The 55,984-nt window shown below is 67.1% G+C and carries 53 protein-coding genes, 1 other RNA gene and 1 pseudogene (2 of these 55 only partly in view); 27 read left to right on the top strand and 28 right to left on the bottom strand.

Translation table 11 applies throughout. The features are described from left to right. Window positions 1-89, bottom strand: an RNA gene (ffs, locus tag JYG37_RS11285) — signal recognition particle sRNA small type; it reaches 10 nt to the left of the window's first position. Window positions 90-478: 389 nt separating this feature from the next. Here ffs and trxA point away from each other — a divergent pair. The 8 genes from trxA to JYG37_RS11325 all read left to right on the top strand — a co-directional run bounded on the left by trxA (window position 479) and on the right by JYG37_RS11325 (window position 9,078). Beyond that, a complete protein-coding gene (gene trxA / locus JYG37_RS11290; protein ID WP_006402348.1) occupies window positions 479-805 on the top strand; it encodes a thioredoxin TrxA in 327 nt (108 codons plus the stop codon). Between the two features lie 195 nt (window positions 806-1,000). Continuing rightward, window positions 1,001-2,263, top strand: coding sequence for a transcription termination factor Rho (gene rho, locus JYG37_RS11295; protein ID WP_006478662.1), 1,263 nt, complete (start codon window positions 1,001-1,003; stop codon window positions 2,261-2,263). 130 nt (window positions 2,264-2,393) lie between these two features. Beyond that, complete coding sequence (locus JYG37_RS11300) at window positions 2,394-2,894, top strand: MerR family transcriptional regulator (protein ID WP_050013205.1); 501 nt, start codon at window positions 2,394-2,396, stop codon at window positions 2,892-2,894. After that, window positions 2,891-4,444 carry an MFS transporter gene (locus JYG37_RS11305; protein WP_124630763.1) on the top strand — a complete coding sequence of 518 codons (1,554 nt, stop codon included), beginning with the start codon at window positions 2,891-2,893 and terminating at the stop codon, window positions 4,442-4,444. The genes JYG37_RS11300 and JYG37_RS11305 overlap by 4 nt, the downstream gene beginning before the upstream one ends. A gap of 38 nt (window positions 4,445-4,482) precedes the next feature. Continuing rightward, on the top strand, window positions 4,483-5,316 hold the full coding sequence (locus tag JYG37_RS11310; protein ID WP_124594394.1) for a M90 family metallopeptidase: 834 nt from the start codon (window positions 4,483-4,485) through the stop codon (window positions 5,314-5,316). Window positions 5,317-5,474: 158 nt separating this feature from the next. After that, on the top strand, window positions 5,475-5,741 hold the full coding sequence (locus tag JYG37_RS11315; protein ID WP_050013208.1) for a type B 50S ribosomal protein L31: 267 nt from the start codon (window positions 5,475-5,477) through the stop codon (window positions 5,739-5,741). 143 nt (window positions 5,742-5,884) lie between these two features. Then, window positions 5,885-7,717 (top strand): ArnT family glycosyltransferase, encoded by a 1,833-nt coding sequence (locus JYG37_RS11320; RefSeq protein WP_089488498.1) that lies wholly within the window; start codon window positions 5,885-5,887, stop codon window positions 7,715-7,717. A 2-nt stretch (window positions 7,718-7,719) separates the two neighbouring features. Beyond that, entirely contained in the window at window positions 7,720-9,078 is a 1,359-nt protein-coding gene (locus JYG37_RS11325) for an MATE family efflux transporter (protein WP_050013210.1), read from the top strand. Between the two features lie 12 nt (window positions 9,079-9,090). On the opposite strand, the gene lipA is transcribed toward JYG37_RS11325, so the two are convergent. The 6 genes from lipA to JYG37_RS11355 all read right to left on the bottom strand — a co-directional run bounded on the left by lipA (window position 9,091) and on the right by JYG37_RS11355 (window position 15,191). Then, the gene (lipA, locus tag JYG37_RS11330; RefSeq protein WP_050013211.1) at window positions 9,091-10,056 is read right to left on the bottom strand and encodes a lipoyl synthase; all 966 of its coding nucleotides are present in this window, start codon (window positions 10,054-10,056) and stop codon (window positions 9,091-9,093) included. 2 nt (window positions 10,057-10,058) lie between these two features. Then, on the bottom strand, window positions 10,059-11,174 hold the full coding sequence (locus tag JYG37_RS11335; RefSeq protein ID WP_213345413.1) for an acetoin dehydrogenase dihydrolipoyllysine-residue acetyltransferase subunit: 1,116 nt from the start codon (window positions 11,172-11,174) through the stop codon (window positions 10,059-10,061). A gap of 4 nt (window positions 11,175-11,178) precedes the next feature. After that, complete coding sequence (locus JYG37_RS11340; protein ID WP_050013213.1) at window positions 11,179-12,183, bottom strand: alpha-ketoacid dehydrogenase subunit beta; 1,005 nt, start codon at window positions 12,181-12,183, stop codon at window positions 11,179-11,181. Window positions 12,184-12,236: 53 nt separating this feature from the next. Then, entirely contained in the window at window positions 12,237-13,220 is a 984-nt protein-coding gene (locus tag JYG37_RS11345; RefSeq protein WP_050013214.1) for a thiamine pyrophosphate-dependent dehydrogenase E1 component subunit alpha, read from the bottom strand. 78 nt (window positions 13,221-13,298) lie between these two features. Further along, window positions 13,299-14,075, bottom strand: coding sequence for an SDR family NAD(P)-dependent oxidoreductase (locus JYG37_RS11350; protein ID WP_050013215.1), 777 nt, complete (start codon window positions 14,073-14,075; stop codon window positions 13,299-13,301). 57 nt (window positions 14,076-14,132) lie between these two features. Continuing rightward, the gene (locus tag JYG37_RS11355; RefSeq protein WP_089488500.1) at window positions 14,133-15,191 is read right to left on the bottom strand and encodes an ATP-NAD kinase family protein; all 1,059 of its coding nucleotides are present in this window, start codon (window positions 15,189-15,191) and stop codon (window positions 14,133-14,135) included. 533 nt (window positions 15,192-15,724) lie between these two features. On the opposite strand from JYG37_RS11355, the gene JYG37_RS11360 reads away from it, so the two are divergent. Continuing rightward, window positions 15,725-17,644 carry a sigma-54-dependent Fis family transcriptional regulator gene (locus JYG37_RS11360; RefSeq protein ID WP_089488501.1) on the top strand — a complete coding sequence of 640 codons (1,920 nt, stop codon included), beginning with the start codon at window positions 15,725-15,727 and terminating at the stop codon, window positions 17,642-17,644. Window positions 17,645-17,663: 19 nt separating this feature from the next. On the opposite strand, the gene JYG37_RS11365 is transcribed toward JYG37_RS11360, so the two are convergent. Both JYG37_RS11365 and JYG37_RS11370 read right to left on the bottom strand, forming a co-directional pair. Then, window positions 17,664-18,098: a carboxymuconolactone decarboxylase family protein gene (locus JYG37_RS11365; RefSeq protein ID WP_050013218.1), complete on the bottom strand. Its 435-nt coding sequence runs from the start codon at window positions 18,096-18,098 to the stop codon at window positions 17,664-17,666. Continuing rightward, window positions 18,082-18,543 carry a MerR family transcriptional regulator gene (locus JYG37_RS11370; protein ID WP_124554574.1) on the bottom strand — a complete coding sequence of 154 codons (462 nt, stop codon included), beginning with the start codon at window positions 18,541-18,543 and terminating at the stop codon, window positions 18,082-18,084. The genes JYG37_RS11365 and JYG37_RS11370 overlap by 17 nt, the downstream gene beginning before the upstream one ends. A gap of 296 nt (window positions 18,544-18,839) precedes the next feature. On the opposite strand from JYG37_RS11370, the gene JYG37_RS11375 reads away from it, so the two are divergent. Further along, window positions 18,840-19,451 (top strand): ComEA family DNA-binding protein, encoded by a 612-nt coding sequence (locus JYG37_RS11375; RefSeq protein WP_124554575.1) that lies wholly within the window; start codon window positions 18,840-18,842, stop codon window positions 19,449-19,451. Between the two features lie 88 nt (window positions 19,452-19,539). Further along, a complete protein-coding gene (locus JYG37_RS11380; RefSeq protein ID WP_050013221.1) occupies window positions 19,540-19,968 on the top strand; it encodes a YidB family protein in 429 nt (142 codons plus the stop codon). A gap of 134 nt (window positions 19,969-20,102) precedes the next feature. Here JYG37_RS11380 and clpB read toward each other — a convergent pair whose 3' ends face one another. Both clpB and JYG37_RS11390 read right to left on the bottom strand, forming a co-directional pair. Further along, window positions 20,103-22,700, bottom strand: coding sequence for an ATP-dependent chaperone ClpB (clpB, locus tag JYG37_RS11385; RefSeq protein ID WP_124637702.1), 2,598 nt, complete (start codon window positions 22,698-22,700; stop codon window positions 20,103-20,105). 158 nt (window positions 22,701-22,858) lie between these two features. Continuing rightward, window positions 22,859-23,377: an Rrf2 family transcriptional regulator gene (locus JYG37_RS11390; RefSeq protein WP_050013223.1), complete on the bottom strand. Its 519-nt coding sequence runs from the start codon at window positions 23,375-23,377 to the stop codon at window positions 22,859-22,861. A gap of 252 nt (window positions 23,378-23,629) precedes the next feature. On the opposite strand from JYG37_RS11390, the gene JYG37_RS11395 reads away from it, so the two are divergent. Then, a complete protein-coding gene (locus tag JYG37_RS11395; RefSeq protein WP_089488503.1) occupies window positions 23,630-24,190 on the top strand; it encodes a group III truncated hemoglobin in 561 nt (186 codons plus the stop codon). Between the two features lie 62 nt (window positions 24,191-24,252). Here JYG37_RS11395 and JYG37_RS11400 read toward each other — a convergent pair whose 3' ends face one another. The 6 genes from JYG37_RS11400 to JYG37_RS11425 form a co-directional block, all read right to left on the bottom strand. Beyond that, window positions 24,253-24,729 (bottom strand): molybdenum cofactor biosynthesis protein MoaE, encoded by a 477-nt coding sequence (locus JYG37_RS11400; RefSeq protein WP_050013333.1) that lies wholly within the window; start codon window positions 24,727-24,729, stop codon window positions 24,253-24,255. A 19-nt stretch (window positions 24,730-24,748) separates the two neighbouring features. Further along, window positions 24,749-25,006: a molybdopterin converting factor subunit 1 gene (gene moaD / locus JYG37_RS11405; protein WP_050013225.1), complete on the bottom strand. Its 258-nt coding sequence runs from the start codon at window positions 25,004-25,006 to the stop codon at window positions 24,749-24,751. A gap of 18 nt (window positions 25,007-25,024) precedes the next feature. Then, window positions 25,025-26,272, bottom strand: coding sequence for a molybdopterin molybdotransferase MoeA (locus JYG37_RS11410; protein ID WP_124630765.1), 1,248 nt, complete (start codon window positions 26,270-26,272; stop codon window positions 25,025-25,027). A 257-nt stretch (window positions 26,273-26,529) separates the two neighbouring features. Further along, complete coding sequence (gene thrC / locus JYG37_RS11415; RefSeq protein ID WP_124554576.1) at window positions 26,530-27,981, bottom strand: threonine synthase; 1,452 nt, start codon at window positions 27,979-27,981, stop codon at window positions 26,530-26,532. A 10-nt stretch (window positions 27,982-27,991) separates the two neighbouring features. Further along, on the bottom strand, window positions 27,992-29,320 hold the full coding sequence (locus JYG37_RS11420; RefSeq protein WP_089488504.1) for a homoserine dehydrogenase: 1,329 nt from the start codon (window positions 29,318-29,320) through the stop codon (window positions 27,992-27,994). A gap of 53 nt (window positions 29,321-29,373) precedes the next feature. Next, the gene (locus JYG37_RS11425) at window positions 29,374-30,612 is read right to left on the bottom strand and encodes a pyridoxal phosphate-dependent aminotransferase (RefSeq protein ID WP_050013229.1); all 1,239 of its coding nucleotides are present in this window, start codon (window positions 30,610-30,612) and stop codon (window positions 29,374-29,376) included. 315 nt (window positions 30,613-30,927) lie between these two features. Here JYG37_RS11425 and JYG37_RS11430 point away from each other — a divergent pair, with 315 nt between their 5' ends. From JYG37_RS11430 to JYG37_RS11470, 9 genes are all read left to right on the top strand, one after another. Continuing rightward, window positions 30,928-31,302, top strand: coding sequence for an Mth938-like domain-containing protein (locus JYG37_RS11430; protein WP_012328660.1), 375 nt, complete (start codon window positions 30,928-30,930; stop codon window positions 31,300-31,302). A 124-nt stretch (window positions 31,303-31,426) separates the two neighbouring features. Then, entirely contained in the window at window positions 31,427-33,103 is a 1,677-nt protein-coding gene (locus tag JYG37_RS11435) for a glycosyltransferase family 39 protein (RefSeq protein WP_124637704.1), read from the top strand. A 13-nt stretch (window positions 33,104-33,116) separates the two neighbouring features. After that, complete coding sequence (locus JYG37_RS11440; RefSeq protein ID WP_050013231.1) at window positions 33,117-33,488, top strand: EamA family transporter; 372 nt, start codon at window positions 33,117-33,119, stop codon at window positions 33,486-33,488. Between the two features lie 140 nt (window positions 33,489-33,628). After that, on the top strand, window positions 33,629-34,780 hold the full coding sequence (locus tag JYG37_RS11445; RefSeq protein ID WP_050013232.1) for a DegT/DnrJ/EryC1/StrS family aminotransferase: 1,152 nt from the start codon (window positions 33,629-33,631) through the stop codon (window positions 34,778-34,780). 6 nt (window positions 34,781-34,786) lie between these two features. Further along, window positions 34,787-35,839: a glycosyltransferase gene (locus JYG37_RS11450; protein ID WP_050013233.1), complete on the top strand. Its 1,053-nt coding sequence runs from the start codon at window positions 34,787-34,789 to the stop codon at window positions 35,837-35,839. Then, the gene (locus JYG37_RS11455) at window positions 35,836-36,783 is read left to right on the top strand and encodes a formyltransferase (protein WP_213345414.1); all 948 of its coding nucleotides are present in this window, start codon (window positions 35,836-35,838) and stop codon (window positions 36,781-36,783) included. Before JYG37_RS11450 ends, JYG37_RS11455 begins: the two co-directional genes overlap by 4 nt. Next, entirely contained in the window at window positions 36,780-37,835 is a 1,056-nt protein-coding gene (locus JYG37_RS11460) for a bifunctional UDP-4-keto-pentose/UDP-xylose synthase (RefSeq protein ID WP_060733329.1), read from the top strand. The genes JYG37_RS11455 and JYG37_RS11460 overlap by 4 nt, the downstream gene beginning before the upstream one ends. 13 nt (window positions 37,836-37,848) lie before the next feature. Further along, window positions 37,849-38,745: a polysaccharide deacetylase family protein gene (locus tag JYG37_RS11465; RefSeq protein ID WP_050013236.1), complete on the top strand. Its 897-nt coding sequence runs from the start codon at window positions 37,849-37,851 to the stop codon at window positions 38,743-38,745. A gap of 107 nt (window positions 38,746-38,852) precedes the next feature. Then, window positions 38,853-39,314 carry a peroxiredoxin gene (locus tag JYG37_RS11470; protein WP_050013237.1) on the top strand — a complete coding sequence of 154 codons (462 nt, stop codon included), beginning with the start codon at window positions 38,853-38,855 and terminating at the stop codon, window positions 39,312-39,314. Window positions 39,315-39,512: 198 nt separating this feature from the next. On the opposite strand, the pseudogene JYG37_RS34770 reads toward JYG37_RS11470, so the two are convergent. Next, a pseudogene (locus JYG37_RS34770) lies at window positions 39,513-39,754 on the bottom strand (hypothetical protein); the annotation flags it as partial. Between JYG37_RS34770 and JYG37_RS11475 the strand changes: the two are divergent. Together JYG37_RS11475 and JYG37_RS11480 are read left to right on the top strand one after the other, a co-directional pair. After that, on the top strand, window positions 39,650-41,452 hold the full coding sequence (locus tag JYG37_RS11475; protein WP_069617861.1) for a PhoH family protein: 1,803 nt from the start codon (window positions 39,650-39,652) through the stop codon (window positions 41,450-41,452). The pseudogene JYG37_RS34770 and the gene JYG37_RS11475 sit on opposite strands and share 105 nt — an antisense overlap. Window positions 41,453-41,691: 239 nt before the next feature. Beyond that, complete coding sequence (locus JYG37_RS11480; protein WP_213345415.1) at window positions 41,692-42,789, top strand: C40 family peptidase; 1,098 nt, start codon at window positions 41,692-41,694, stop codon at window positions 42,787-42,789. A 149-nt stretch (window positions 42,790-42,938) separates the two neighbouring features. Here the strand turns inward: JYG37_RS11480 and JYG37_RS11485 are convergent, their stop codons facing one another. The 10 genes from JYG37_RS11485 to JYG37_RS11530 all read right to left on the bottom strand — a co-directional run bounded on the left by JYG37_RS11485 (window position 42,939) and on the right by JYG37_RS11530 (window position 51,578). Then, window positions 42,939-43,949, bottom strand: coding sequence for an inorganic phosphate transporter (locus JYG37_RS11485; RefSeq protein ID WP_050013240.1), 1,011 nt, complete (start codon window positions 43,947-43,949; stop codon window positions 42,939-42,941). Between the two features lie 10 nt (window positions 43,950-43,959). Then, window positions 43,960-44,586 carry a DUF47 domain-containing protein gene (locus tag JYG37_RS11490; RefSeq protein ID WP_006478627.1) on the bottom strand — a complete coding sequence of 209 codons (627 nt, stop codon included), beginning with the start codon at window positions 44,584-44,586 and terminating at the stop codon, window positions 43,960-43,962. A 138-nt stretch (window positions 44,587-44,724) separates the two neighbouring features. Further along, on the bottom strand, window positions 44,725-47,148 hold the full coding sequence (gene dnaB, locus JYG37_RS11495) for a replicative DNA helicase (RefSeq protein ID WP_124630768.1): 2,424 nt from the start codon (window positions 47,146-47,148) through the stop codon (window positions 44,725-44,727). Window positions 47,149-47,290: 142 nt separating this feature from the next. After that, on the bottom strand, window positions 47,291-47,743 hold the full coding sequence (rplI, locus tag JYG37_RS11500) for a 50S ribosomal protein L9 (RefSeq protein ID WP_006486256.1): 453 nt from the start codon (window positions 47,741-47,743) through the stop codon (window positions 47,291-47,293). Window positions 47,744-47,770: 27 nt separating this feature from the next. Continuing rightward, the gene (gene rpsR, locus JYG37_RS11505; RefSeq protein ID WP_004193360.1) at window positions 47,771-48,046 is read right to left on the bottom strand and encodes a 30S ribosomal protein S18; all 276 of its coding nucleotides are present in this window, start codon (window positions 48,044-48,046) and stop codon (window positions 47,771-47,773) included. 4 nt (window positions 48,047-48,050) lie between these two features. Then, window positions 48,051-48,350 (bottom strand): primosomal replication protein N, encoded by a 300-nt coding sequence (priB, locus tag JYG37_RS11510; RefSeq protein WP_011549649.1) that lies wholly within the window; start codon window positions 48,348-48,350, stop codon window positions 48,051-48,053. 40 nt (window positions 48,351-48,390) lie between these two features. Next, window positions 48,391-48,765: a 30S ribosomal protein S6 gene (gene rpsF / locus JYG37_RS11515; protein ID WP_006486255.1), complete on the bottom strand. Its 375-nt coding sequence runs from the start codon at window positions 48,763-48,765 to the stop codon at window positions 48,391-48,393. Window positions 48,766-48,991: 226 nt separating this feature from the next. Then, window positions 48,992-49,867 (bottom strand): anti-sigma factor family protein, encoded by an 876-nt coding sequence (locus JYG37_RS11520; RefSeq protein WP_213345416.1) that lies wholly within the window; start codon window positions 49,865-49,867, stop codon window positions 48,992-48,994. Further along, entirely contained in the window at window positions 49,857-50,498 is a 642-nt protein-coding gene (locus JYG37_RS11525; protein ID WP_050013242.1) for an RNA polymerase sigma factor, read from the bottom strand. The genes JYG37_RS11520 and JYG37_RS11525 overlap by 11 nt, the downstream gene beginning before the upstream one ends. A 168-nt stretch (window positions 50,499-50,666) precedes the next feature. Then, window positions 50,667-51,578: a LysR family transcriptional regulator gene (locus JYG37_RS11530; RefSeq protein WP_050013243.1), complete on the bottom strand. Its 912-nt coding sequence runs from the start codon at window positions 51,576-51,578 to the stop codon at window positions 50,667-50,669. Between the two features lie 171 nt (window positions 51,579-51,749). Between JYG37_RS11530 and gcl the strand changes: the two genes are divergently transcribed. The 4 genes from gcl to lysM form a co-directional block, all read left to right on the top strand. Continuing rightward, window positions 51,750-53,525: a glyoxylate carboligase gene (gene gcl, locus JYG37_RS11535; RefSeq protein WP_050013244.1), complete on the top strand. Its 1,776-nt coding sequence runs from the start codon at window positions 51,750-51,752 to the stop codon at window positions 53,523-53,525. Between the two features lie 39 nt (window positions 53,526-53,564). Continuing rightward, window positions 53,565-54,374 (top strand): hydroxypyruvate isomerase, encoded by an 810-nt coding sequence (hyi, locus tag JYG37_RS11540; protein ID WP_050013245.1) that lies wholly within the window; start codon window positions 53,565-53,567, stop codon window positions 54,372-54,374. Window positions 54,375-54,415: 41 nt separating this feature from the next. After that, window positions 54,416-55,309 (top strand): 2-hydroxy-3-oxopropionate reductase, encoded by an 894-nt coding sequence (locus JYG37_RS11545; RefSeq protein ID WP_050013246.1) that lies wholly within the window; start codon window positions 54,416-54,418, stop codon window positions 55,307-55,309. A 460-nt stretch (window positions 55,310-55,769) separates the two neighbouring features. After that, on the top strand, window positions 55,770-55,984 hold the 5' portion of the coding sequence (gene lysM / locus JYG37_RS11550; RefSeq protein ID WP_050013247.1) for a peptidoglycan-binding protein LysM. 256 nt of this gene lie beyond the right edge of the window; 215 of the gene's 471 nt are visible here — the first part of the coding sequence; its start codon is at window positions 55,770-55,772; the stop codon falls past the right edge of the window.

Here is a 55,984-nt window from a genome sequence, read left to right on the forward strand (position 1 = left end):
CCAACCCTCGGCACTGGCGGAAAACGATTGTGGCTGCTTCGTTCCCGACCTGACCAGGTTCACCGCCCCACCATGCGAGGAGGCCCGTCACGGCATATTCTATCACCGCTTCCGGACGAATGCGACCGTTTGTTCGCATCAATGCGAATCTCGCCGGGCAAACCGGCGCGTCGTCCATTCGGACACGCCGCATGCGGCCCGCCCCTTGTAATTGGCGGACCGGCCTCCACCTGCATGGCACAACGGTCGAACGTCGCGTCGTACCCCTACTCGCGTAGCGGCTACTATCGCCGCCCGCAGCAGATAGCAATTTAGGCTAATATGACGCCCGAACGACCCGCGAGCCGCGGATGCAGCGCTTACGCCCCTCCTTTCCGGAAAGGCGGAGTGACCTGCCGCAGCGGCCGGCAGCCTACGGCGGCCGGTACGCCGCAACGCGCAAGCAGGCAGTCCCCGAACCGTAAGAGGTATTGACCCAATGAGCGAACAGATCAAACACATCAGCGACGCATCGTTCGAACAGGACGTCGTCAAGTCCGACAAGCCCGTGCTCGTCGATTTCTGGGCCGAATGGTGCGGCCCGTGCAAGATGATCGCCCCGATCCTCGACGAAGTCGCGAAGGACTACGGCGACAAGCTGCAGATCGCGAAGATCAACGTCGACGACAACCAGGCCACGCCCGCGAAATTCGGCGTGCGCGGCATCCCGACGCTGATCCTGTTCAAGAACGGCGCGGCCGCCGCACAGAAGGTCGGCGCGCTGTCGAAGTCGCAGCTCACCGCGTTCCTGGACAGCCACCTGTAATACCGGCAGTTCCGCGGACGTGTTGTCAGTCGGCAACACGTCCGTTGTCAAGCCGCCGATCGCTCGCTCAAGCGCGAATCGGGCTATGCTAGAATTAAAAAACGTCGACAAGACGCATTTAAGTCTCTGAGCGCTTCCGCTCGCCCTCCTCCCTTATTTTCTTTCGTCGCATCTCCTCCCTGGCGGGTTCTCCGTATGCATTTATCCGAGCTCAAGTCTCTGCACGTCTCCGAACTGATCGAAATGGCCAATGGCCTGGAGATCGAAAACGCGAACCGCCTGCGCAAGCAGGAGCTGATGTTCGCCATTCTCAAAAAGCGCGCCAAGACGGGAGAGACGATCTTCGGCGACGGTACGCTCGAAGTGCTGCCGGACGGCTTCGGCTTCCTGCGCTCGCCGGAAATGTCGTACCTCGCGAGCACCGACGACATCTATATCAGCCCGTCGCAGATCCGCCGCTTCAACCTGCACACCGGCGACACCATCGAAGGTGAAGTCCGCACGCCGAAGGACGGCGAGCGCTACTTCGCGCTGGTGAAGGTCGACAAAGTCAACGGGCAGCCGCCCGAGGCCTCGAAACACAAGATCATGTTCGAGAACCTCACGCCGCTGCACCCGAACAAGCCGCTGTCGCTCGAACGCGAAATGCGCGGCGAGGAAAACGTCACGGGCCGCATCATCGACATGATCGCGCCGATCGGCAAGGGCCAGCGCGGCCTGCTCGTCGCGTCGCCGAAGTCGGGCAAGACCGTGATGCTCCAGCACATCGCGCACGCGATCAAGCAGAACCACCCGGACGTGATCCTGTTCGTGCTGCTGATCGACGAGCGTCCGGAAGAAGTGACCGAAATGCAGCGCTCGGTCGCCGGCGAAGTGATCGCGTCGACGTTCGACGAACCGGCCACGCGCCACGTCCAGGTCGCCGAAATGGTGATCGAGAAGGCGAAGCGCCTCGTCGAAATGAAGCACGACGTCGTGATTCTGCTCGACTCGATCACGCGTCTCGCGCGTGCGTACAACACCGTGATCCCGGCGTCGGGCAAGGTGCTGACGGGCGGTGTCGACGCGAACGCGCTGCAGCGTCCGAAGCGCTTCTTCGGCGCGGCGCGCAACATCGAGGAAGGCGGCTCGCTGACGATCATCGGCACCGCGCTGATCGAAACCGGCAGCCGCATGGACGACGTGATCTACGAAGAGTTCAAGGGCACCGGCAACATGGAAGTGCACCTCGAACGCCGTCTCGCGGAAAAGCGCGTGTACCCGTCGATCAACCTGAACAAATCGGGCACGCGTCGCGAGGAAATGCTGATCAAGCCCGAGATCCTTCAGAAGATCTGGGTGCTGCGCAAGTTCATCCACGACATGGACGAAGTCGAGGCGATGGAATTCCTGCTCGACAAGATCCGCCAGACGAAGAGCAATTCCGAGTTCTTCGACCTGATGCGCCGCGGCGGCTGATCGCCGTCCCGCTCCGCAACACGGCCGCCCGCGCATCCTGCCCAGCGGCCGTTTTTCGATCCCAACCTGAACGTGAACGTACAGGTTGATCTATAATCGCGTCATTGTCCCGCCGAATTCCCCACCTCCGATGCCGAACGACGCCGCCACCCCGCTATTGACCGTCGGCGACGCCGCGTCGCGGCTCGGCGTGACGCCACGCACGCTCAAATACTACGAAGAGCGCGGGCTCGTCACGCCATCGCGCAGCGAAGGCCGCTACCGCCTCTACGACGAAGCCGACCTCGAGCGCTTCGCGCGAATCCTGCGGCTGCGCGCGCTCGGCTTCTCGCTGCACGGCATCACCGAAATGCTCAAGCGCCCGCTGGAAGAAACCGGCGACGGCCGGCGCCGCTATTCGGATGCGTCGCTGCGCGACATCCGCGCCGGCCTCGCCGAGCAGATCGACACGCTCGATCGGCGGATCGCGGCCGTCCAGCGCGAGCTGAAGGAAGCCGTTTCGCTGCGCAAGGAACTGCAGCACGACATCGACTACGTCGAGCGGCGCCTCGCCGGCGAGAACGCCGATGCGCTGATCGCGCAGCGGCGGGCCGAGGCCGGCACGCGGCGCGCACGCAAGGATCGCGAATGAACACGGTGCCGGGCCGGCCGCTGTGGAGCCGCGCGAACCTGCGTGCGGACCTGTTTCCATGGGCGCTCGCGCTCGTCACCGGCATCGACTACTTCGACAACGCCGTCTTCTCGTTCTTCGCGAGCTACATCGCGGGCGGCATCAACGCGTCGCCCGACGAACTCGTGTGGTCGTCGAGCGCCTACGCGGTCACGGCCGTGCTCGGCATCCTGCAGCAGCAATGGTGGGTCGACCGGCTCGGCCATCGCCGCTACGTCGCGGGCTGCATGCTGATGTTCTCGTTCGGCGCGATCGCGGCGGCACTGGCCGACACGTCGCTGACGCTGGCGTTCGCGCGCGGCTTCCAGGGCTATTTCATCGGCCCGATGATGGGCGCGTGCCGGATCCTGATCCAGATCAGCTTCAAGCCGCAGGCACGGCCGCCCGCGACGCGCGCGTTCCTGATCATGATCCTGCTCGGCAGCGCACTCGCGCCGATCGTCGGCGGGCTGCTGGTCGCGCATTCGACGTGGCGCGCACTGTTCGCGTGCACGGCGCCGGCCGGCATCGCGTTCGCGATCCTCGCGTTGCTCACGCTGCCCGATTCGGGCCGCACGCCGGACGACGAACGCGGCTCCGGCCATTTCTGGCCGTACGTCGTGTTCGCACTCGCGCAAGGCGCGCTGCAGATCGTGCTGCAGCAGGTGCATTACCAGCTCTACAGCGGCTCGCCGATGCTGATCGTGCTGACGATCGCGGGGCTCGGCGCGCTCGCATGGTTCGCGTATCACCAATGGCATCATCCGACGCCGCTCGTGCGGCTGCATGCGTTTCGCGAGCGGACGTTCCAGGTCGGGCTGCTGCTCTACATGTTCTATTACTACGAGACGACGGGCTTCAGCTACCTGACGGCGCGGTTGCTCGAGGGCGGCCTCGGCTATCCGGTCGAGAATGCCGGGCGCCTGGTCGGCACGACGTCGCTGCTTTCGGCCACCGCGCTGTTCGCCTACCTGCGCTACGCGAAATTCGTCACGCACAAGAAGTGGTTCGTCGTACCGGGGTTCGCGATCGCCGTCACGGCCGCGCTATCGATGACGCGGATGACGCCGCAGGTCGGCGAAGCGGCGCTGGTCGTCCCGCTGCTGCTGCGCGGATTGTTGCTGCTGTTCATCGTGCTGCCGGTCGCGAACCTCACGTTCCGGATCTTCGCGATCGACGAATACTCGCATGGCTATCGGGTGAAGAACATCGTGCGGCAACTGACGATCTCGTTCGCGACGTCCTCGGTGATCATCGTCGAGCAGCACCGGCTGGCCATGCATCAGACGCGGCTCGTCGAGCGCGCGAACGTGTTCGATCCGCTGTTCCAGCAGACCGCCGACGCACTGACGCGCGGCTATGCGGCTGCGGGCCACGCGCTGAACGACGCGCATGGCCTCGCGATCGCGTCGATCGCGCGGATGGTCGCGCAACAGGCGTCGTTCCTCGCATCGCTCGACGGTTTTTACTTCCTCGCGGGCGTCGCGCTCGTCGGCGGCCTCTTCGCGGCATGGCAAAAACAGATCGATTGAGTTAAAAGACAGGCTTTGGATTTTCGTTCGAAGCCTCCATGCTCTCGAAACTGACCCGCTGGTTCGACGACCGCCGCCGCGACCGCGCGCTGCGCAGCCATCCGATTCCGGACGCGCTGTGGCAGGAAACCGTCGAGCGCCTGCCGTTCCTCGCCGCCCTGCCGCCCGACGCGCTCGGCCGGCTGCGCGAACTGACGAGCCTGTTCGTCGCGAAAAAATCGTTTTCGACCGCGCACGGGCTCGAGCTGACCGACGCGATGATCGTCGCGATCGCCGCGCAGGCCTGCCTGCCCGTGCTGAATCTCGACCTGTCGCTGTACGACGGCTGGGTCGGCGTCGTCGTGTATCCGGGCGAATTCTTGATCCGCAAGACCGTGCAGGACGAGGACGGCGTCGTCCACGAAGTCGAGCAGGACGCGAGCGGCGAGGCATGGGAAGGCGGCCCGGTGATCCTGTCGTGGGAAGACGCGCAGATGACGGACGGCCGCGACGCGTACAACGTCGTGATCCACGAGTTCGCGCACAAGATCGACATGGTCAACGGCGCGGCCGACGGCTATCCCCCCCTTTTTCGCCGCTGGCATGCGCCGCACCTGGACGCACAGGCGTGGGCCGACGTGTTCGAACCCGCCTACGACCAGTTCTGCGCGCGCGTCGACGCGGTGCCGGACCGCGCGTGGGCGCGCTTCGAGCGGGATTCGCTGATCGATCCCTATGCGGCCGACCACCCGTCGGAATTCTTCGCGGTGTGCAGCGAGGCGCTGTTCGTGCGGCCGAAGGCGTTCGAGTCCGAATTTCCGGAGCTGTACCGGCTGCTCGCGCGCTACTATCGGCAGGATCCGGCCGGCACCGGCGCGCTCGACGCACCGTGAAAATTATTCGTCAACCGTCTGATTTTCTGGCATAATCGCCGTTTTTCGACCTTAGGCAAGTGGCTCGCGCCGGGCTTGGCGTCGTCTGGTGATACGCAAATGGGCGTACCCGGCACGGCAAGCGGCGGGTTGGCTACCGCTCTCACCAAGGAAAGACCATGAAAGAAGGCATCCACCCGAATTACCGCGAAGTCGTCTTCCAAGACATGTCGAACGGCTTCAAGTTCATCACGCGCTCGACGATCCAGACGCGCGAAAACATCGAACTCGACGGCAAGACCTACCCGCTCGCCAAGATCGAAGTGTCGTCGGAATCGCACTCGTTCTACACGGGTCAGCAAAAGATCATGGACACGGCAGGCCGTGTCGAGAAGTTCAAGAACAAGTTCGGCGCACGCGCCAACGGCAAGGCTGCAGCAAAGTAAGCCTTGCACCGATCCGGCGGCGGCAACGCACCGGTACCGCACGAAAGGGCAGCCCAGGCTGCCCTTTTTTGTCTCTGCTCGCCCGGAAGACACCGGCCGGCGCCCGGGAAACGACCTGACGCACAACAGCGGGCGCGACTACAATGCCGGATGCTCGAAACCGGCTCGGCCGCGCGCGATCGCGCCGGCTGCCCGCCCATAACAAATCGCTCATCTGCATGAAGCCTGTCGTCCGTCTCACCGCCTCCGCCACGCGTGCGCTGCCGCGCTGGCTGCTGCTCACGCTCTGCTTCGTCTACGCGGCGTTCGGCCTGTTCGGCCGCGACCCGTGGAAAAACGAGGACGCGGCGGGCTTCGGCGTGATGTGGACGATGGCCAAGGGCGGCTGGCACGACTGGCTGCTGCCGAACCTGGTCGGCAAGTTCATCACGACCGACGGGCCGCTCGGCTACTGGCTCGGCGCGCTGTCGATCCGCGGCCTCGGCCCGTGGGTCGACGCGAGCAACGCGTCGCGCGTCGATACCGGCGTGCTGTTCTGCGTCGCGTGCGCGTTCGTCTGGTACGCGGCCTACCTGCTCGGCCGGCGCGCCGAGGTTCAACCGTTCAAATACGCATTCGGCGGCGAACCCGAGCCGCGCGACTACGGCCGCACGCTCGCGGACGGCGCGCTGCTGGTGCTCGTCGCCTGCTTCGGTCTCGCGGAACGCGGGCACGAAACGACGCCGCAGCTCGCGCAGTTCGCGTGGATCGCGATGCTCGTGTACGGGATCGTGCGCGGCATCGACAAGCCGCTGCAGGGCGCACTGTGGTGGGGCCTCGCGATGGGCCTCGTCGCGCTGTCCGGCAATCCGGTGCTGGTCGTCGCGCTGCTCGCCGGCACGGCCGCGCTGTGGCTCGTCACGCCCGAGATGCGCAACCTGCGCCTGCCTCTGGTCGGCCTGCCGCTCGCGGCCGCGATCTCCGCGCTGTGGCCGCTCGCCGCGTACGTCGCGGCGCCCGACGACGCCGCGTGGTTCTTCAACCAGTGGATCCACGGCAGCCTGATGCGCTTTTCGGGCCCGCCGACGGCCGTGCTCGGCTATGCGGCGAAGAACCTGCCGCTGTTTACGTGGCCCGCGTGGCCGCTCGCGATCTGGGCGTGGTGGAGCTGGGCCGGCATGCGCCGCCGTGCGCACATCGCGATTCCGCTGTCGGTCGCCGTGCCGCTCGTCGCGCTCGTGATCCTGCAAAGCCAGCAGTCGAACCGTATGTACATGCTGCTGCTGCCGCCGCTCGCGGTGCTCGCGACGTTCGCGCTGCCGACCCTCAAGCGCGGCGCGATCAACGCGATCGACTGGTTCGCGGTGCTGAGCTTCACGATCCTCGGCACCTTCGTGTGGCTGGTGTGGCTCGCGTCGCTCACCGGCTTCCCGCATCCGCTCGCGCGCAACCTCGCGCGCCTCGTGCCCGGCTACGAGCCGCATTTCAAGATCCTGTCGTTCATCTGCGCGGTGATCGTCACCGTGTGCTGGTGCTTCATCGTGCGCTGGCGCGTGTCGCGACAGCCGAAGGTGCTGTGGCGCAGCGTCGTGCTGTCGGGCGCGGGCACCACGCTGATGTGGGTGCTGCTGATGACGCTGTGGCTGCCGATCGTCAACTACGGCCGGACCTATCGCGACGTCGCGCAACAGATCGCCGTGCACCTGCCGTCCGACTACGAGTGCATCTCGCCGGTGCGGCTCGGCGACGCGCAGATCGCGACCTTCGCATACTTCGGCAACATGCACTTCGATTTCTCCGGCGACTGCGACGTGATCCTGCGTCAGGACCGCGCGGACTTCGGCGAGCCGAGTTCGATGTCGCAATACGTGTGGCGTCTCGTCTGGGAAGGCCGCCGCGTCGCCGACCGCGACGAGCGCTTCCGCCTGTACGAGCGCATCGAACGGCCGAAGACGCCCGTCAAGCGACGTCCGCCGCGCCGCCAGGCGGCCGATTGACGATGTTCGGCGACATCCGCCGGATCGTCGGTCTCGCGTGGCCGGTGCTGGTCGGCCAGCTCGCGATCATCGCGTTCGGCGTGATCGACACCGCGATGGTCGGCCGCTACTCGGCCGTCGATCTCGCCGCGCTCGGGCTCGGCTCGTCGATCTACGTATCGATCTATATCGGCCTGACCGGCATCCTGTCCGCGCTGCAGCCGATCACCGGGCAACTGTACGGCGCGCGGCGCCATGCGGAGATCGGCGAGGAAGTGCGCCAGGCGCTGTGGCTTGCGCTGCTGCTCTCGATTCCGGGCTTCCTGCTGCTGCATTTTCCGGAACCGCTGCTGCGCGTCGCGCACGCACCCGCCGCGCTGCACGAGCGCACCGTCGACTACCTGCGCATCCTGTCGTACGGGCTGCCCGCCAGCCTCGTATTCCGGATCTACAACGCGCTGACCAACGCGGCCGGCAAGCCGCGGCTCGCGATGATCCTCCAGATCGGCGCGCTGCTGCTCAAGTTTCCGCTGAACGTGTGGTTCATCTTCGGCGGCTTCGGCGTACCGGCGCTCGGCGGCCCCGGCTGCGGGCTGGCCAGCACGCTGATCAACTGGGCGCTCGCGTTGATCGGCTACACGCTGCTCGCGAAGCTCGACGTGTTCGCGCCGCTCGCGATCTTCTCGCGCTTCTGCTGGCCCGTGTGGGAACGGCAGAAGGCCATCCTGAAGCTCGGCGTGCCGATGGGCCTGTCGTATCTGATCGAGGTGACGTCGTACACGTGCATGGCGCTGTTCATCGCGCAGTTCGGCACGACGACGCTCGCCGGCCACCAGATCGCCGGCAACATCGGCGCGGTGCTGTACATGACGCCGCTGTCGATCGGCGTAGCGGCGTCGACGCTGGTCGCACGCGCGCTCGGCGCCGGACGCGCGGACGAAGCCCGGCTGCTCGGCCGGCACAGCGTGATGTTCGCGTGCGGGGTTGCCGCCGCGTACGGCGTGCTCGTGTTCGCGCTGCGCCCGCTGATCATCGGCGGCTATACGCCGAACCCGGCCGTCGCCGCGGCCGCGATGCCGCTCGTCGCGATCGTCGCGTGCTACCACGTGTTCGATGCGCTGCAGGTCACGTCGGCGTTCGTGCTGCGCGCGTACAAGGTGGCGGTCGTGCCGACCGTGATCTACGCGGTCGCGCTGTGGGGCGTCGGCCTCAGCGGCGGCTACGTGCTCGGCTTCGACGTCGGCGGCATCGCGCCCGCGTGGCTGACGGGCGCGCGCGGCTTCTGGTTCGCGAACACGGTCAGCCTGATGCTGGCGGGCGCGGGGCTCGTGCTGTACCTGCGCCGCATCAGTCGCGCGCACGCCGCCGTGGCCGCCGCCTGACGCGCGGGTGCGCTACGCGTCCTCCAGCACGTCGGCTGCGTGATATGACGACCGCACGAGCGGGCCGGCGACGACTTCCCTGAAACCGAGCGCGAGCGCCTCGTCGCGCCACGCGGCGAACGCGTCCGGGCTCACGTAGCGCCGCACCGGCAAATGGTGCGCCGACGGCGCGAGATACTGGCCGAGCGTCAGCACGTCGACCTCGTGCGCGCGCAGGTCGCGCAACGTGTCGCGCACCTCGTCGTCGCGTTCGCCGAGCCCGAGCATCAATCCCGATTTCGTCACGAGCGTCGGCCGCGCGGCCTTCGCCTGCGCGAGCAGTTCGAGCGAGCCGCGATAGTCGGCGCCCGGCCGCGCCGCCCGGTACAGCGACGGCACCGTCTCGATGTTGTGGTTGAACACGTCGGGCCACGCCGACGACAGCGCGTCGAGCGCACGCGCCGCGCGGCCGCGGAAGTCCGGCGTCAGCACCTCGACGCCGATGCCCGGCACGCTCGCGCGCACCGCCGCGATGCAAGCGGCGAAATGCGCGGCGCCGCCGTCGCGCAGATCGTCGCGGTCGACCGACGTGATCACGACGTAGCGCAATCCGAGCGCCGCCGCCGCGTCGGCCAGCCGCGCGGGCTCGGCGGGATCGAGCGGCTCGGGACGGCCGTGCGCGACGTCGCAGAACGGACAGCGCCGCGTACACAGCCCACCCATGATCATGAAGGTCGCGGTGCGCTGCGCGAAGCATTCGCCGATGTTCGGACACATCGCCTCCTCGCAGACGGAATGCAGCCGATGCTCGCGCAGCACGGCGGCCATGTCGGCCACCGCCGCGCTCATCATCGGCCGCGCGCGCAGCCACGGCGGCTTCGGCAACGCCGCGGCGGCCGCGGGCTCGATGCGCACCGGAATGCGCGCAAGCTTGTCGCGACTTCTCGCGCCGGGCTGGCCGAGCGCCGTGAGGCTGGGTCGTTCGAGCGCGGCGGCCATCGTCAGTCTCCGAGGAATGCGACGATCAGGCGGTTCACGTCGGCGGCCGACTCCATCTGCACCATGTGCCCGCTGCCGGCGATCACCTCGGCGCGCACGCCGCCCGGCAAGTCCTGCGCATGCTGCGCCGGAATCACCTGGTCGCGCTCGCCCCAGATCACGAGCGTGCGCGGCGCCAGCGACGCGAGCCGGTCGCGGAACACGCGCCGCTGCGCGGCGCCGTCGAACGCGGCATGCGCGATCTTCTCCAGCGCGGCCTGCACGCCTTCGAGCCGCTTGTACTTGACGAGATCGTCGACCAGTTGCCGCGTGACCAGCGCGTCGTCCGCGAACAGCGCGCCGAGGTGCGGCTTCAGCGTGTTGCGGCTGTTGCCGGCGACGAAGCCGTCGATGTACGCTCGGTTGATGTCGGGGCCGAGCCCGGCGCTCGCGATCAGCGTGAGCGACGCCACGCGCGCCGGCGCGCTGTCGGCCAACGTCATCGCCACTGCGCCGCCCATCGAATGGCCGATCAGGTGCGCGCGCTCGATGTGCTGCGCATCGAGCAGCGCGAGCACCGCGTCGGCCAGTTCGTCGAGGGTGCCGCTCTCGACCGCCTTGCCCGATTCGCCGTGGCCGGGCAGATCGAGCGCCCACACCGGCCGGTGCGCGGCGAGCTCCGCGTGATTGAACAGCCAGTTGTTCAGGTCGCCGCCGAAGCCGTGGATCAGCACGGCCGGCGTGCCCGACCCGTCGCCCAGCTTCAGGAAGCGGATCATACGGCCGCCGATCTGCGCCTTCTCCGGCTGCGGGCCGGCCGCCTCGTCGGACGCCGCGCTCGGCACGAAATCGCGCTGGAACTCGGCGATCGCCGCATCGATGTCGGCGTCGCTCGCATCGGCGGCCGCGACGACGCCGAGCAGCGCGCCGACCGGCAGCGTCTCGCCCTCCTGCGCGACCTGCCGGCGCAGCGTGCCGTCGAACGCGCATTCGACGCCCGACGAGATCTTGTCGGTCTCGACGTCGAGCACCTCGTCGCCCTTCGCCACGCGTTCGCCGATCGCCTTCAGCCAGCCGTTGACCTGCCCCTGCTCCATCGACAGCCCCCACTTGGGCATCGTGATCATGTGAATCGACATCGTGTCAGCTCCTCGTCTTGAGTACCGCCCGCGCGATCGCATCGGCGGACGGGATATACAGGTCTTCCAATACGCCGGCGAACGGCGTGGGCGTATGCGGCGCGGTCACGAGCTCGATCGGCGCCTTCAGCGAATGGAACGCACGCTGCGCGACGAGCGCGGCGATGTCGGTCGCGATCGAACAGCGCGGATTCGCTTCGTCGACGACCACCACGCGCCCGGTGCGCTCCGCGCTTTCGAGGATCGTTTCCTCGTCGAGCGGCGACGTCGTGCGCAGGTCGATCACGTCGCACTGGATGCCGTCCTTCGCGAGCGTCGCGGCCGCGTCCATCGCGAGATGCACCATCCGGCCGTACGTGACGATCGTCGCGTCGTCGCCGTCGCGCAGCACGCTCGCCTCGCCGAACGGAATCGCATAGGACTCCTCCGGTACATCGCCCTCGCGCGTATAGAGCAGCTTGTGTTCGAGAAAGATCACAGGATCGTTGTCGCGGATCGCCTGGATCAGAAGCCCCTTCGCGTCGTACGGCGTCGACGGGCACACGACCTTCAGCCCCGGGATGTGCGTGAACAGCGACGTGAGCATCTGCGAGTGCTGCGCAGCCGCGCGCAGGCCCGCGCCGTACATCGCGCGAATCACGACCGGCGTCACGGCCTTGCCGCCGAACATGTAGCGGAATTTCGCGGCCTGGTTGAAGATCTGGTCGAAACACACGCCCATGAAATCGATGAACATCAGTTCCGCGACGGGCCGCATCCCGCACGCGGCCGCGCCGACCGCCGCACCGATGTAGCCGCCCTCCGACAGCGGCGTATCGAGCACGCGGCCCGGAAACTTGTGGAACAGCCCCTTCGTCACGCCGAGCACGCCGCCCCATGCGTCGTCCTCGCCCGGCGCACCCGCGCCGCCCGCGTTGTCCTCGCCCATCACGATCACGCTGTCGTCGCGCGCCATTTCCTGCGCGAGCGCCTCGTTGATCGCCTGCGAATAAGTGATCTTCCTTGCCATGTCTGTCTCCTGGAATGTTGGGTTGCCGTGCCGGCTGCCGGGTCAGCCCGCGCTCACGGATACGACACGTAGACGTCGGCCAGCAGGTCGGCGGCATCCGGCAGCGGCGCGGCCTTCGCCTGCGCGACCGCGTCGTCGATCAACGCCTTCACTTGCGCGTCGATCGCGCGCAGGTCGTCGGTCGTCAGCGCCTCGGCGCGCACGACGCGCGTTTCGAAATGCTTCAGGCAGTCCTTCTCGTCGCGCAGCTTCTGCACCTCGCCCGGCGCGCGGTAGGTTTGCGCATCGCCCTCGAAGTGGCCGAAATAGCGCGTGAACTTCACCTCGACGAGCGTCGGGCCGCCGCCGTTGCGCGCGCGTTCGACGGCCTCGCCGAGCGCCTCGTGCACCGCGAAGAAGTCGAAGCCGTCGACGATCACGCCTGGCATCCCGAACCCGTTCGCGCGATCGGCGATGTTGTCGGTCGCGACCGACCAGCTCGACGACGTCGCTTCCGCATAGCCGTTGTTTTCGGCGACGAAGATCGCGGGCAGCCGCCACACCGACGCGAGGTTCATCGATTCGAAGATCACGCCCTGGTTCGACGCGCCGTCGCCGAAGAAGCACACGCCGACGCCGCCCGTCTTCTTGTGCTTGGCCGCGAGCGCCGCGCCGCACACGAGCGGGCCGCCCGCGCCGACGATCCCGTTCGCGCCGAGCATCCCCATCGACAGGTCGGCGATGTGCATCGAGCCGCCCTTGCCGCGGCAGACGCCCGTCTTCTTGCCGTAGATCTCGGCCATCATCCCGTGCACGTCGACGCCCTTCGCAATGCAGTGGCCGTGGCCGCGGTGCGTGGTGGCCACGTAGTCGTCGAGGCCGAGGTGCAGGATCGTGCCGACGGCGGACGCCTCCTCGCCCGCGTACAGGTGAACGAAGCCGGGAATCTCGCCGGTCGCGAATTCGACGTGCAGACGCTCCTCGAATTCGCGGATCGTGCGCATCAGCCGATAGGCGTCCAGCAGCTTGTCCCTGCCGAGCTGTGTCGAAGCGGTCATGTGTGTCTCCTGGTTAGGTCTGACTGCGAATGCCGCCCCGGCCGTGCCGTGGCGGCGGATTGCACGGCCTCGCGGCCGTCAGTGGAACGTGAAGCCGCCGTCGACGTTCACGGCCTGGCCCGTCACGTTGTCCATCGTCGCGAAGAACAGCGCGAGCCGGCCCATGTCTTCCGGCGTCTGCGCGCGGCCCTGCGGAATCAGCGTCAACTGGTGCCGCTGCCACGATTGCTCGACCGATTCGCCGTCGGTCTTCCATTCGTCGGACAGCCGGTCCCACATGTAAGTGCGGACGATGCCGGGACAGATCGCGTTGACGGTCACGCCGTCGCGCGCGAGTTCCTTCGCCAGCGCATTGGTGAAGCCGACGACCGCGAATTTCGATGCGCTGTAATGCGCGAGATTCGGAAAGCCTTCCTTGCCCGCGATCGACGCGACGTTGATGATCCGGCCGCGGCCCTGCGCCTTCAGGTGGGCCAGTGCCGCCCGGCAGCCGAGGAACGTGCCCTTCGCGTTCACGTCCATCACGAAATCCCAGTCGCGCTCGGTCAGTTCGGCGACCGGATGAATGCTGATCACGCCCGCGCAATTCACGAGGATGTCGAGCCGGCCGAGTTCGGCGAGCGCCTGCGCGACCATCGCGTCGACCTGCGCGGCCTGCGTGACGTCGACCTTCGCGATCGCGGCCCGGCGGCCGAGCGCGCGGACCTCGCGCGCGGTGGCGTCGAGCGCGTCGTCGAGCAGGTCGGCCAGCAGGATGTCCGCGCCGGCGCCGGCAAGCGTCAGCGCGATGCCGCGGCCGATGCCGCGCGCGCCGCCCGTGACGATGGCGACCTGTCCTTCGAGAGGGGCTGTCATGCGATGTCTCCTTGATGATCGTTATGGATGGCGAAGCGTCTTCGTCAAACCGGTGTATCAGTCGTGCCACGCGCCGGCGGCGCGCAGCAGCTGCCGCGACGATGCGTAGCGCAGCGTGCGACCGACGTCGACCGTCAACGGCCCGCGCCAGTCGAGCGCGATCTCGTAGCGATCGCCGCGCGCGACCTCGATCTCGCGCTCGCCGTCGAACGCGAGCGTGCCGCGCTCGAACGGAATCGCGTGCCACGTGCCGGGTTCGAGCCGCTCGCAACTGCGCATCACGACACGATCGACGCGCCCCGGCGCGATCGGCGCGACGAGCGGCGTGCCGGCCGCGTTGCCGGCTTGCGCGAAGCGCATCGAGAGCCCGTGCGGCGCGCTGCGCTCGAGCGGCGCCCACGCGCCGCCGAGCGCGGACAGGCCGATGCCGTCCGGTTCCGCGAACGTCAGGTAGAGCGAGTCGATGTCGTCGGAGCCGGAAATCGCGCGCGCGCCGATGAAGCGCTGCCGCGCGGCGCACACGTCGACGAGCGCAATCTCCTCGCGCCCCGGCTGCGCGCCCGCGACGCAGCGCACGACGAGCCGCTTGTTGCGCACGAACGCGACCTCGGCCGGCACGGCGCCGGTCGCGGCGAGCCCCGCGGCGACGCCGGCGACGGTTGCCTCGCGATGTTCGGGAAACGCGTTGTTGGTGCCGGTGGACAACGCGACGAGCGGCGTCGCGCCGCAATGCGCGGCAACCGCGCGATGGGTGCCATCGCCGCCGAGCACGACGATCAGCGACACTTCCATCCGATGCAGATAGGCAGCGCCCGCCTGCGTGTCGGCGACGCTGTCGGTGATCGGCAGGTCGACGAATTCGACGTGGGGCCAGCGCTCGTGCGGCGCGACCGCGCGATGCGTGTCAATCGCGCGCAGCAGCAGCGTCGCGATGCCCGTGCGGTCGCGCAGCGTCAGCACGCGCTCGACGCCCATCGCGCCGAGGCCGGCCAGCAGGCGCACGATCATGTTCGCCTTCTCCGCGGTCGGAAACACGGATGCATGCGTCGTGAGGCGGCGGATGTCGCGCCCCGATGCGGGGTTCGCGATCACGCCGACGGTAACGGGCGTCGTCACGGGTTTGTCTCCATCCAGTCGACGGAGCCGGCGCATTGACGCGCGCCGGCTCCGCCTGTTTCGTCCGCAGCCATCGACGGGCGGCGGATCGTCGTCGCCGACGCGATCGCGGCGGCTTGCCCGTCATTACTGCAAGCGGCGTGCCATCGTGCGTGCGATCGCCGCGAAACCCGCGTGGACGCTGGCGCGGCGGGCATGCGCGGGTTCCGGATGCGCGGCCGTGACGACGCAGCGCGCGTCGAATTCGCGCAGACGTCTCACGTCGCCGATACGGCGACGCGGTTGCTGCGGCGCCCGTGCATGCGCGGCGTTCCGCCCGCAAACCCTGCGTTCGCGCCGCGCCGCGCACGCGACGCCCCGCCGCACGGCCGCCGCGCGCCGCGCATGCGGCCGTCTCAACTGCGCGAGACACGGCGCGATACCGGTGAGACGACCGTCTCATGCGCGCCGCGTGCTGCGATGCAATGTGATTCGCCGAATCGGATGTGCTACAAGAACAGCGACATCCCCGCCGTACGGAACCGGAGCCGACCATGCCCTACGCCGTCCCCCAGGCCCAGCACGCCGACCGTGTACTCGGCGCGCTCGCCGGACGCCTGCCCGCGCCGGCGGATTCCGCGCGCCTCGTGTCGTCGTGGCAACGGTCGCTGGAGCGCTACCGTCTCGACCCCGCTTCGTCGATCGGCCCGCGCGTGCTGACCGCGGCGGAGCTGCGCGAGGTGCGCGACAAGGAGGAAGCCTTCCTGCGCGCGTCGGGCCAGTGCCTGACGCGGCTGCACGACATGATTCGCGTCGCCGACTACTGCGTGATGCTGACCGACGCGCACGGCGTGACGATCGACTACCGGATCGACCGCGAACGCCGCAACGACTTCCGCCATGCGGGGCTGCACATCGGCTCGTGCTGGTCGGAAAGCGAGGAAGGAACGTGCGGCGTCGCGAGCGTGCTGACCGATCTCGCGCCGATCACCGTGCACAAGACCGATCACTTTCGCGCGGCGTTCACGACGCTCACGTGCAGCGCGGCGCCGATCTTCTCGCCGGGCGGCGAACTGATCGGCGTGCTCGACGCGTCGGCCGTGCATTCGCCCGACGGCCGCGACAGCCAGCGTCTCGTCTACCAGCTCGTGCGGCAGAGCGCGGCGCTGATCGAGGACGGCTACTTCGTGCACAGCACCGCGCAGCACTGGATATTGTTCGGGCATCCGAACCGTCACTACGTCGAGGCGCAGCCCGAGTGGCTGATCGCATTCGACGAATGCGGCAACATCGTCGCCGCGAACCGGCAGGCGCGCGACGCGCTGCCGGCGCTGCGCGAGCCGCGCCATATCGACGAGATCTTCGATGCGACCGAGATGCCGCTGCGCGACGCCGCGCGGCTCGACACGATCGTCGCGCTGCGCGTGCGCGCGACCGGCGCCCCGCTCTACGCGCGGCTGCGTGCGCCGCTACGACGCGCCGGCCGCGACCCCGGCGCGGCGTCGCGCCGCCCGGGCACCGCTGCGCCGCGTCACGTCGGCGCGCTGACGCCGTTCCTGCACAGCAGCGATGCGCGCATCGCGCAACAAGCGGAACTCGCGCTGCGCGTCGCGAGCAAACGGCTGCCGATCCTCGTGCTCGGCGAAACCGGCGCAGGCAAGGAAGTGTTCGCCCGCGCGATCCACGACGCCGGCGCGCGGCGCGCGCGGCCGTTCGTCGCCGTCAACTGCGGCGCGCTGCCGGAAGCGCTGATCGAGAGCGAACTGTTCGGTTATGCGGCCGGCGCGTTCACCGGCGCACGCAAGCACGGCGCGCGCGGCAAGATCGCGCTCGCCGACGGCGGCACGCTGTTTCTCGATGAAATCGGTGACATGCCGCTCGCGCTACAGACGCGCCTGTTGCGCGTGCTCGCCGACGGCGAGGTCGTGCCGCTCGGCAGCGATACGCCCGTGCGCGTCGATCTCGACGTGATCTGCGCGACGCACCGCGATCTCGCGCGGATGGTCGCCGACGGCACGTTCCGCGAGGATCTGTACTACCGGTTGAGCGGCGCGACGTTCGACCTGCCGCCGCTGCGCGAACGCGCGGACGTGCGCGACGTGATCGCCGCCGTGTTCGCCGAGGAAGCGCAGGCGACCGGCCACGTGCTCACGCTCGACGCGACGCTCGCCGAACAGCTCGCCGCGTATGCATGGCCGGGCAACGTGCGGCAACTGCGCAACGTGCTGCGCTATGCGTGCGCGGTGTGCGACGCCGCGCGCGTGACGCGCCGCGACCTTCCGGCCGACCTCGCCGCGCAACTCGGCGGCGCGCCGCCGGGCGCGCTGCCCGACGACGAACGCGGCCGCATCGTCGCCGCGCTCACCGCGCATCGCTGGCGGCCCGACGCGACCGCCCGGGCGCTCGGCATGTCGCGCGCGACGCTGTACCGGCGCATCGCGAAGTACCGGATCGTCGCGCCGCACCGCGCGTGACGCACGGGCGCACGCCCCGTCATGCGGGCTGTCCGGCCGCTTCGTTCGCGTCGTCCGTCACGCCGGCCGCCTCGTCGCGCCGCGCGAACACCTCGCGCGCGGCGAACAGCGCGTTCAGCGCGGCCGGCATCCCCGCATACACGGCCATCTGCATGAATACCTCGACGATCTCGTCGCGCGTGCAGCCGACGTTCAGCGCGGCCTCGATATGCACCTTCAGTTGCGGCTGCGCGTTGCCGAGCGCGGCCAGCGCCGCGATCGTCGCGATTTCGCGCGCCTTCAGGTCGAGCTGCGGCCGGCTGTAGATGTCGCCGAAGCTGAATTCGACCAGGAGCCGCGCGAAGTCCGGCGCGATCGGCGCAAGCGCCGCGATCACGCGTTCGCCCGCTTCGCCGTCGATTTCCTTCAGTTTGTTCCAGCCGCGCGTGTAGCGATCCTCAACGAGTCGTTCCATCGTGTCCGTCCTGTTCCGATAAAGAGTGTGAAGGTTTCGCCCGTCGTTCCGTTTCCCGTTCCTGCGCCTCGTAGTACGCGATCTTGTCGCCAATCGCGTCGAGGCTCGCCTGCAACTCCGCGATATGCGCGCGCACCGCGTCGCGATGCGCGACCAGCAAGTCGCGCCGCGCGCCGAACGTCGACGCGCCCTGCTCGCGCAGCACCGCGAACGCCTGCATCTGCGCGATCGGCATGCCGGTCGCCTTCAGGCGCATCACAAAGGCCAGCCAGTCAAGGTCGGCCGGCGCATAGAGCCGGTGCCCGGCCGCCGTGCGCGAAATCGCGCGCAGCAGGCCGGCCTGCTCGTAATACCGCAGCGTGTGCGTCGACACGCCCGTCAGTTCGGCGACTTGCCCGATCGTCAGCGGACCGGCGGCGGAGGGTTGGGATACGGTTTTCGACATGGCAGGAACAAGGTTAGGAGTTAGAGTTCACTCTAAGTCAAGCATTGTCTGACGGCCAGTGGGGCGTTCACCCGCGATACGCTCGCGATACCCGGCGACACCGTAAAGAATGGTCAAAATCGGCGCCCCGCAGCGGTTTCGGCCTTTACAGCGCCGCAAGCCTTCAGCAAGATTCGGTCAGCCTGTCTCAAAAAGGGCACGCATTTGTCCTATGCTTAACGGCGACGCCCGGCGAGCTCGCGCGTCGTCGTCCGTTGCAACAGCCATTCATCCGTCAGAACCAGGGAGCCCTTGCCATGCTGAAAAAGCTGCTGATGCTGTTTGTCGCGCTGTCGCTGTCGCTCGCCGCCGGCCTTGCCGCGGCCGTCGAAGTCAACACGGCCGACCAGGCCGCGCTCGAATCCGTGAAGGGGCTCGGGCCCGTGAAGTCGAAGGCGATCATCGACGAACGCACCAAGAACGGCCCGTTCAAGGACGCCGACGATCTCGCGAACCGCGTGAAGGGCCTCGGCACGAAGTCGGTCGGGCATCTCGAGGAAAACGGCCTGACGATCGGCGGCGCGTCGACGCCGCCGAAGGGCGTGAAGCTGTCGAAGCCGGCCGCGACGACGTCGGCAGGCACGTCGACCACGACGTCGGCGGGCACCGCCTCGACGTCCACGACCGCGACGGCCGGCACGACGACCGCGGTGCCCGCGCCGTCGGCGAGCGCACCGGAAGCGGCGAGCAAGCCGGCCAAGACCAAGCGCGCGTCGAAGAAGGAAAAAGCGGCAGCCGCTGCCGCGGCATCCGCCGACGCCGGCGCGAGCGCACCGGCCGCCGCGTCGTCCGCGAAGGCGACGAAGGGTTCGAAGAAGAAGAGCAAGAAGGACAAGGCCGCCTCCGCCGCCGCGGCGTCGGGCGCCTGATGTGCGCCGCGCGCGCGACGGCGTGCGCGCGGCATTCGTTCAACGGGCGCCGTCGTCACGGCGCCCTTTTCAGTGAAGGTGAAGAACCATGGGTCTCCTCGACATCGTTGGCGGTCTGATCGGCGGCCAGGCCGGCGGCAACTCGCAAAGCGCGCTCATCGCGACCGCGCTCGAATTCATCAACAACCAGCCGGGCGGCCTGAACGGGCTGATCGAGAAGTTCAAGGCCGGCGGCGCCGGCGAGATCATCGGTTCGTGGGTCGGCACCGGCGAAAACCAGCCGATCTCGCCGGATACGCTGCAAAACGTGCTCGGCTCGGACGTCGTCGGCTCGCTCGCGAGCAAGGTCGGCATCGATCCGTCGCAAGCGTCGTCGATCCTCGCGCAGGTGCTGCCGCACGTCGTCAACGGCGCGACGCCGAACGGCGAAGTGCCGGCCAGCGGCCAGCTCGACACGTCGAACGTGCTCGGCACGCTCACGCAGCTCGCCGGCATGTTCGGCGGCAACAAGGCCTGAGCCCGCACGCCTGACAGCCCGGGCGGCCGCTTCGAACGTTTCGGCCGCTCCATAAGCAAACACCCCGCCTGAGCGGGGTGTTTGTTTTTGCGCGCCCGGCGGTGCGAACCGGGCGCACCGCCGATTACCGGCGATCAGTGCACGACGCGGTCGAACACGAACTGGCCGTCGTTGACGTCGACCGGGATCACGTCCTTCGGACCGAAGCGGCCGGCGAGGATCAGCTTCGCGACCGGGTTCTCGATCTCCTGCTGGATCGCGCGCTTCAGCGGCCGCGCGCCGAACACCGGATCGTAGCCGACCTTCGCGATCTGCTCGAGCGCCGACGGCGACACGTCGAGCGCCATGTCGAGTTTCGCGAGCCGGTCGTGCAGGCGGGCGAGCTGGATCTTCGCGATCGACTCGATGTTGCTGCGGTCGAGCGCATGGAACACGACGACGTCGTCGATCCGGTTCAGGAACTCCGGGCGGAAATGCTGCTTCACCTCGAGCCACACCGCGTCCTTGATCTCGTCCTGCGGCGCGCCCGTCATCGCCTGGATCACCTGCGAGCCGAGGTTCGACGTCATCACGATCACCGTGTTCTTGAAGTCGACCGTGCGCCCCTGCCCGTCGGTCATGCGGCCGTCGTCGAGCACCTGCAGCAGCACGTTGAATACGTCCGGATGCGCCTTCTCGATCTCGTCGAGCAGGATCACGCTGTACGGCTTGCGGCGCACGGCTTCCGTCAGATAGCCGCCTTCCTCGTAGCCGACATAGCCCGGCGGCGCGCCGATCAGCCGCGCGACGCTGTGCTTCTCCATGAACTCGCTCATGTCGATGCGGATCAGATGCTCTTCCGAATCGAACAGGAACGACGCCAGCGCCTTGCACAGCTCGGTCTTGCCGACCCCCGTCGGGCCGAGGAACAGGAACGAGCCGTACGGACGGTTCGGATCGGCGAGACCCGCGCGCGAACGACGGATCGCGTCGGCCACCGCGTTGATCGCCTCATCCTGGCCGACCACGCGCTCGTGCAGCTTTTCCTCGATGTGCAGCAGCTTCTCGCGTTCGCCCTGCATCATCCGCGACACCGGAATCCCGGTCGAACGCGACACGACTTCCGCGATTTCCTCGGCGCCGACCTGCGTGCGCAGCAGGCGCGGGCGCGTCGGGTTGTGCTGCTCCTGCTCTTCGGCCTGCGTGACCTGCTTGAGCTGTGACTCGAGCTGCGGCAGCTTGCCGTACTGCAGCTCGGCGACCTTCTCGAGCTTGCCTTCACGCTGCAGGCGCGCGATATCCGCCCGCACCTTCTCGATCTCTTCCTTCAGTTGCGCGCTGCCCTGCACCGCGGCCTTCTCGGCGGTCCAGATCTCTTCCAGGTCCGCATATTCGCGGCCGAGGCGGTCGATCTCTTCCTCGATCAGCTGCAGGCGCTTCTGCGACGCTTCGTCCTGCTCCTTCTTCACGGCTTCGCGCTCGATCTTCAGCTGGATCAGACGACGGTCGAGCTTGTCCATCTCTTCGGGCTTCGAATCGATTTCCATCTTGATCTTCGAAGCGGCTTCGTCGATCAGGTCGATCGCCTTGTCGGGCAGGAAGCGGTCGGTGATGTAGCGATGCGACAGCTCGGCCGCGGCGACGATCGCCGGGTCGGTGATGTCGACACCGTGGTGCAGTTCGTACTTCTCCTGCAGCCCGCGCAGGATCGCGATCGTCGCCTCGACGCTCGGCTCGTCGACGAGCACCTTCTGGAAGCGGCGTTCGAGCGCGGCGTCCTTCTCGATGTACTTGCGGTATTCGTCGAGCGTGGTCGCGCCGATGCAGTGCAGCTCGCCGCGCGACAGCGCCGGCTTCAGCATGTTGCCCGCATCCATCGCGCCTTCGGCCTTGCCCGCGCCGACCATCGTGTGGATCTCGTCGATGAAGACGATCGTCCGGCCTTCGTCCTTCGCGATGTCGTTGAGCACCGCCTTCAGGCGTTCCTCGAACTCGCCGCGGTACTTCGCGCCGGCGAGCAGTGCGGCCATGTCGAGCGACAGCACGCGCTTGCCCTTCAGCGTCTCGGGCACCTCGCCGTTGACGATCCGCTGCGCGAGCCCTTCGACGATCGCGGTCTTGCCGACGCCCGGCTCGCCGATCAGCACCGGGTTGTTCTTGGTGCGGCGCTGCAGGATCTGGATCGAACGGCGGATTTCGTCGTCGCGGCCGATCACCGGATCGAGCTTGCCCGCACGGGCGCGCTCGGTCAGGTCGACCGTGTATTTCTTCAGTGCCTCGCGCTGGCTTTCCGCGTCCTGGCTGTGCACCTGCGAGCCGCCGCGCACCGCGGCGATCGCGGCTTCGAGCGCCTTGCGCGTGAGGCCGTGCTGACGCGCGAGCTTGCCGGCGTCGCCCTTGTCGTCGGACACGGCAAGCAGGAACATCTCGCTCGCGATGAACGTGTCGTTGAGCTTCTGCGCTTCCTTGTCGGCCTGGTTCAGCAGCCCGGCCAACTCACGGCCGATCTGGATGTCGCCGCCCGTGCCCGTCACTTGCGGCAGGCGCGAAATGGCTTCGTTCAGCGCGCCTTGCAGCGCCTGCACGTGCACGCCCGCACGCGACATCAGCGAGCGGGCCGATCCGTCCTGCTGCGCGACCAGTGCCGCGAGCACGTGAACGGGTTCGATGTATTGATTGTCGCGGCCGGCCGCGAGGCTTTGCGCGTCCGCGAGTGCTTCCTGGAACTTGGTGGTGAGCTTGTCGATTCTCATTTGGTTGAGACCTCCAATTTTCGATTAACACCAAGATGAGGATGGTTATGCGGCTTTCAAGCGAAATTCGGGTTGATTCAGCGCAAAAAATGCCGGACACCCTTAAAACGGCCCGGCGGTGTGATCGGATGGACGCAGGGGCCCGCGGCGCCCGCGTGTCAGTGGGCGTTGGACGACGGCTCGGCGGCCGTCGGCGCTTCGTCCGGCGTCGGCGCGGCGCGCACGAGCGCGACCGGACGGATGCCGAGCAGCGCCGCGAGCGGCGACGCGGGCTCGGCCAGTTCGCCGAGCGTGTGACGATCGAGTTCCGCGAAGAACGCATCGCGTGCGGCCGCCAGCACGCCCTTCAGCCGGCACTGCGGCTCGATCGCGCAGCCGCGCGACTCGCCGCCATCCGACGAAAAGCAGCCGACCAGCGCGAAGTCGTTTTCGGTCGCCCGCACGACCTGGCCGACCGTCAGTTGCAGCGAATCGGCGAACAGCCGCAGCCCGCCGTTGCGGCCGCGAACGGTGTCGACCCAGCCCAGCTCGCCGAGCTGCTGGACGACTTTCATCAGATGGTTCTTCGAGATGCCGTAGGCGTCCGAGATCTCCTGGATCGTCGCGAGTCCCTCGCCGCGCACGGCGAGGTACAGCATCACGCGCAGCGAATAGTCGGTGTAGTCGGTGAGTCTCATGAGCGAATACGGAAAAGATCGATCGTGCCCCAACGACGTGAGCCGGGCCGATCGCGACGCGTGCAAGGCCGATCGAGGATCCCGCGGCGCGGCCCCGGGTTGCCGGGATCGCGTGCGCGCAATAAGATGCGTGATATCTGCACGTTTTCCAGGGGTTACAGGACGCTATTTTGCGTCAAAATCCGGCCGGCGTCCTGCTCGTTGCCTGCGCCGGCGCCCTGTCGCTGCCCTGCTCCACCGGCCCTTTTTGTCATGACTGCCCTGCCTGCCTCGCCCGAACCCGTACCGGCCCGCCCCCGCGACGCCGAGCCGACCGAAGACAACATCCGCGCTCTCGTCTACGCGTTTTACGACCGCGTGCGCGCCGATCCGCTGCTCGGGCCCGTGTTCGACGCGAAGCTCGCCGGCCGCTGGGACGATCATCTGCCGAAGATGGTGATGTTCTGGTCGAGCCTCGTGCTCGGCACCAAGGGCTATCGCGGCAACGTGCAGCAGGCGCACCAGCCGCTCGACGGCATCGAGCCGGCCCATTTCAGCCGCTGGCTGTCGCTGTTCCTGAACACCGTCGAAGCGCGTTACGCGCCGGCCGCGGCGATCCGTTTCATGGAGCCCGCGCTGCGGATCGCGCAGAGCCTGCAGTTGAGCCGGTTCGGCTGGGACTACCGGATTCCGCCCGAACAGCAGGCGCTGCTCGACGCGGTCGCGCCGCGCCGTCGCGACACGGGCGACGATCCGCACGCGTTGCCGTCGCGCGCTCGCGGCGAGCCGTTTCCGACGAAGATCATCGGGCGCGGCGTCGACCCGGACGCGTAATACCCGTCACGCGCGACGACGCCGCACCTGCGGTACATCGCCGCATCGTCCGCGCGCCGCACTCAGCGCCGCGTATTGCCCGACTCGACGCCCCAGCGCGCGAGCGCCGCGTCGTCGGTACTGCGCGCATCGACCCAACGCTCGCCGTCCGGCGTCGTTTCCTTCTTCCAGAACGGCGCTTCGGTCTTCAGATAGTCCATCACGAACTCGCATGACGCGAACGCATCGCCGCGGTGCGACGCGACCGTCGCGACCATCACGATCTGGTCGAGCGGCAGCAGCCTGCCGACGCGATGCACAATCGCGACGTCGATGCCCGGCCAGCGCCGGCCGGCCTCCGCCGCGATCTTCTCGAGCGCCTTCTCGGTCATGCCCGGATAGTGCTCGAGCTCCAGCGCGGCGACCGCATCGCCTTCGTTCAGGTCGCGCACCGTGCCGACGAAGCACGCGAGCGCGCCGATCTTCGGGTTGCGCGCGCGCAATGCCGCCACTTCGGCGTTCAGGTCGAAATCGTCGGTCTGGATTCGTATCGTTGCCATCACCGGTCCCATGCAAAGCTCAGCCGCCCGTCACCGGCGGGAAGAACGCGACCTCGCAGCCTTCGGTGAGCCGCGTGTCGGGATCGGTCATCTCGTGGTTGCAGGCCATGCGCAACGCGCGCCCTTCGGCGAGCGTGTCGGCCCACGCGCCGCCGCGCACGCGCAGCCACGCACGCACGTCGCCGACGGTCGTCACGCTGTCCGGCACGTCGGCTTCTTCGTCGGCCACGCCCAATGCTTCACGCACGCTTGCAAAAAATTTAAGCTGAATCTTCATGGTTCGGAAGCCGCCGCGTTACGACAGCAATTCGGAAAACGGAATGAAACGCACGGTCTCGCCCGCGCTGATCGCGTGCTGCGGCGGATTGTCGATCAGGCCGTCGCCCCAGACCGTCGACGTGAGCACGGCCGAGCTCTGGTTCGGGAACAGGTCGAGGCCGCCGGCCGCATTGACGCGCGCGCGCAGGAATTCGTTGCGCCGGTCGCCCTTGCTCTGCGAAAAATCGGCACGCAGCGACAACGCGCGCGGCGCGACGTCGCGCACGCCGGACAGGCGCAGCAGGAATGGCCGCACGAACAGCAGGAACGTGACGAAGCTCGAGACGGGGTTGCCGGGCAGCCCGATGAAGTGCGCGTCGGCGCGCGCGTCGCCACGGCGCACCGCGCCGTACGCGAGCGGCTTGCCGGGCTTCATCGCGATCTGCCACAGCGCGAGCCGCCCTTCGGCCTCGACGGCCGGCTTCACGTGGTCCTCGTCGCCGACCGACACGCCGCCGCTCGTCAGGATCACGTCGTGATCGCGGGCGGCCTCGCGCAGCGTGTCGCGCGTCGCGGCCAGCGAGTCGGGCACGATTCCGTAGTCGGTCACGTGGCAGCCGAGCCGCTCGAGCAGCCCGCGCAGCGTGAAGCGATTCGAGTTGTAGATCGCGCCGGGCTTCAGCGGCTCGCCGGGCATCGTCAGTTCGTCGCCGGTGAAGAACACCGCCACGCGAATCCGCCGCGCGACCGACAATTGCGCGCAGCCGACCGATGCGGCGAGGCCGAGCGCCTGCGGCGTGAGCCGCGTGCCGGCCGACAGGATCACCGAACCCTGATGAATGTCCGCGCCCTGCGCGGTGATCCATTCGCCGGCCTTCGGCGTGTGCAGGATCTCGACCGCGTCGCCGTCGGCCGACGTCTGCTCCTGCATCACGACGGCGTCGGCGCCGGGCGGCACCGTCGCACCGGTGAAGATCCGCGCGGCCGTGCCGGCCGCGAGCGGCGCGGCCGGATACCCGGCCGGAATGCGCTGCGACACCGGCAAGCGCCGATCGCCGTGCAGCAGGTCGGCGACGCGCACCGCATAGCCGTCCATCGCGCTCGTATGCATCGGCGGCACGTCGAGCGGCGAGCTGACGTCGGCCGCCAGCACGCGGCCGAGCGCGTCGAGCGTGGCGACGGTTTCGGCGCCGGGCAGCGGCTTCGCGGCATCGAGCAGCGCGGCGAGCGCCTCGGCGGTCGACAGCATCGGCGCGCGCGGCGCCGCGGGATTCGGGTTCGACATCGATGGAATCGGGGATCGTTGGAATCAATACGTCATTGTAGCGACGCCGCCGTACGCACGCGCGATATGGCGAACATGCGAAGATTGTGATCGGCGCGAACCCGCAGGTCTGACACTTGTTTCGCGCATTTCGCGCCACATGCGATGTCCGCGTACCCAACCCGCGGGCCAAACGAAACGGCCGGAACCCCGATCCATTCGACGAATCGGCATTCCGGCCGTCCTGCCTGCACGCCGGGCTCGCGCCCGGCGGCACATCATGCGCCCGTATGGGCGGCGATGAAGTCCTTCACCTGCTGCGCGTCGGCCTTCACGACCTCGAAGCGCTGCGGCAGCGCCTCGAGCCCGTCGAATGCGGCCGGCCGCTCGGCTTCGCGATCGAGCGCTTCGCGGATCGTCTCGCCGAACTTGATCGGCTGCGCCGTCTCGAGCACGACCATCGGCACGCCGGCCTCCAGATGCTCGCGCGCGACCTTCACGCCGTCGGCCGTATGCGTATCGATCATCGTGTCGTAGCGCGAGAACACGTCGCGGATCGTCGCGATGCGGTCGGCGTGGCTGCTGCGGCCCGACACGAAACCGAATTCGGCGACGCGCGCGAAATCGCCGCTGGCCGCGAGATCGAAGCCGCCCTTCTCCTCGACGTCGCGGAACAATTGCATCACGCGGGCCGGATCGCGGCCGAGCAGGTCGAACACGAAGCGCTCGAAGTTCGAGGCCTTCGAGATGTCCATGCTCGGGCTGCTCGTGTGATAGGTGTGCTCGGCGCTGCGCACGCGGTATGCGCCGGTGCGGAAGAACTCGTCGAGCACGTCGTTCTCGTTGGTCGCGACCACCAGCTTCGCGATCGGCAGCCCCATCATCCGCGCGATGTGGCCCGCGCAGACGTTGCCGAAGTTGCCCGACGGCACCGTGAACGACACGCGCTCGTCGTTCGACTGCGTCGCCGCGAAATAGCCCTTGAAGTAGTACACGACCTGCGCGACGACGCGCGCCCAGTTGATCGAGTTGACGGTGCCGATCTTCTGCTGCGCCTTGAATGCGTGATCGTTCGATACGGCCTTCACGATGTCCTGGCAGTCGTCGAACACGCCTTCGACCGCGAGGTTGAAGATGTTCGGATCCTGCAGGCTGAACATCTGCGCGGTCTGGAACGCGCTCATCTTCTTGTGCGGCGACAGCATGAACACGCGCACGCCGGCCTTGCCGCGCATCGCGTATTCGGCCGCGCTGCCGGTATCGCCCGACGTCGCGCCGAGGATGTTCAGCGCTTCGCCGTGCTTCGCGAGCGTGTACTCGAACAGGTTGCCGAGCAGCTGCATCGCCATGTCCTTGAACGCGAGCGTCGGGCCGTTCGACAGTTCGAGCAGCGACAGCGCCGTGCCGTGCTCGGTGCCGAGCGTCTTCAGCGGCGTGATGTCGGATGCGTTCTCGCCGTGGCGCGTGTTGCTGTACACGGCAGCCGTGTACGTGCGGCGCGTGATCGCGCGCAGGTCGTCGGCCGGCACGTCGTCGCAGAACTTCGACAGGATCTCGAACGCGAGATCCGCGTACGGCAGCGTGCGCCAGCGCGCGAGCTCGTCGGCGGACACCTTCGGATACTCGGCCGGCAGGTAGAGCCCGCCGTCCTTCGCGAGACCGCCGAGCAGGATGTCGGAGAACGTATGGCGCTCGCCGATGCCGGCGCCGCGCGTGGAGATGTAGTTCATGTCGTCAGCCTCAGTTCAGCGCTTCCATGCGCAGCTTCGTCACCTTCGACACGACGGTCGCGAGGCTCTCGATTTGCGCGATCGCCGCGTTGACGTTCTTCTCGACCGTCTCGTGCGTGATCAGGATGATGTCGGTTTCGCCGTTCGCGCCGTCGATCTGCTCCGATTCCTTCTGCAGCAGCGCGTCGATCGAGATGCCCGATTCGGCGAGGATGCGCGTGATCGCGGCGAGCACGCCGGTCTGATCGGCGACGCGCAGGCGCAGGTAGTAGCCGCTCGTCACTTCCTCGATCGGCAGAATCGGCGTGTTCGACAGGCTGTCCGGCTGGAACGCGAGGTGCGGCACACGATGCTCGGGATCGGCCGTATGCAGGCGCGTGACGTCGACGAGATCCGCGACGACGGCCGAAGCGGTCGGCTCCGCGCCCGCGCCCTTGCCGTAGTACAGCGTCGTGCCGACTGCGTCGCCGTGCACGACGACCGCGTTCATCGCACCCTCGACGTTCGCGAGCAAGCGCTTTTCCGGGATCAGCGTCGGGTGCACACGCAGCTCGATGCCGTTTGCGGCGCGGCGCGCGATGCCGAGCAGCTTGATCCGGTAACCGAGCTCTTCCGCGTAGCGGATGTCGGTCGCGTCGAGCTTGCTGATGCCTTCGACATACGCGCGGTCGAACTGCACCGGCACGCCGAACGCGATCGCGCTCATGATCGTCGCCTTGTGCGCGGCGTCGACGCCCTCGATATCGAAGGTCGGATCGGCTTCCGCGTAGCCGAGCGCCTGCGCGGCCTTCAGCGCGGTCGCGAAGTCGAGCCCGCGGTCGCGCATTTCGGACAGGATGTAGTTCGTCGTGCCGTTGATGATGCCGGCGATGTACTGGATGCGGTTCGCGGTCAGGCCTTCGCGCAGCGCCTTGATGATCGGGATGCCGCCGGCGACGGCCGCCTCGAACGCGACCATCACGCCCTTCTCGCGCGCGGCTTCGAAGATCTCGGTGCCGTGCACCGCGAGCAGCGCCTTGTTCGCCGTCACGACGTGCTTGCCGTTCGCGATCGCGCGCAGCACGAGCTCGCGCGCGATGCCCGTGCCGCCGATCATCTCGGCGATGATCGAAATCGACGGATCGTCGACGACCGCGTTGAAGTCGTCGGTGATCTGCGCGGTGCCGGCGTGGGCGCCGAGCGCCGCCTGAGCCTTGGCCGGGTTGCGCACGGCAATGCGCGCGACCTCGATGCCGCGCCCCGCGCGTCGTTTGATTTCTTCCTGGTTGCGGTGCAACACCGTGAAGGTGCCGCTGCCGACGGTGCCGAAGCCCAACAGGCCAACTTTGATCGGTTCCATGCTGCGTGTGATCGATGAGTAAGAAGTAGTGAGTTCCGTGAGACGCTGCCCGCTCAGACCGAATGGCGCTTGCGGTAGCCGTCGAGGAAGCGTGCGATCCGGTTGATCGAATCGGTCAGGTCGTCGAGGTTCGGCAGGAAGACCACGCGGAAATGGTCCGGCGTCGCCCAGTTGAAACCCGTGCCCTGCACCAGCAGCACGCGCTCCTCGAGCAACAGGTCGAGGATGAACTGCTGGTCGTTCTGGATCGGGTAGAGCTTCGGGTCGAGGCGCGGAAACATGTACAGCGCGGCCTGCGGCTTCACGCAGGTCACGCCCGGGATCGACGTCAGCATGTCATACGCGAGTTCGCGCTGCTTGTACAGGCGCCCGCTCGGCACGATCAGCTCGTTGATGCTCTGGTAGCCGCCGAGCGCCGTCTGGATCGCGAACTGGCCGGGCACGTTCGCGCACAGGCGCATCGACGACAGGATGCCGAGCCCTTCGAGGTAATCCTTCGCGCGCCGGCGGTTGTCGCCGCCGAGGCCCGACACGGCCATCCAGCCCGCGCGATAGCCGCACGACCGATAGCTCTTCGACAAACTGTTGAACGTGACGGTGATCACGTCCTCCGACAGCGCGCCGAGCGCCGTGTGCTCGAGGCCGTCGTAGACGATCTTGTCGTAGACCTCGTCCGCGAACACGATCAGCCCGTGCTGGCGCGCGATCGCGAGCAGCTCGAGCAGCAATTCGTCGGAATAAAGCGCGCCGGTCGGGTTGTTCGGGTTGATCACGACGATCGCCTTCGTGTTCGGCGTGATCTTGCTGCGGATGTCGTCGAGATCGGGCATCCACGCGTTCTGCTCGTCGCACACGTAGTGCACGGGCGTGCCGCCCGACAGGCTCACGGCCGCCGTCCACAGCGGGTAGTCGGGCGCGGGCAGCAGCACTTCGTCGCCGTCGTTCAGGAGCGCCTGGGTCGCCATCACGATCAGCTCGGACGCGCCGTTGCCGATGTAGATGTCGTCGAGACCGACGCCGACGACGCCCTTTTCCTGCGTGTAGTGCATCACGGCCTTGCGCGCCGAGAACACGCCCTTCGAATCCGAATAGCCGGACGACGCCGGCAGGTTGCGGATCATGTCCTGGATGATTTCGTCCGGCGCGTCGAAACCGAACGGCGCGAGGTTGCCGATGTTCAGCTTGATGATGCGGTGGCCTTCTTCCTCGAGGCGCTTCGCGTGCTCGAGCACCGGGCCACGGATGTCGTAGCAGACGTTGAGCAGCTTGTTCGACTTCTGAATCGGTTTCACGACGACACGGTTCCTGGGTTGGCCTTGCGGCCGGGGGACGGGATCAAAACTGGAAAGCGGCCGGTCTGTGCGCGCTGTCTAGACTGGGAAAAAGCGGCGGCCGGACGCGGCTTGTGGCGACGCACGACGCAAGTGGCGCCCGCAGGCGACCAAAAAGTTATAATTTAGCGGATTTTGGCCGACTTTCGCAATGCACCATAGCCGCGCCGGGCCCGCGCCGTCGGGCGTCCGCGCGTGGCCGGGCGCGCGAAACCGGCCTGCCGGGCCCTTGCGGCCCGGCCAACCCATTCCCCTACGGAACCGCGGAATACCGATTTGAAACTGCACCAGGACACGAGCGGCGCGCTCAACACCGTCACCGGCTACGGCCCCGATTATGTCGACGTCAATCTCGAACGCCATGAAACGAGCGTCATCGTGCTGCCCGGCGCGCCGGTCCAGGCCTGGCCCGTGTCGTCGTTCGACGCGCTCGCGCCCGAGCATTTCGCGATGCTGCTCGATCCGACGCCCGAACTCGTGATCTTCGGCAGCGGCGCGCGGCTGCGCTTCCCGCACCCGCGGCTCGTCGCGGCGCTCACCGCGAAGCGGATCGGCGTCGAGACGATGGATTTCCAGGCCGCCTGCCGCACCTACAACATCCTGATGGCCGAAGGCCGCAAAGTCGCCGCCGCGCTCTTAATTGAACGTTAATCCCGGTTGCGGTAAAACTCGGGCCGGCGCAGCGGGTCGATCCCCCGGATCGGCCCGGCCAGGCCGCCCGCCCCCGGCGCAACCCGCCGGCGGCCCGTCACAATAACCAACAGGCTGAAAACCCATGAACGATACGCCGTCGAGGCTACCGCTCAATCGCATCACGCTCGTCCTCCTGCTCGTCGCGTTCGCGATCGTCTGGTTCGCGCCGCTCGGGCTGCGCCACCTGATCCCGAGCGACGAAGGCCGCTATGCGGAAATGGCGCGCGAGATGTTCGTCACCGGCGACTGGATCACGCCGCGCTACAACGGCTACAAGTACTTCGAGAAGCCGCCGCTGCAAACCTGGCTGAACGCGCTGACGTTCGCATGGTTCGGCATCGGCGAATGGCAGGCGCGCCTGTATACCGCCGTCGCGAGCTTCGCCGGCGTACTGCTCGTCGGCTACACCGGCGCGCGCCTGTTCAATCCGCTGTCGGGCTTCCTCGCGGCCGTCGTGCTGGCCAGCGCGCCTTACTGGAACCTGATGGGTCACTTCAACGCGCTCGACATGGGGCTCGCGTTCTGGATGGCGCTGTCGCTGTGCTCGCTGCTGCTCGCGCAGCGGCCCGGGCTGCGCCCGGCCGCGGTGCGCGGCTGGATGTGGGCGTGCTGGGCCGCGATGGCGTTCGCGGTGCTGTCCAAGGGCCTCGTCGGGCTGATCCTGCCGGGCGCCGTGCTCGTGCTGTATACGGTGATCGCGCGCGACTGGGCGCTGTGGAAGCGCCTGTATCTGGTCAGCGGCCTCGTGATCTTCTTCGCGATCGTCACGCCGTGGTTCGTGCTCGTCCAGCAGCGCAACCCCGAATTCTTCAACTTCTTCTTCGTCGTCCAGCAGTTCCGCCGGTACCTGACCCCGGAACAGAACCGCCCGGGCCCGCTGTACTACTTCGTGCCGGTGCTGCTGGTCGGCTTCCTGCCGTGGCTGTCGGTCGCGTGGCAGAGCATCCGCCATGCGTTGCGCATGCCGCGCCAGCCGAACGGCTTCTCGCCGATGCTCGTGCTGCTGATCTGGAGCGCGTTCATCTTCCTGTTCTTCAGCGCGTCGCATTCGAAGCTGATCTCGTACGTGCTGCCGGTCGCGCCGGCGCTCGCGCTGATCATCGGCGCGTACCTGCCGCTAATGACGGCCGAGCGCTTCCGCCGCCACCTGCTCGGCTATCTCGTGTTCTTCGTCGCCGCGGCGTTCGGGATCATCTTCCTCGCGTACCAGGGCGACGCCCGCACGCCGAACGCGCTGTACCGCGCGTTCCAGATGTGGCTGTACGCCGGTCTCGCGGTCTCGGCCGCGCTGACGCTCGCGGCCGCGTGGCTGAACCGCCGCGCGGGCGTAGCCGCCGCGCTCGCCGCGTTCGGCGCCGCATGGCTCGCGTTCGGCACGATCGGCGGCACCGGGCACGACGAGTTCGGCCGCTACAGCTCGGGCGCGCTGCTCGCGCCGGCCGTGCGCGCCGAACTGGCGAAGCTGCCGCCCGACACGCCGTTCTACTCGATCGAAATGCTCGATCACACGTTCCCGTTCTACATGGGCCACACGACGATCATGGTCCAGCGCCAGGACGAGCTCGCGTTCGGGATCTCGGTCGAGCCGAACAAGTGGATCCCGACCGTCGGCGAATGGGTCACGCGCTGGAAGCAGGACACCCATGCGCTCGCGATCATGCCGCCCGGCCAGTACGACGCGCTCGCCAAGGAAGGCGTGCCGATGCGCGTGGTCGCGCGCGACAACCGCCGCGTGATCGTCGAGAAACCGCAATCGTAAGGACGTCCTTCGCATGAATCCCGTTTCGTTCGTCTGCATCATCACCGGCGTGATGCTCAACGCCTGTGCGCAACTTCTGCTGAAAGCCGGCGTCAACGCCGTTGGACACTTCGAATTCAGCCGTGCGAACATCATCCCGGTCGGATTCAAGATCGCGACCCAGTTGCCGATCATTGGCGGGCTCGGCTGCTACGTGCTGAGCGTCGTCGTGTGGATCGTCGGGCTGTCGCGGGTCGACGTGTCGATCGCGTACCCGATGCTGTCGCTCGGCTACGTCGTCAACGCGTTCGCGGCGTGGTACCTGTTCGGCGAGGTGCTGTCGATCCAGAAGTTCGTCGGCATCGGCATCATCCTGATCGGCGTGCTCGTGCTCGCGCGCAGTTGAGCGCGGCCCGCGGCCCCGGCGTTCGTTAAGCGTCCGCCTACAAAAAATCACGGTGCGAATCGGCCAACCGGTGTTTAATGCCGGTTTCGGACGGATCGCCCGACCCTTTTATTACACGCCATTACAGGCCCAACGCGTTCATGAGCCAGACTACCGCTCCGTTTCTGCCGTTCACCCGCCCCGAGATCGATGAGGAAACCATCCAGGGCGTCGTCGACGTGCTCCGCTCGGGCTGGATCACGACCGGCCCGCAGTGCCAGAAATTCGAAGCCGCGCTGTCCGAGTACTGCGGCGGCCGTCCGGTCCGCGCATTCAATTCGGGCACCTGCACGCTCGAGATCGGCCTGCGCATCGCGGGCGTCGGCCCCGGTGACGAGGTGATCACGACGCCGGCGTCGTGGGTCTCGACCAGCAACGTGATCATCGAAACCGGCGCGACGCCCGTGTTCGCGGACATCGATCCCGTCACGCGCAACATCGACCTCGACAAGCTCGAGCAGGCGATCACGCCGCGCACGAAGGCGATCATCCCCGTGTTCCTGTCCGGCCTGCCGGTCGACCTGGACCGCCTGTACGCGATCGCCCGCGCGCACAAACTGCGCGTGATCGAGGATGCCGCGCAGGCGTTCGGCTCGACGTGGCACGGCAAGCGCATCGGCGCGATCGGCGACATCGTGTCGTTCAGCTTCCACGCGAACAAGAACCTGACGACGATCGAAGGCGGCGCGCTCGTGCTGAACGACGAGGACGAAGCCGTGCTCGCGCAGAAGTACCGGCTGCAGGGCATCACGCGCACCGGCTTCGACGGGATGGACTGCGACGTGCTCGGCGGCAAGTACAACCTGACCGACGTCGCCGCGCGCGTCGGCCTCGGCCAGCTGCCGCACATCGAGCGCTTCACCGCGCAGCGCCGCGCGCTCGCCCGCGCGTATTTCGCCGCGTTCGACGGCGGCGCGGCCGTGAAGCTGGGCCTCGGCCTGCCGGTCGCCGAATTCGAGAACGGCAACTGGCACATGTTCCTGGTCACGCTGCCGCTCGAGCGGCTGACGATCACGCGCGCCGAATTCATGGCGCAGATGAAGGAACGCGGGATCGGCACCGGCATCCACTACCCGGCGATCCATCTTTTCACGCTGTACCGTGCGCGCGGTTTCAAGGAGGGCATGTTCCCCCACGCCGAACGGTACGGCGCGTCGACCGTCACGCTGCCGCTGTTTACGCAGATGACGGAAGGCGACGTGCGTCGCGTGGCCGACGCCGTCAATCAGATTTGCGAACAATACGGAAAATAAGCGTACATGAGTCACCTTGAAGCACGCGCCGGGCATTCGGGCGCCGGGCACCCGGGCGCCGCGCATCTGGACACCGACCGGCCCGAAGTATCGGTCATCATCCCCGTATACAACGAGGAAGACGGCCTCGCCGCGCTGTTCGCGCGCCTGTATCCGGCGCTCGACGCACTCGACGCGTCGTACGAAGTGATCCTGATCAACGACGGCAGCCGCGACCGCTCGGCCGCGATGCTCGCCGATCAGTTCCACGTCCGGCCCGACACGACGCGCGTCGTGCTGCTCAACGGCAACTACGGCCAGCACATGGCGATCCTCGCGGGCTTCGCGCAGTCGCGCGGCGAAATCGTCATCACGCTCGACGCCGACCTGCAGAACCCGCCCGAGGAAATCGGCAAGCTGATCGCGAAGATGCGCGAGGGCTACGACTACGTCGGCTCGATCCGCAAGCAGCGCCAGGACAGCCTGTGGCGGCGCAAGGCGTCGCAGATGATGAACCGGCTGCGCGAGCGCATCACGCGCATCAAGATGACCGACCAGGGCTGCATGCTGCGCGCGTACAGCCGCCGCATCATCGACACGATCAACGTGTGCGGCGAAGTCAACACGTTCATCCCCGCGCTCGCGTACACGTTCGCGCAGAACCCGACCGAGATCGAAGTCGCGCACGAGGAACGCTTCGCGGGCGAATCGAAGTATTCGCTGTACAGCCTGATCCGGCTGAACTTCGACCTCGTGACGGGCTTCTCGGTCGTGCCGCTGCAGTGGCTGTCGTTCATCGGCGTGATCCTGTCGCTCGGCTCCGCCGCGCTGTTCGTGCTGCTGCTCGTGCGCCGCTTCATCGTCGGCGCGGAAGTGCAAGGCGTGTTCACGCTGTTCGCGATCACGTTCTTCCTGCTCGGCGTGATCATCTTCGCGCTCGGCCTGCTCGGCGAATACGTCGGCCGCATCTACCAGCAGGTGCGCGCGCGTCCCCGCTACCTGATCCAGGCCGTGCTCGAGCAGCACGACGGCATGCCGCCGGTGCCGGCCGCCGCGAACCGCCCGGGAGCCGCGCAATGAAGCCGCGCGCGGTCGTCTTCGCGTATCACAACGTCGGCGTGCGGTGCCTGCAGGTGCTGCTCGCGCGCGGCGTCGACGTCGCGCTGGTCGTCACGCACGAGGACAATCCGAACGAGAACATCTGGTTCGGCAGCGTCGCGTCCGTCGCGGCCGAGCACGGCATTCCGGTGCTCACGCCGGCCGACCCCACCGATCCGGCGCTGCGCCGCGCGGTGTCCGACGCGCGGCCCGATTTCATCTTCTCGTTCTACTACCGGCACATGCTGCCGGTGGACCTGCTTGCGATCGCACCGCGCGGCGCGTACAACATGCATGGTTCGCTGCTGCCGAAATACCGGGGTCGGGTACCGACCAACTGGGCCGTGCTGAACGGCGAGACCGAGACCGGCGCGACGCTGCACGAGATGGCCGCGAAGCCCGACGCGGGCGCGATCATCGGCCAGACGGCGGTACCGATCCTGCCGGACGACACGGCCGCGCAGGTGTTCGACAAGGTCACGGTGGCCGCCGAGCAGACGCTGTGGCGCGTGCTGCCCGCGCTGCTCGCGGGCGAGGCGCCGCACCTGCCGAACGATCTCGCGACCGGCAGCTACTACGGCGGGCGCAAGCCCGAGGACGGCCGCGTCGACTGGTCGAAGCCGGCCGCGCAGGTCTACAACCTGGTGCGCGCGGTCGCGCCCCCGTATCCGGGCGCGTTCACGGACGTCGACGGCGCGCGCTTCGTGATCGCGCGTGCGCGCCTTGCAGCGCCCGGCAGCGCGGCAGCGGCCGCCGCGGCGGATTTGCCGCCCGGCCTGCACGTAAGCGATAATGCGCTATTCGGCGTCTGCGGCGACAGCCGCGCCCTATCCATTCTCGAGCTCTGGCAGCAGCGCGACGGCAGCGAAGCCGTCGTGACGCCCGCGGAATTCGCGCAGTTCATTCATTCTTCCCGTCATTCATGAAAGCAAAAAAAGTCCTGATCCTGGGTGTGAACGGCTTCATCGGCCATCACCTGTCGAAGCGCATTCTTGAAACCACCGATTGGGAAGTGTTCGGCATGGACATGCAGACCGACCGGCTGGGCGACCTCGTCAACCACGAGCGGATGCATTTCTTCGAAGGCGACATCACGATCAACAAGGAGTGGGTCGAGTATCACGTGAAGAAGTGCGACGTGATCCTGCCGCTCGTCGCGATCGCGACGCCGGCGACCTACGTCCAGCAGCCACTGCGCGTGTTCGAGCTCGACTTCGAGGCGAACCTGCCGATCGTGCGCTCGGCCGTCAAGTACGGCAAGCACCTCGTGTTCCCGTCGACCTCCGAGGTCTACGGCATGTGCTCGGACGAGCAGTTCGACCCGGACGCGTCGGCGCTCACCTACGGCCCGATCAACAAGCCGCGCTGGATCTACGCGTGCTCGAAGCAGCTGATGGACCGCGTGATCTGGGGCTACGGGATGGAGGGCCTGAACTTCACGCTGTTCCGTCCGTTCAACTGGATCGGCCCGGGCCTCGACTCGATCTACACGCCGAAGGAAGGCAGCTCGCGCGTGGTCACGCAGTTCCTCGGCCACATCGTGCGCGGCGAGAACATCAGCCTCGTCGACGGCGGCTCGCAGAAGCGCGCGTTCACCGACATCGGCGACGGCATCAGCGCGCTGATGAAGATCATCGACAACAAGGGCGGCGTCGCGTCGGGCAAGATCTACAACATCGGGAATCCGAAGAACAACTTCTCGGTTCGCGAACTCGCGCACAAGATGCTCGAACTGGCCGCGGAATTCCCCGAGTACGCGGATTCGGCCAAGCAGGTGAAGCTCGTCGAAACGACGTCCGGCGCCTACTACGGCAACGGCTACCAGGACGTGCAGAACCGCGTGCCGAAGATCGACAACACGATGCAGGAACTCGGCTGGGCGCCGCAGGCGACGTTCGACGACGCGCTGCGCAACATCTTCGAAGCGTATCGCGGCCACGTCGCCGACGCGCGCGCGCTCGTCGAACAGCAAGGCTGACCGGGACGTTCGCTTGGCTCGCATTGTCCTCAAGATCGACGTCGACACGCTGCGCGGCACGCGCGAAGGCGTGCCGAACCTCGCGCGCATCTTCGACCGCTTCAACGCGCGCGCGACCTTCCTCTTCAGTCTCGGGCCCGATCACACGGGCTGGGCGCTGCGGCGCGTGTTTCGCCCGGGCTTCCTGAAAAAGGTATCGCGCACGTCGGTGGTCGAACACTACGGCGTGAAGCAGCTGATGTACGGCGTGCTGCTGCCCGGCCCCGACATCGGCCGTCGCGCGATCGCCGACATGCGCGCGATTCACGAGGCCGGCTTCGAATGCGGGATCCACACGTGGGATCACGTGGTCTGGCAGGACAACGTGCGTGCACGCGATCGCGACTGGACCGCCCGTGAAATGCAGAAGAGTCACGCGCGCTTCGTCGAGATCTTCGGCGCGCCGCCCGTCACGCACGGCGCGGCCGGCTGGCAGATGAACGACGCCGCGTTCGAGCAGATCGACGCATGGGGAATGCGCTACGCATCCGACGGTCGCGGCCATTCGCCGTACCTGCCCGTCGTCGGCGGCCGCACGCTGTCGCACGTGCAGATGCCGACCACGCTGCCGACGCTCGACGAAGTGCTCGGCGTCGACGGCATCGACACGCACAACGTCGCCGCGCACATCCTCAAGTTCACCGAAACCAATCCGCACGACCAGGTATTCACGCTGCATGCGGAGCTGGAAGGCCAGAAGCTCGCGCCGGTGTTCGAGCAACTGCTCGCCGGCTGGCGCGCGCAAGGCCATACGTTCGCGACGATGGGCGACTACCACGCGACGCTGGACCGCGACTCGCTACCATCGTACCCTGTCGCGTGGGGCGAAATCCCCGGCCGCTCCGGCGAACTGGTCGTCCAGCCCGACTGAATTCGCGCGAGCCGGCGTCGCCGCCCCGCCCTTGCGGCGCGCTGCCGCGACGCCCCGCCGAACCGCGCCGCCGCAGCGGCGCCATTCCATAACAACAGGAGAAGCACGTGTCCGTCGAAGTTGACCGTCAAGTTCCCGATTTCACCGCACCAGCCACGGGCGGCGACATTTCGCTGTCCGGCCTGAAGGGCAAGAAGCTCGTGCTGTACTTCTATCCGAAGGACAACACGCCGGGCTGCACGACCGAAGGGCTGCAATTCCGCGATCTCTATCCGAAGTTCAAGAAAGCCGGTGCGGAAGTCATCGGCGTGTCGCGCGACAGCCTCCGCTCGCACGACAATTTCAAGGCCAAGCTCGAACTGCCGTTCCCGCTGATCTCCGATGCCGACGAAGCGCTGTGCGCGTTGTTCGATGTCATCAAGATGAAGAAAATGTATGGCAAGGAAGTGCGCGGAATCGAGCGCTCGACGTTCCTGATCGACGCCGACGGCGTGCTCCGACAGGCATGGCGCGGCATCAAGGTACCGGGTCACGTGGACGACGTGCTAAAGGCTGTACAAGCGCTTTGAGGCGCGTTATATTGGGCCGCAATGAATGCCAGTTCGCCCCATATTTCTCGTAGCTGCGCCGGTGCCTGTTGCAATGCTTCACGGCACCTGACGCGCATCACGACGGCATCAGCCGAGCCGCATGTCCCTGTCGACGGGGCAGCGGCTTTTTTTATGGAACGCGCGCCGGCCCGCCCCGGTCCGGCCTTTACCGCATCGAGGAGCTGATCGACACTTAGGCGAACCGGCTAGACGAAATTCCTGTGCGCCACCGCGCGCAAACTGCATGCGTCTACGTCACGCAGGATGCGATCAGCGGCGCACGCCATGCGACACGATTCCTCCCGAGGGACACCATGCCTTTGCCTACTCCCCCCAGCAAGCTCGGCAGCCTGCTGCCGCCCGACGAATACAAGGCGAAAGCGCGGCCCGCGAAAGCCGCGAAGAAATCCGCCGAAGGGGACGCATCCACAGCCGGTGACTATGGTCCGGCCAGCGTGGCCCAACCGATGATCGAAGCCGCGAACACGGCCGCGCCGCTGCGCGCCGTCGCGTCTTCGGCGCCCGAGGCCGCAAGCGCCCCCGCGCGCGGCCGCAAGACGAGGCAGACGGCCGCGCTGCTGCAGCCGCTGCAGGCGCCCGCCGAACCGGCGGCACCGGTCGTCGCACGCAACGACAAGCCGGCCGCCGACAAACCGGCCGCCGCGCCCGCGCGCGATGCCGGCGCCGCGACGAAGTCGCGCAGCCGCAAGCCCGCCGAAGCCGAACTGCAGAAGCTGTTCGTGCTCGACACCAACGTGCTGATGCACGACCCGAGCAGCCTCTTCCGCTTCGAGGAACACGACGTCTATCTGCCGATGATGACGCTCGAGGAACTCGACAACCACAAGAAGGGGATGTCCGAAGTCGCGCGCAACGCCCGCCAGGTCAGCCGTACGCTCGACGCGCTCGTCGCCGACGGCGGCCCGATCTCGGCCGGCATTCCGCTGTCGCGCCTCGGCAGCCGCGACGCGCTCGGCCGCCTGTACTTCCAGACGAAGCTCGCCGACATCGCGCCCATCGAAGGCCTGCCCGAAGGCAAGGCCGACAACCAGATCCTCGGCGTCGTGCGCGCGCTGCAGCGCGACCGGCCCGATCGCCAGGTCGTGCTGGTGTCGAAAGACATCAACATGCGGATCAAGGCGCACGCACTCGGCCTGCCCGCGGAAGACTACTTCAACGACCAGGTGCTCGAGGATTCGGATCTCCTGTACAACGGCGTGCGCGAGCTGCCGCAGGATTTCTGGACCAAGCATGCGAAGGGCATGGAGAGCTGGCAGGACACGAAGACGGGCACCACGTACTACCGCGTGACGGGCCCGCTCGTCGCGTCGATGCTCGTCAACGAGTTCGTCTATCTCGAGCCGCAGAACGGCGAGCCGACGTTTCATGCGATCGTCCGCGAGCTGAACGGCAAGACGGCGCTGCTGCAGACGCTGCGCGACTACAGCCACCACAAGAACAACGTGTGGGGCATCACCGCGCGCAATCGCGAGCAGAATTTCGCGCTGAACCTGCTGATGAACCCCGAGATCGATTTCGTCACGCTGCTCGGCCAGGCCGGCACCGGCAAGACGCTCGTCGCGCTCGCGGCCGGCCTCGCGCAGGTGCTCGACGACAAGCGCTACAACGAAATCATCGTGACGCGCGCGACCGTGCCCGTCGGCGAGGACATCGGTTTCCTGCCCGGCACCGAGGAAGAGAAGATGCAGCCGTGGATGGGCGCATTCGACGACAACCTCGAGGTGCTGCAGAAGACCGACGACGCGGCCGGCGAATGGGGCCGTGCGGCGACGCAGGAGCTGATCCGCTCGCGCCTGAAGGTGAAGAGCATGAACTTCATGCGCGGCCGCACGTTCGTCGACAAGTACCTGATCATCGACGAGGCGCAGAACCTGACGCCGAAGCAGATGAAGACGCTCGTCACGCGCGCGGGCCCCGGCACGAAGATCGTGTGCCTCGGCAACATCGCGCAGATCGACACGCCCTACCTGACCGAAGGCAGCTCGGGCCTGACCTACGTCGTCGACCGCTTCAAGGGCTGGGGCCACAGCGGCCACGTGACCCTCGCGCGCGGCGAACGCTCGCGGCTCGCCGACTACGCGTCGGACATTCTGTAACGCGCAGGCCGGCCTCTCGGCCGGGCTTTCGACGCCCACGCGGCGCTCCGTTTTTTGGGGCGCCGTTTTTATTTGGGGTCGAAGAGAAAAGTAACGCTTTGTCACGCAACAACGCAGTTTACGCGCGAAACTTCAAGTAAATTCTCAAGAATGGTTGCTTAAGCCCCGTCGGAGCGTCTACCATCGGGTCTGTCTGTTGTCATACGATTCGCGAGCGCGTCGCGCTCGCCCGCCTTGCCATGCTTCGAATCTGGGTTCCCGTCGCCGTCGTCTCCCTGCTTGCGGCCTGCTCCAGCGTGCCGCCGCAGTCGGCATCGCGTTCCGCGTCGGGCATGAAGATCACGACGCCGCGTGCGTTCCCGGCGCCCGCCAATTTCCCGAAATTCGTCGACCACAGCGTCGGTCAGGAAGAAATCTCGATCCAGGCGATGAGCCTCGTCGGCGTCCCGTATCGCTGGGGCGGCAACACGCCGACGAGCGGCTTCGACTGCAGCGGGCTCGTGCGCTACGTGATCGGCCGCGCGGCCGACGTGAACCTGCCGCGCACGACCGCCGACATGAGCGGTCGCGGCGTGTCGATCGAACCCGACGAGATCGCGCCGGGCGACCTGATTTTCTTCAACACGACCGGACGGCCGCATTCGCACGTCGGCATCTATGTCGGCAAGCTGCGCTTCGTCAACGCGCCGTCGACGGGCGGCACCGTGCGGCTCGACTATCTGACGAACCCGTACTGGGCCAAGCGATTCGACGGCATTCGCCGCGTCGCGCCGCCGCGCTCGGCCCCGACGCCGTTCGATGCGCCGACCTACGAGGCCAAGCGCGACGAGCCGCGCAGTCCGCCGACGGTCGCGGCTGCTCCGGTGGTCGTGACGGCTGCCGCCGCGTCGCGGCAGCCTGCGACTGCGTCGTCGCAAGCGAGAGCGGCGCAGGCACCGGCTCCCGCTCCGACCGTTCCGAGCACGCCGGTCGTGACGGCTGCCGCAGTTGCACCGGCAGCCCAGGCCGCCGACCCGTACGAGCCGCCGCCACCGCGGATGCAGGTGGCCCGGCAGCAGGCCACGTCGGTAAATGACGATGCGGCCGCGACGACGGCCAACGCCGCACCGGCCGCGCCGGCGGAAGTCGGCACGCAGATTCCGACGACCGCGCTGACGGCCGCCCAGGCCGCCGCGTTCGATGCCGAACCGCCGCCCGCCGCCGCGTCGGCGCCCCCACGCAATATCGAGCCCGCGCCCGTGCAGGTATGGCGCGCGTCGACGCAATCCGCGCCCGTCAGCCCGCGCACGAGTACGGCTGACGATCCGATCGCGCGGTTCGCGAACGGCAGTTACTGACCGCTCGTTCTTGCCGAGCGGCGGTGACGTCGAAGGTATTGTCGGCCGCCCCACCCGCGCCGCAGCACGCTTTGGCCACCCCAAAAGAAATGCGCCGCAGCCTTTCGGCTTGCGGCGCATTTTTCATGTCGATCCGGGCGTGTCGGCGATCAGAAGATCTGATGCCCGAGCCACCACCCGCCGGCCGCAAACAGCGCGGCTGCCGGCAGCGTCAGCACCCACGCCCACACGATGTTGCCGGCGACGCCCCAGCGCACGGCCGACAACTTCTGCGTGGCGCCGACACCGACGATCGCGCCGGTAATCGTGTGCGTGGTCGACACCGGAATGCCGAGGAACGACGCGACGAACAGCGTGATCGCGCCACCGCTTTCCGCGCAGAAGCCGCCGACCGGCTTGAGCTTCGTGATCTTCTGGCCCATCGTGCGCACGATGCGCCAGCCGCCGAACAGCGTGCCGAGGCCCATCGACAGGTAGCACGCGCCGATCACCCACGCCGGCGGCGCATCGGCGGTCGCCGACGCGTAGCCGCTCGCGATCAGCAGCATCCAGATGATACCGATCGTCTTCTGTGCGTCGTTGCCGCCGTGGCCCAGGCTGTACAGGCCGGCCGACAGCAGCTGCAGCCGGCGGAAGCGCCGGTCGACCTTGCTGGGCGCGGTACGGAAATACAGCCACGACACGCCGAGCATGAACAGCGAACCGAGGATGAACCCGAGCAGCGGCGAAATGAAGATGAACGCGATCGTCTTCAGCAGACCGTCGACGTTCAGCGCACCCCAGCCGGACTTCGCGAGCGCCGCGCCGACGAGGCCGCCGATCAGCGCGTGCGACGAACTCGACGGAATCCCGTAATACCAGGTAATCACGTTCCAGCCGATTGCACCGACCAGCGCGCCGAACACGACGTAATGGTCGACGATCTCGGGATCGATCGTGCCTTTACCGACGGTCTGCGCGACTTTCAGGTGGAAGATGAAATACGCGATCACGTTGAACGCGGCCGCGAACACCACGGCCTGCTGGGGCTTCAGCACGCCGGTCGACACGACGGTGGCGATCGAGTTCGCCGCGTCGTGAAAGCCGTTCATGAAGTCGAATACGAGCGCGACGAGCACCAGCGTCGCGACCATCCATAGGGCGAGTTGTATCGAATGCATCGTGGTCCGCTCAGGCGTTTTCCAGCACGATGCCTTCGATGATGTTCGCGACGTCCTCGCACTTGTCGGTGATCTCTTCGAGCAGCTCGTAGATCGCCTTCAGCTTGATGAGCGTCTTCACGTCGTCTTCCTCGCGGAACAGCTTCGACATCGCCGCGCGCAGCACGCGGTCGGCCTCCGACTCCCAGCGGTCGATTTCCTCGCATTGCTTGAGGATCTGTGCCGACTGCTTCATGTCGGACAGCAAGCCGACGGCCTGCTGCACGTGTTGCGCCGACTGCGTGACGATGTGCGCGAGCTGGCTCGCCTCGGACGTGACGGACTGCACGTCGTACAGCGACACGGCCGTCGCGACGTCCTCCATCAGGTCGAGGATGTCGTCCATCGTCGTGATCAGCTTGTGGATCTCGTCGCGATCGAGCGGCGTGATGAAGGTCTTGTGCAGCAGATCGATCGCCTCGTGCGTGAGCTTGTCGGCGGCCTTCTCGGCGATTTGCACGTTTTGCTTGTGAATCTCGGCGTCGGCGAGATTGTCGATCAGCAGTTCGAGTTCGCGGCCACCGGAAACGATGTGCTTCGCGTGCGCGTTGAAGAGTTCAAAGAACTTGCCCTCGGTGGGCATGAATCGACCGAACATGGGATTCCTGAGAGATTGTCAAACTACTGTCACGAAAACGGGCGACATTGTACCGGTTTCGGTCCCGACGCGACGTGCGCATATGCGCACGCCGGGATTGGATACAACAATTGGCGAAATAGGTGTTTACAACCGGCTTTACTCGCCGTAGAAGGTCTGCGCCCCGGCAAAATTGTCGAACTTCGTGTATTGCCCCAGGAACGTGAGCCGAACAGGCCCGATCGGGCCGTTACGCTGCTTGCCGATGATGATTTCGGCCGTCCCCTTGTCGGGGCTGTCCGGATTGTAGACCTCATCGCGATAAATGAACAGGATCACGTCCGCGTCCTGTTCGATTGCGCCCGATTCGCGCAAATCCGACATCACCGGACGCTTGTTCGGGCGCTGTTCGAGGCCGCGGTTCAGCTGCGACAGCGCGATCACCGGCACGTCGAGCTCCTTCGCGAGACTCTTCAGCGAACGCGAGATTTCCGAAATTTCGGTCGCGCGGTTCTCGCCCTGCGACGAACCCGACATCAGCTGCAGGTAGTCGACGATGATCAGGCCGAGCTTGCCGCACTGACGTGCGAGGCGCCGCGCGCGAGAGCGCAGCTCCATCGGGTTCAAGCCGCCCGTCTCGTCGATGAAGAGCTGCGCCTCGCTCATCTTCTGCACCGCGTGCGTCAGCTTCGGCCAGTCCTCGTCCGTCAGGCGGCCGGTACGCATCCGGTGCTGGTCGAGCCGGCCGATCGAGCCGAGCATACGCATCACGAGCTGGGTCCCCGGCATTTCCATCGAGAACACCGCGACCGGCAACCCGTACTCGACCGCGACGTATTCGCCGATGTTCATCGAGAAGGCCGTGTTGTGCGTGACGACGTAATCGTCGGTCACGTACAGCCGAGACGGATGCGAAACCGAGATGCACTGCGTGGCGGTCCGGCGCGACGGCTCGATACCCATAATTACCGGCAGCTTGCGGCGCGTCCGCCCGGCCATTAGCCGCTCGCGCTTGCCCTCGAACAGGAACAGGCTCTGCGGATCCGGGTGACTGATCGTGCAAATATAAGCCGTCGCACCGGCCTTGCGTTCGCCGTCGACCGTGAAGCTCGTCGCCTTTTCGGCAACCTGGCACCACGCGCCGAGCGAACGCGCCAGTTCGCGCACGTCGCTCGCCAACTGCGCACTGGCGGTCGAATAACGCACCGTACCCCACGATTCGACCCAGCCGTCCGTGTCGAGCAACCCGCGCAACACATCCAGCCGCGCGTCCTTGTCCGCATCGAGGTAGAGACGCGGGATGAACTTGTCGTAACTCGTCCTCCCCCACACACCGAGTTGCTCGAGCGCAGCCTTGAGCGGGTTGGCGGACGGCCGGGCCACGGTGGCCGTCGACGGCCGGCGTTTGATGCGCCAGTCGTACTGGCCCGCGTATTCAAGTTCGAGCGACGCGTCGACACGCTCGCGCATCCGGTTCAACGTTTCCTCGGCCTTCACGCTGAAACGCACGGCGGTCCCGCCGAGCGCACCGTCGCCCAGCAGCGCGCCGAGTACCCATGGGTCAACCGGCAGCGCCTCGCGATGACCAAACTCGCCGCTCGGCATGTCGATCCACAACCGGTTCCGGTAGCGTTCGCGCGTCAGCAACGTGCGAATCTCCGCGGTCGACAGCACACGGGGCTTTTCCCACTCGCGGAAATGGACGCACCACAGGTGCTCGTCGCAGCATTCGGCCGAACGCCCATCCGAAAAGCGGACCCGATACACCTGGCGTTCGCCCTGCGGGTAGATGCCGGTCACGATCGATGGAGCCCCGTCGACCGAAGCAAGTGCATCACCGACCGCCAGCTCGCCCATCGGCTTCCAGCCCGTCAACGTCCTGACGCGCGCATCGAGCGGCTGCGCCTTACCCATCGACGGGCGCCCCGCCACGATGATCAGCTCGCCGCCATGCATCCCCGACGTCATCCGGTCGAGGTCGACGAAGCCGGTCGGCGTGCCGGTGACGTCGCTCGGGTTCGCGGTGTGGTACAGCGTGTCGATGCGCTCGACCACCTGCGTGAGCAGCGGGCCGATCTCGAGGAATCCCTGGTTGCCGCGCGCTCCCTCTTCGGCGATCGAGAACACCTTCGATTCGGCCTCGTCGAGCAGTTGGCGGACTTCCTTGCCCTGCGGATTGAATGCGTCGGCCGAGATCTCGTCGGCGACCGACACGAGCCGGCGCAGCACCGCGCGGTCGCGCACGATTTCCGCATAGCGGCGGATGTTCGCCGCGCTCGGCGTGTTCTGCGCGAGGGCGTTCAGGTACGCGAGCCCGCCGACGTCGTCGGCCTTGCCGGACGTGGTCAGCGCTTCGTACACGGTCACGACGTCGGCCGGGCGCGTCGACGCGATCAGGCGGCCGATGTGCTCGTAGATGATCCGGTGGTCGTAGCGGTAGAAGTCGCCCTGCGACAGGAAGTCGGCAATCCGGTCCCATGCCGCGTTGTCGAGCAACAGGCCGCCGAGCACCGACTGCTCGGCTTCCACCGAATGCGGCGGGACTTTCAGCGATTCGATTTGGGGATCTTGCGGCGCGTTCATGGGTTGGGATTATCGCGAATAGATGGCGGCAGCGCTACCACCGCTTGCCGGCGAGCAGGCAATAAAAAAGGCAGGCCCCGGTTACCCGGGCGCCTGCCCTTGTCCGGACGGCGGAAGCCGCCCGGCAAGCTTGCGTCTACGCTTACGCGTGGTCGCCGATCACGTTGATCGTGACGTCGACGACGACGTCCGTATGCAGCGCGACTTGCACGTTGTGCTCGCCGATCATCTTCAGCGGGCCTTCCGGCATGCGAACTTGCAGCTTCTCGACTTCGTAGCCGGCCTTCTTCAGCAGTTCCGCGACGTCGCCGTTCGTGACCGAGCCGAACAGACGGCCGTCGACGCCCGACTTCTGCGTGATTTCGAACGACTGGCCGTTCAGCTTCTCGCCGACTGCCTGCGATGCCGCCAGCTTTTCAGCGGCGATCTTTTCGAGTTCAGCGCGGCGCACTTCGAATTCGGCGATCGCTTCCTTCGTTGCACGGCGAGCCTTGCGGTTCGGGATCAGGAAGTTGCGAGCGTAACCGTCCTTGACCTTGACGATGTCGCCGAGGTTGCCCAGATTGGCGACTTTTTCCAACAGAATGATTTGCATTCGAATTCTCCTTATTGCGTCGCCTGATTACGCCTTGTGCTGATCGGTGTACGGCAGCAGCGCGAGGAAACGCGCACGCTTGATTGCCGTATCCAGCTGACGCTGATAGTGGGCCTTCGTACCCGTCAGGCGAGCCGGCGTGATCTTGCCGTTTTCGCCGATGAAGTCCTTCAGCGTTTCCGTGTCCTTGTAGTCGATCTGCTCGACGCCGGCAGCCGTGAAACGGCAGAACTTCTTGCGCTTGAAGAGCGGGTTTTGTTGCTGACGACGCTTGTCGAATTTCTTACCAGTCGGGCGGGCCATGATTTCAGTCCTTTCCTGTGTCCTGCAATGCAGTGATGTGAAACACCAAGGTTCTCGCGTTGCGGCTTTTCTTGGCCAGGAAGCCCGTGAACAGCGTTTCGACGCCCATTTCACGACTTTCCAGCTTGCCGCTCGCCTCACCGGCCGCCACCGCCTCGATCGTCATTTCGACCTGACGGGGAATGCCTGCTTCGACGACTTCCGTGCGGTGATGCAACGTGGCGCTTGCGATCGGAACACCGGCCGGCGTATATCGCACCGGTGCGCGTTCGACGACGCTCGCCGTCAATTGCAACCTGTTCACGTGAGTGGCGCGCTCCTTGATGGCTTAATAAGTGACGAACTTAAGCCTGCGCTTCGGCCGGCTGAGCGGCAGCCGCCTTCTTGGCTTCTTCGCGCTGAACTTCCTTCATCATCGGCGACGGGCCGGTTTCGGCCTTCTTCATCTTGACGATGAGGTGACGCAGCACGGCGTCGTTGAACTTGAACGCGTGTTCGAGTTCGTCGAGCGTCGTCTGGTCGCACTCGATGTTCATGCAGACGTAGTGAGCCTTCGCGAGTTTCTCGATCATGTAGGCCAGCTGGCGACGGCCCCAGTCTTCGACACGGTGGATCTGGCCGCCGTGCGACGTGATCGTGGACTTGTAGCGCTCGATCATCGCGGGCACTTGCTCGCTTTGATCCGGGTGCACGATGAATACGATTTCGTAATGACGCATACACACTCCTTGTGGATTAAAGCCACCCGGGCGTCTGAACCGGTGTGGCAAGTGAGAAGCCGAAGATTCTAACCCGGTTACGGGGCGCATGCAAGGCCAATCGACGATTCGCCGACTAATTCGGCCGTGTTTTCAAAGACTTGAACGGGTATGCGGGCCCGCGAGCGCCCTTCGCCCTTTCGCGGCCGGGGTCGGAACAAGAGTGCACCTCCCCATAACGGCATGGTCATTCGCCGTGCGCGCCGGCCAGCCGCGCGTCGAGCGCCGTCCGGAACGCCGCGAGCGCCGACGGCTCGGCGTCGGTCACCGCCCACCACGTCATGCCGGCCGCGTTCCAGCGGTCCAGCGCATAGCCCTGCGACACGGTCGCGTACGGGGCCGCCGGCCGTTCGCCGGCCGGCTGCACGTAGACGTCGACCACGTGCTGCCGGTGGCGGTAGACGAGCACTGCGACGCGACGCCGCCCGACGTAGTCGAGCCGGCCGCCGACCAGCGCGAAACCGTCCGTGGCGAGATTCTCGACCGGCGGCGCATAGTCGAGCCGGCCGTTGAACCACGGCTTGACCGTGTGCTGGTCGGTCGAGATCACGTCGATGTCGCGCGCCGACAGGTCGGCCCGCACGTGGCTCGCGACCAGTTCGTCGACCGTGCGGTCGGTGTCCGCGTGGCGGGCGGACCACGCCACGCCGCCCGCCGCCGCGACCGCCATCAGCAGCGCGACGCCCCAGCCGAGGCCCGGCCACGCGGCCACGCGCGACCCGACGCCTGGGGGCCGGCGGGGGGGGGGGGGGGGGGGCCCCGCGCCCGGGGGGCGCCGGGGGGGGGGCCCCGGGGGCGGGGGGGGGGCGCGCCCCGGCGCGGCCCTGGGGCGGGGGGCGGGGGCCGCGGCCGGCAGGCTCGCGAGGATACTCGCCCGCAGCGCGTCCGGCGCACGGTGATAATCGGCCTGCCGCACCGCCTGCACCAGCGTGACGATCCGTGCGCGTTCGCGGCGGCATGCGTCGCACCCTTCGACATGCTGCTGGACCCGCAACGCATCGGGCGCCGACAGCTCGCGGTCGACGTCCGCGTCCAGCAACGCTCGCGCTTCGTTACAGTCCATCGATCGCCTCCGATGCGGTTCCGCCAGCCGGCGCACGGCCCGGCCGGCCTTCGGTCGCCGGCGCCTGTGCCTCGCCCAGCAGCGCGGCAAGCTTGCGCCGGCCGCGCGCGAGCCGCGACATCACCGTGCCGACCGGCACGTCCGCGATCGCCGCGATTTCGCGATAGCTCAGGTCCTCCATCTCGCGCAGCACGAGCACCTCGCGGTATTCCGGCGGCAGCTTCGCGAGCGCCGCGTTCACGAGCCGCACGTTCTCGCCGCGCAGCAGCTGCGCGAGCGGGTCCTCCGTCGCCGGCTGCCAGTCGTCGGGCACGTCGGCATCGTCCAGCGTGTCGGGCAGCGCGACCTCGTGCGCCTGCGTGCGCCGCCGCCACTCGGTGTACCAGGTGTGGCGCACGATCGTCAGCAGCCACGGCCGCGCGTTGTCGCCGCGACACGAGTCGACGAAACGCAGCGCGCGCATGCACGCGTCCTGCACGACGTCGTCCGCGTCGCCGGCGCTGCCGCTCAGCCAGCGCGCGAGGTTGTACGCGGCGTCGAGATGCGGCAGCACGAGCGCGCGAAACCGCTCGCCGCGCGCGAGCGCATCGTCCACCGCCCGTTCATCGACCGCCTGTCCGGCTTGCCCCACATGGCCTCCCTGGTCCCGGCGGCCGACGCCGCGCCCGTTCCGCGCACGGCGCCCGGACAGACCGGCAACGTGCGCGCTCGATGACCTTACCGCTGCTGCGTCGAGTTTATTCCCGCGCCGCGCGCATGAAGCGTAAAAAATCGCCGAACGGCCGGGCAGCCCGCCCCGTTACGGCGTGGTGCTCCAGTAACCGGGGCGCGCATACGCTTCGCGCAGGTAGTCGATGAAATAGCGCACGCGCGCCGGCACGTAGCGCTGCTGCGGGTAGACCGCGAGGATGTCGTAGTCGGGCAGCGCGTACTCGTCGAGCACGGTCTCGAGTTCGCCCGTTTCGAGCTGCGCGGCGATTTCCCACGTCGAGCGCCAGCCGAGCCCGAGCCCTTCGGCCACCCAGCGATGCAGCAGCTCGCCGTCGTTGCAGTCGAGATTGCCGGTCACGCGCATCGTCGCGATCTTGCCGTGGCGCTGGAAATACCAGCCGCGGTTCTGCCCGCCCTGCAGGTTGAAGGCCAGGCAGTTGTGCTTCAGCAGGTCATCGAGCGATTTCGGCCGGCCGTGCTGGCGGAAATACCCGGGCGTGCCGCACACCACGCGCCGGTTCGACGCGAGCTTCACCGCGACGAAGTTCGGATCGACCGCGCCGCCGATCCGGATCGACAGGTCATAGCCCTCGCGCACGAGATCGACGACGCGGTCGGTCAGGTTGAACGACAGCTGCATTTCCGGCTTGTCGGCGAGAAAACCCGGCGCGTGCGGCGCGACGTGCTTGCGGCCGAACGCGGCCGGCGCCGACACGATCAGGTGCCCGCTGACCGCGCGCCGCCCGGCGGCCAGCTCGTTCTCGGCCTGATCCCATTCGGACAGCAGCCCGCGGCAGCGCTCGAGGAACGCGGCGCCCTCCTCGCTGACCACCAGCCGCCGCGTCGAGCGGTACATCAGCTTCACGCCGAGGCGCTTCTCCAGCGCGTCGATCCGCCGCCCGAGCACCACCGGCGACACGCCCTCCTCGAGCGCGGCCGCCGCGAGGCTGCCGGCATCGGCCACCCGCACGAACGTCTCGATCTGCTTGAAACGATCCATCTGCTGTCTCCGTCCCGGCTCCGACACCGGCGGGAAGCCCCGTCCGGCCGTCATTCCATACTTTTAGTTTCGAAATAAGCGACTTCGGCTGATCTTATCAAACCTTTCGTGCATCCCTAAAGTGTCCTCAACAGACCGATTCGCAAGATCCAACTATCCAAGGAGACATTCATGGCCAAGATGAGAGCCGTCGACGCAGCCGTACTCGTGCTCGAGAAGGAAGGCATCCAGACCGCGTTCGGCGTGCCGGGCGCCGCGATCAACCCGTTCTACTCGGCCATGCGCAAGTCGGGCGGCATCAGCCACGTGCTGGCGCGCCACGTCGAAGGCGCATCGCACATGGCCGAAGGCTTCACGCGGGCGGCGCCGGGCAACATCGGCGTGTGCATCGGCACGTCGGGCCCCGCCGGCACCGACATGATCACCGGCCTCTACTCCGCATCGGCCGACTCGATTCCGATCCTCGCGATCACCGGCCAGGCGCCGCGCGCGCGTCTCTACAAGGAAGATTTCCAGGCCGTTGACATCGAATCGATCGCGAAGCCGGTCACGAAGTGGGCGGTCACCGTGCGCGAACCGGCGCTCGTGCCGCGCGTGTTCCAGCAGGCATTCCACCTGATGCGCTCGGGCCGTCCGGGCCCGGTGCTGGTCGACCTGCCGATCGACGTGCAGCTCGCCGAAATCGAATTCGACATCGACACGTACGAACCGCTGCCGGTCTACAAGCCCGCGGCCACCCGCGCGCAGATCGAGAAGGCGCTCGCGATGCTCAACGACGCGGACAAGCCGCTGATCGTGTCGGGTGGCGGCGTGCTGAACGCGGCGGCCGAAGACCTGCTCGTGCAGTTCGCGGAAACAATCGGCGTGCCGGTGATCCCGACGCTGATGTCGTGGGGCGCGATTGCCGACGACCACCCGCTGATGGCCGGCATGGTCGGCCTGCAGACGTCGCACCGCTACGGCAACGCGACGCTGCTCGCGTCCGACTTCGTGCTCGGCATCGGCAACCGCTGGGCGAACCGCCACACGGGCAGCGTCGAGGTCTACACGAAGGGCCGCAAGTTCGTGCACGTCGACATCGAGCCGACGCAGATCGGCCGCGTGTTCGGCCCGGATCTCGGCATCGTGTCCGACGCGAAGGCCGCCCTCGAGCTGTTCGTCGCGGTCGCGCAGGAATGGAAGGCCGCCGGCAAGCTGAAGGATCGCAGCGCGTGGGTCGCCGACTGCCAGGCACGCAAGCGCACGCTGCAGCGCAAGACGCACTTCGACAACGTGCCGGTCAAGCCGCAGCGCGTGTACGAAGAGATGAACAAGGTGTTCGGTCGCGATACCTGCTACGTCAGCACGATCGGCCTGTCGCAGATCGCCGCCGCGCAGTTCCTGCACGTGTTCAAGGCGCGCAACTGGATCAACTGCGGCCAGGCCGGCCCGCTCGGCTGGACGATCCCCGCCGCGCTCGGCGTGCGTGCGGCCGACCCGAGCCGCCCGATCGTCGCGCTCTCCGGCGACTACGACTTCCAGTTCATGATCGAGGAGCTCGCCGCCGGTGCGCAATTCAAGCTGCCGTACGTGCACGTCGTCGTGAACAACTCGTACCTCGGGCTGATCCGCCAGGCGCAGCGCGCGTTCGACATGGACTACTGCGTGCAGCTCGCGTTCGACAACGTGAACGCGCCGGAACTGAACGGGTATGGCGTCGACCACGTGGCCGTCGCGGAAGGCCTCGGCTGCAAGGCGCTGCGCGTGTTCAAGCCGGAAGAGATCGAGCCGGCGCTGCGCCAGGCGCAAACGCTCGCGGAAGAGTTCAGCGTGCCGGTGGTCGTCGAGGTGATCCTCGAACGCGTGACGAACATCTCGATGGGCACCGAAATCGACGCGATCAACGAATTCGAGGATCTCGCCGATAAGGCCGAGCACGCGCCGACCGCGATCTCGATGCTCGACTGAACCGCACGACATTTTTGACCGACCGAAGAGGCTTAGCTCATGCCGAAGTTTGCTGCAAACCTGACCATGCTGTTCAACGAAGTGCCGTTCCTCGACCGTTTCAAGGCGGCCGCGGACGCGGGTTTCGACGCCGTCGAGTTCCTGTTCCCGTACCCGTACGCGAAAGAAGAACTCGCCGAGCAGCTCGAGTCGCACCGCCTGCGCCTCGTGCTGCACAACCTGCCCGCCGGCAACTGGGATCAGGGCGAGCGCGGCATCGCGTGCCTGCCCGATCGCGTCGGCGAGTTCCAGGAAGGGGTCGGCCGTGCGATCGGCTACGCGAAGGCGCTGAAGGTGCCGCAGCTGAACTGCCTGGTCGGCATTCCGTCGGCGAGCACCGCGCGCGACAAGACTTTCGTGACGATCGTCGACAACCTGCGCTTCGCGGCCGATGCGCTCAAGCGCGAAGGCATCCGCCTGCTCGTCGAGCCGTGCAACCGCTTCGACATCCCGGGCTTCGCGCTGAACCGCTCGTCGGAAGGGCTCGACGTGATCCGCGCGGTCGGCTCGGACAACCTGTTCCTGCAGTACGACATCTATCACATGCAGCGCATGGAAGGCGAACTGGCCGCGACGATCGAACGCAACCTCGCATCGATCGGCCACGTCCAGCTCGCGGACAACCCGGGCCGCAACGAGCCGGGCACGGGCGAGATCAACTATGCGTTCCTGTTCGCGCTGCTCGACCGGCTCGGCTATGCCGGCTACGTCGGCTGCGAATACAAGCCCCGCACCACCACGACGGAAGGCCTCGGCTGGCTGCAAAGCGTGGCCGGCTGCGCACCGGCCTCGGCGCGTCGCGCCGCCTGAGTCGCCCCCTTCCCGTTTTCAGCCCCAGAGGAGACTTTCACATGGCAATCATCGGTTTCATCGGCCTCGGCATCATGGGCGCGCACATGGCGCGCAACCTGCTCAAGGGCGATCACCAGCTCGTCGTGAACGGCGCGTTCCCGATTCCGGACGATCTGCGCGGCAGCGCGAAGGTCGTCGCGAACTCGACCGAAGTCGCGCAGCACGCGGACATCATCATCGCGATGGTGCCGGACACGCCCGACGTGCGTAACGTGCTGTTCGCCGACGACGGCGTCGCGAAGGGCCTGACGGCCGGCAAGCTCGTGATCGACATGAGCTCGATCTCGCCGCTCGACACGCAGGCATTCGCGAAGCAGATCAATGCGCTCGGCTGCGACTACCTCGACGCGCCGGTGTCCGGCGGCGAAGTCGGCGCACGCGAAGCGACGCTGACGATCATGGTCGGCGGGCCGGAAAAGGCGTTCGAGCGCGCGAAGCCGCTGTTCGAGAAGATGGGCAAGAACATCACGCTCGTCGGCGACAACGGCGCGGGTCAGACCTGCAAGGTCGCGAACCAGATCATCGTCGCGCTGAACATCGAAGCGGTCGGCGAAGCGCTGCTGTTCGCCGCCCGCTCGGGCGCCGATCCGGAGCGCGTGCGCCAGGCGTTGATGGGCGGCTTCGCCGCGTCGCGCATCCTCGAAGTGCACGGCGCGCGGATGACCAAGCGCACGTTCGATCCGGGCTTCCGCATCGAGCTGCACCAGAAAGACCTGAACCTCGCGCTCGACGGCGCACGCAAGCTCGGCCTCGCGCTGCCGCACACCGCGAGCGCGCAGCAGCTGTTCAGCGTATGCGCGTCGCACGGCGGCAAGGCGTGGGATCACTCGGCGCTCGTGCGCGCGCTCGAGATCATGTCGAACTTCGAGATCGGCCAGACGCCGGCCGCGTAACGCGGATGCAGCAACGCGCGTTTCGCTGCAATGGTGAAACGCGTGTCACGCACACACGCGATCCGGTTACGGCCGGTCGCATCGATGCGCGACGCACGCGCGCATCACGGTGGGGCGCCCCGCCCTGCATCGCCAACGGCATGCGGGACGGGGCGAAAAACGCCGCTCTGGGCTGAGAGCGGCGTGGTGGGGTCCGCAGCGGCACCCGGCGGCGCCGGGGAAGCCTTGGTCGGTCAGACGTCGTCGTCGGGTGTCCGCCTGTCGGATTTCGCGTATTACATTTCTTTACGTTCGAGCGTGCGATTTTTCATGCATTCGTCGCGATGAACGCCTACACTTTCGCCACGCCTTTCGAGAAAACCGCCGCGCCTGCGCGCCCCTTCCGGGCCCGCACCCAGCGCGGTGTTTTTTTCGCCACTTCACGGCGCGTTTTCTTTTCAACCACCTAAGGAGTGCAACGATGGGTCTTCTTTCGTTTATCAAGGAGGCGGGTGAAAAACTGCTGGGTCACGCCGATGCACAGGCAGCGGAAGATCCGAATGCCGCGAACCAGACCGCGGCCGATGCGATCAAGAATTACATCAACTCGCAAGGTCTCGACACGTCGAACCTGACCGTCGCGTTCGACGGCGCCTCGCGCACCGTCACGCTGTCGGGCAGCGTCGCCGATCTCGA

Source organism: Burkholderia sp. LAS2 (genome assembly GCF_018417615.1).
Lineage (GTDB): Bacteria > Pseudomonadota > Gammaproteobacteria > Burkholderiales > Burkholderiaceae > Burkholderia > Burkholderia sola.

What these genes read in the sequence shown, in the direction of transcription:
- trxA (WP_006402348.1), top strand. Translation starts at nt 479, where the DNA reads ATGAGCGAACAGATCAAACACATCAGCGACGCATCGTTCGAACAGGAC.
- rho (WP_006478662.1), top strand. Translation starts at nt 1,001, where the DNA reads ATGCATTTATCCGAGCTCAAGTCTCTGCACGTCTCCGAACTGATCGAA.
- JYG37_RS11300 (WP_050013205.1), top strand. Translation starts at nt 2,394, where the DNA reads ATGCCGAACGACGCCGCCACCCCGCTATTGACCGTCGGCGACGCCGCG.
- JYG37_RS11305 (WP_124630763.1), top strand. Translation starts at nt 2,891, where the DNA reads ATGAACACGGTGCCGGGCCGGCCGCTGTGGAGCCGCGCGAACCTGCGT.
- JYG37_RS11310 (WP_124594394.1), top strand. Translation starts at nt 4,483, where the DNA reads ATGCTCTCGAAACTGACCCGCTGGTTCGACGACCGCCGCCGCGACCGC.
- JYG37_RS11315 (WP_050013208.1), top strand. Translation starts at nt 5,475, where the DNA reads ATGAAAGAAGGCATCCACCCGAATTACCGCGAAGTCGTCTTCCAAGAC.
- JYG37_RS11320 (WP_089488498.1), top strand. Translation starts at nt 5,885, where the DNA reads ATGCCGGATGCTCGAAACCGGCTCGGCCGCGCGCGATCGCGCCGGCTG.
- JYG37_RS11325 (WP_050013210.1), top strand. Translation starts at nt 7,720, where the DNA reads ATGTTCGGCGACATCCGCCGGATCGTCGGTCTCGCGTGGCCGGTGCTG.
- lipA (WP_050013211.1), bottom strand. Translation starts at nt 10,056, where the DNA reads ATGGCCGCCGCGCTCGAACGACCCAGCCTCACGGCGCTCGGCCAGCCC.
- JYG37_RS11335 (WP_213345413.1), bottom strand. Translation starts at nt 11,174, where the DNA reads ATGTCGATTCACATGATCACGATGCCCAAGTGGGGGCTGTCGATGGAG.
- JYG37_RS11340 (WP_050013213.1), bottom strand. Translation starts at nt 12,183, where the DNA reads ATGGCAAGGAAGATCACTTATTCGCAGGCGATCAACGAGGCGCTCGCG.
- JYG37_RS11345 (WP_050013214.1), bottom strand. Translation starts at nt 13,220, where the DNA reads ATGACCGCTTCGACACAGCTCGGCAGGGACAAGCTGCTGGACGCCTAT.
- JYG37_RS11350 (WP_050013215.1), bottom strand. Translation starts at nt 14,075, where the DNA reads ATGACAGCCCCTCTCGAAGGACAGGTCGCCATCGTCACGGGCGGCGCG.
- JYG37_RS11360 (WP_089488501.1), top strand. Translation starts at nt 15,725, where the DNA reads ATGCCCTACGCCGTCCCCCAGGCCCAGCACGCCGACCGTGTACTCGGC.
- JYG37_RS11365 (WP_050013218.1), bottom strand. Translation starts at nt 18,098, where the DNA reads ATGGAACGACTCGTTGAGGATCGCTACACGCGCGGCTGGAACAAACTG.
- JYG37_RS11370 (WP_124554574.1), bottom strand. Translation starts at nt 18,543, where the DNA reads ATGTCGAAAACCGTATCCCAACCCTCCGCCGCCGGTCCGCTGACGATC.
- JYG37_RS11375 (WP_124554575.1), top strand. Translation starts at nt 18,840, where the DNA reads ATGCTGAAAAAGCTGCTGATGCTGTTTGTCGCGCTGTCGCTGTCGCTC.
- JYG37_RS11380 (WP_050013221.1), top strand. Translation starts at nt 19,540, where the DNA reads ATGGGTCTCCTCGACATCGTTGGCGGTCTGATCGGCGGCCAGGCCGGC.
- clpB (WP_124637702.1), bottom strand. Translation starts at nt 22,700, where the DNA reads ATGAGAATCGACAAGCTCACCACCAAGTTCCAGGAAGCACTCGCGGAC.
- JYG37_RS11390 (WP_050013223.1), bottom strand. Translation starts at nt 23,377, where the DNA reads ATGAGACTCACCGACTACACCGACTATTCGCTGCGCGTGATGCTGTAC.
- JYG37_RS11395 (WP_089488503.1), top strand. Translation starts at nt 23,630, where the DNA reads ATGACTGCCCTGCCTGCCTCGCCCGAACCCGTACCGGCCCGCCCCCGC.
- JYG37_RS11400 (WP_050013333.1), bottom strand. Translation starts at nt 24,729, where the DNA reads ATGGCAACGATACGAATCCAGACCGACGATTTCGACCTGAACGCCGAA.
- moaD (WP_050013225.1), bottom strand. Translation starts at nt 25,006, where the DNA reads ATGAAGATTCAGCTTAAATTTTTTGCAAGCGTGCGTGAAGCATTGGGC.
- JYG37_RS11410 (WP_124630765.1), bottom strand. Translation starts at nt 26,272, where the DNA reads ATGTCGAACCCGAATCCCGCGGCGCCGCGCGCGCCGATGCTGTCGACC.
- thrC (WP_124554576.1), bottom strand. Translation starts at nt 27,981, where the DNA reads ATGAACTACATCTCCACGCGCGGCGCCGGCATCGGCGAGCGCCATACG.
- JYG37_RS11420 (WP_089488504.1), bottom strand. Translation starts at nt 29,320, where the DNA reads ATGGAACCGATCAAAGTTGGCCTGTTGGGCTTCGGCACCGTCGGCAGC.
- JYG37_RS11435 (WP_124637704.1), top strand. Translation starts at nt 31,427, where the DNA reads ATGAACGATACGCCGTCGAGGCTACCGCTCAATCGCATCACGCTCGTC.
- JYG37_RS11440 (WP_050013231.1), top strand. Translation starts at nt 33,117, where the DNA reads ATGAATCCCGTTTCGTTCGTCTGCATCATCACCGGCGTGATGCTCAAC.
- JYG37_RS11445 (WP_050013232.1), top strand. Translation starts at nt 33,629, where the DNA reads ATGAGCCAGACTACCGCTCCGTTTCTGCCGTTCACCCGCCCCGAGATC.
- JYG37_RS11450 (WP_050013233.1), top strand. Translation starts at nt 34,787, where the DNA reads ATGAGTCACCTTGAAGCACGCGCCGGGCATTCGGGCGCCGGGCACCCG.
- JYG37_RS11455 (WP_213345414.1), top strand. Translation starts at nt 35,836, where the DNA reads ATGAAGCCGCGCGCGGTCGTCTTCGCGTATCACAACGTCGGCGTGCGG.
- JYG37_RS11460 (WP_060733329.1), top strand. Translation starts at nt 36,780, where the DNA reads ATGAAAGCAAAAAAAGTCCTGATCCTGGGTGTGAACGGCTTCATCGGC.
- JYG37_RS11475 (WP_069617861.1), top strand. Translation starts at nt 39,650, where the DNA reads ATGCCTTTGCCTACTCCCCCCAGCAAGCTCGGCAGCCTGCTGCCGCCC.
- JYG37_RS11480 (WP_213345415.1), top strand. Translation starts at nt 41,692, where the DNA reads ATGCTTCGAATCTGGGTTCCCGTCGCCGTCGTCTCCCTGCTTGCGGCC.
- JYG37_RS11485 (WP_050013240.1), bottom strand. Translation starts at nt 43,949, where the DNA reads ATGCATTCGATACAACTCGCCCTATGGATGGTCGCGACGCTGGTGCTC.
- JYG37_RS11490 (WP_006478627.1), bottom strand. Translation starts at nt 44,586, where the DNA reads ATGTTCGGTCGATTCATGCCCACCGAGGGCAAGTTCTTTGAACTCTTC.
- dnaB (WP_124630768.1), bottom strand. Translation starts at nt 47,148, where the DNA reads ATGAACGCGCCGCAAGATCCCCAAATCGAATCGCTGAAAGTCCCGCCG.
- rplI (WP_006486256.1), bottom strand. Translation starts at nt 47,743, where the DNA reads ATGCAAATCATTCTGTTGGAAAAAGTCGCCAATCTGGGCAACCTCGGC.
- rpsR (WP_004193360.1), bottom strand. Translation starts at nt 48,046, where the DNA reads ATGGCCCGCCCGACTGGTAAGAAATTCGACAAGCGTCGTCAGCAACAA.
- rpsF (WP_006486255.1), bottom strand. Translation starts at nt 48,765, where the DNA reads ATGCGTCATTACGAAATCGTATTCATCGTGCACCCGGATCAAAGCGAG.
- JYG37_RS11520 (WP_213345416.1), bottom strand. Translation starts at nt 49,867, where the DNA reads ATGGACTGTAACGAAGCGCGAGCGTTGCTGGACGCGGACGTCGACCGC.
- JYG37_RS11530 (WP_050013243.1), bottom strand. Translation starts at nt 51,578, where the DNA reads ATGGATCGTTTCAAGCAGATCGAGACGTTCGTGCGGGTGGCCGATGCC.
- gcl (WP_050013244.1), top strand. Translation starts at nt 51,750, where the DNA reads ATGGCCAAGATGAGAGCCGTCGACGCAGCCGTACTCGTGCTCGAGAAG.
- hyi (WP_050013245.1), top strand. Translation starts at nt 53,565, where the DNA reads ATGCCGAAGTTTGCTGCAAACCTGACCATGCTGTTCAACGAAGTGCCG.
- JYG37_RS11545 (WP_050013246.1), top strand. Translation starts at nt 54,416, where the DNA reads ATGGCAATCATCGGTTTCATCGGCCTCGGCATCATGGGCGCGCACATG.